This window comes from Ornithinimicrobium humiphilum (assembly GCF_006716885.1).
Taxonomy (GTDB): domain Bacteria; phylum Actinomycetota; class Actinomycetes; order Actinomycetales; family Dermatophilaceae; genus Ornithinicoccus; species Ornithinicoccus humiphilus.
This window is the reverse complement of sequence record NZ_VFPU01000001.1, coordinates 1,140,281-1,197,272: the sequence shown is the minus strand read 5'-3', so window position 1 is coordinate 1,197,272 and position 56,992 is coordinate 1,140,281. Positions and strand designations below refer to the sequence as shown.

The following is a 56,992-nucleotide window of genomic DNA, read 5'->3' as shown; positions in this document are numbered from 1 at the left end:
CGGAGACGAAGCGCTGCTGGAGCTGGGACAGCGCGCGCAGCTCGCGGATCCGCAGCTGGATGGAGTCGGCCATGGTGTTGAACGAGGTGGCCAGCTGGGCGAGCTCGTCGGTGCCGCGGACGGGCAGGCGTTCGTCGAGGTGCCCCATCGCCAGCTGGTGGGAGACCGTCGCGGCCTCCTCGACCGGGCGCGTCACGATCCGGGTCGCCACGCCGCCGACGCCGGCCATGAGCAGGGTGAGCGCCGCCCCGGCCGCGACGAAGAGCTGTCGGACCAGGTCGAGGGTCTCCTGCTCGCGCAGCAGGGGGTAGACGAGGAAGAGGTCGTAGGCACCGGCGCGCACCAGGCTGACGCGGGAGCCGACCACGACCGCCGTGACCGGCTGCTCCTGGCCGGCGAGCGTGACCGGGATGACGACGACCTGCTGGTTGGTGGGGTCGGCGCGCAGCGCCTCCCGCAGGGACTCGGGTATGTCGCTCGCGTTGGCTCCCAGGGCGCGCCCGCTGACGGGGGCGCCGCGCTCGTTGTCCAGCGCCGGCCAGAGGACCACGCGGCGGCCCTCCTGCCCGCCGGCCCCGGCCATCGACTGCATCTGGTTGTCGGCGGCGAGGGACAGTCCGGTGTCGTCGCGGCGGTCGGTGGAGTCGAAGGCCTCCTGGGCCAGCGCGACCTGCTGCGAGGCGTCCCGCTGGGCGTTGTCCACCGCCTGGTCGACCAGGCCCTCACCGATCTGCTGGAAGAGCACGGTGCCCAGCAGCGCGGAGAGCGCCACGCCGACCAGCGTGGTGGTGCTGATGACCCGCAGGCGCAGCGAGCCCCGCCACCAGCGGAGCAGGCGGGTGCCCGGGCCGGTCCGCGCGGGGCGGACCGCCTCGGTCACCGGGGGTGCGGCGACCGCCGCCTCAGGGGTGGCCGGCCTTGTAACCGACACCACGGACGGTCACCACGATCTGGGGGTTCTCGGGGTCCTTCTCGATCTTGGACCGCAGCCGCTGCACGTGGACGTTGACCAGGCGGGTGTCGCCCGCGTGCCGGTAGCCCCAGACCTGCTCCAGCAGCGACTCGCGGTCGAAGACCTGGGTCGGCTTGCTCGCGAGCGCCACGAGGAGGTCGAACTCCAGCGGCGTGAGTGGGATGCGCTCGCCGTGGCGGGTGACCTCGTGCCCGGCCACGTCGATGACGACGTCGCCGACCTGCAGCCGGCCGTCGTTGCCGGTGTCGACCCGGCGCAGGCGCGCGCGGATGCGGGCCAGGAGCTCCTGCGGCTTGAACGGCTTGACGACGTAGTCGTCGGCCCCCGCCTCCAGCCCGGCCACGACGTCCTTGGTGTCGGTCCGCGCCGTGAGCATGACGATCGGCACGCCCGACTCGACGCGCAGCTGGCGGGCCACCTCGATCCCGTCCATGGTCGGCAGCATGACGTCCAGCAGGACCAGGTCGGGCCGCAGCTCGCGGAACATCGCCAGCGCCCGCCCGCCGTCGGCGCAGGTGGCCACGTCGTAGCCCTCCTTGCGCAGCACGATGCCGAGCATCTCGGCGAGGGCCTGGTCGTCGTCGACGACGAGAACGCTGGCGGTCACGGCTCCTCCTGGGGCTGGACGGTCGGGTGGTCGGGCGCTGGCGCCCGGGTCGGTCAGTAGCGGTAGTGGTCCGGCTTGTAGGGGCCGGCGACGTCGACGCCGAGGTAGGCGGCCTGCTCCTTGGACAGCTCGGTGAGGTCGGCGCCCACGGCCTCGAGGTGCAGGCGCGCGACCTCCTCGTCGAGCTCCTTGGGCAGCGTGTGCACGCCGAGCGGGTAGTCGTCGGGGCGGGTGAACAGCTCGATCTGGGCCAGCACCTGGTTGGCGAAGCTGGTGGACATGACGAAGCTGGGGTGCCCGGTCGCGTTGCCGAGGTTGAGGAGGCGGCCCTCGGAGAGCACGATGATCGAGCGCTCGGGGCGGTCCACGCCGTCCACGCTGTCGGCCGGCAGCGTCCACTCGTGGACCTGCGGCTTGATCTCGGTGCGCTGCACGCCGGGGATCCGGGCGAGGCCGGCCATGTCGATCTCGTTGTCGAAGTGGCCGATGTTGCCGACGACCGCCTTGTCCTTGAGCCGGCGCATGTGGTCGGCGGTCACGACGTCCTTGCAGCCGGTGGCGGTCACCACGAAGTCGGCCTGGTCGACGACGTCCTCGAGGCGCGCCACCTGGTAGCCCTGCATGGTGGCCTGCAGCGCGCAGATCGGGTCGATCTCGGTGACGATCACCCGGGCGCCCTGGCCACGGAGCGCCTCGGCGCAGCCCTTGCCGACGTCTCCGAAGCCGCAGACCACGGCCACCTTGCCGCCGATGAGCACGTCGGTGGCGCGGTTGATGCCGTCGACGAGGCTGTGGCGGACGCCGTAGACGTTGTCGAACTTGGACTTGGTGACCGAGTCGTTGACGTTGATCGCCGGGAAGAGCAGCTGGCCGGCCTCGTGGAGCTGGTAGAGGCGGTGGACGCCCGTGGTGGTCTCCTCGGTCACGCCGCGCAGGCCGGCGGCGACGTCGGTCCACCGGGTGGGGTGGGCGGCGAGGTCGGCGCGGACCGTCTCGAGGATGACCTTCCACTCCTCGGGGTCGCCCTCCTGCGGGGAGGGCACGGCACCGAGCTGCTCCCACTCGCGCCCCTTGTGCACGAGCAGGGTGGCGTCGCCGCCGTCGTCGAGGATCATGTTGGGGCCCGCACCGGCGTGGTCCGGCCAGAGCATGATCTGGGTGGTGCACCACCAGTACTCCTCCAGCGTCTCGCCCTTCCAGGCGAAGACCGGGACGCCCTGCGGGTCCTCCGGGGTGCCGGTGGGGCCGACGACGACCGCGGCGGCGGCCTCGTCCTGGGTGGAGAAGATGTTGCAGGAGGCCCAGCGCACCTGGGCGCCGAGGGCCACGAGGGTCTCGATGAGCACGGCGGTCTGCACCGTCATGTGCAGCGACCCGGCGATGCGGGCGCCGGCCAGCGGCTGGGAGTCCGCGAAGCGCTCGCGCAGCGCCATGAGACCGGGCATCTCGTGCTCGGCGAGCCGGATCTGGTGGCGGCCCTGCTCGGCGAGGCCCAGGTCGCGGACCTTGTGGGGCAGCGCGGTGCCGGTCGACGGCTGGCCAGGAGTGCTGGTCGGAGCAGACATGCGCCTCATGCTACGTGGCGGACCTGCCCGTTCCCGCAGCAGCGGCGGTCAGGACGCCTCGCCCTCGGGGTCGTAGTCGGCGGTGGCGTCCCGGTAGGGCGCCACCTCCAGGCCGAGGAGGGCGTTCTCGACCACCTCGGACAGCGCCGGGTGGATCCAGTACTGCCCCCGGGCCAGCTGGGAGACGGTGAGCGGCCCGGTGGGACCGCCCAGGCTCAGCGCCTGGATGAGGGGCTGGATCAGGCTCGAGGAGTGGGGGCCCATCGCGTGCGCGCCCAGCAGCTGCCCGGTGCGCCGGTCGGCGACCACCTTGAAGAGGCCCGTCGTGTCCTCCATCGCCCAGCCGTAGGCGACGTCGCCGTAGCGCTGGGTCTTGGTCGTGACGTCGTGGCCCCGCTCGCGGGCCTCGTCCTCGGTGAGGCCGACGGTCGCGACCTGCGGGTCGGTGAAGACGGCCGCCGGGACGTAGCGGTGGTCGAAGGACTGCAGCGCGTCGGGGTGCACGAGGTTGTGCGCGACGACGCGGGCCTCGTGGTTGGCGACGTGCTTGAGCTGGTGCGGCGAGCTGACGTCGCCGAGCGCCCAGACGCCGGGGGCGCTGGTGCGTCCGTGCTCGTCGACCTCGACCCGGCCGTCCTCGCGGACCCGGACCCCGGCCGCGTCGAGCCCGAGGCCGTCGCTGTTGGGCACGCGCCCGGTGGCCACGAGGAGCAGCTCGCCGGTGACGACCGTGCCGTCGGCGAGATCGAGCTCGACGCCCTCCCCGCCGCGGCGGACGGCCTGCGGCTCCGCGTCGGTGTGGACGTCCCAACGGGTCCGGGCGAGGTCGGTGAAGGCCTGCGACAGCTCGGCGTCGAGCGCGCGCAGCAGGCGGCCGGTGCGGGTCACGACCGAGACCCGCACCCCGAGGGCCGAGAAGACGTGGGCGAACTCCGCGGCGATGACGCCGCCGCCGACGATGACCATGCTGGCCGGCAGCTCGTCGATGCGCATGACGTCGTCGGAGGTGGAGAACGGCACGCCCGAGTCGGCGATCACCTGCGGGACGCGCGGACGCGAGCCGGTCGCGACGACGACCTGGTCTCCGCTGATGCGCTGGACGCTGCCGACCTCGTGACGGCCGCCGGGCAGGGTGATCTCGACCTCGAGCTCGCGCTCCCCCACGAAGCGGGCCGACCCGAGGTAGGCCTCGGTGTGGTCGGCGTCGCGCCGGTAGGCCAGGCCGCCGTCGCTGATGGGGTCGATCCGGCCGAAGATCCGGTCGCGGACGTCGCGCCACCGCACCCCGTCGAGGGTGGCGTCGATGCCGAAGCGGCCGGCGTCGCGCACGGTCTGGGCGACCTCGGCGGTGTAGACGAACATCTTGGTCGGGATGCAACCCACGTTGAGGCAGGTGCCGCCGAAGGAGGCGCGGCTGCCGCTGCCCCGGTCCACCACGGCCGTCCGGCTGTTCTCGAGGTCCGGGGTGACCAGGGAGTTGCCGGAGCCGCTGCCGATGATCACCAGGTCGTAGTGGGTGCTGTCCGTCACCCTGCCAGGGTAGATGGCGCTACCAGGCGGCTCTCGTCGGCGTCGTCCCCTCCCGCGAGCCCGGCGGCATCGCCATCTCCGCGGAGACGCCGAGCAGCCGCACCGGCCGGCCCGGCTCGAGACGCTCGGCGAGCGCCAGCCACGCCCGGGTCGCCTCCTCGCGGTCGGAGGTGGGCGGGATCTTGCGCCCGTGGGTGCGGGTGAAGAAGGGTGCGTAGCGCACCTTGAGCCCCACCCGCACGACCGGGCGCCCCTCCGCCGCCACGTCGTCGAGCACGGCCGCGGCGAGCCGGCGCACCTCGTCCCGCAGGACCTCGGGCTCGGAGACGTCCTCCTGGAAGGTGTGCTCCCGGCTGTGGCCCCGCGCCACCCACGGGGTGTCGTCGACCTCGGAGGCACCCTCGCCCCGGCCCAGCTGGCGGTACCAAGGACCCATGCGCGGGCCGAACTCCCCCGCGAGCAGCTCGGGGTCGGCGTGCGCCAGCTCGCGGACCGTGCCGATGCCGAGCCCCTCGAGGCGGGCGGAGATGCGGCGCCCGACGCCCCACAGGTCGATGACGGGGCGGTCGCCCATCACGGCCAGCCAGTTCTCCCGGGTGAGCCGTAAGACGCCACGCGGCTTGCCGAACCCGGTCGCGATCTTGGCCCGCACGGTGGTGTCGCCGATGCCGACCGAGCAGTGCAGCCGCGTCCGCTCGAGGACGTCGGCCCGGATCCGCTGCGCGAGGGCCTCGGGGTCGTCGGTCGTCGCGCCGACGAAGGCCTCGTCCCAGCCGAGCACCTGGACGCGGGCGTCGGGCAGGGCCCGCAGGGTCGCCATCACCTCGGCGGAGGCCGCGTCGTAGGCCGCGTGGTCGACGGGCAGGAAGACCGCCTCCGGTGCCTTGCGCGCGGCGACGCGCAACGGCATACCGGAGCCGACGCCGAGCTCGCGCGCCTCGTAGGAGGCGGTGGCGACCACGCCCCGCTCGGTGGGGTCGCCGCGGCCGCCCACGACGACCTGCCGGCCGGCCAGCTCGGGCCGCCGCAGCACCTCGACCGCCGCGATGAACTGGTCGAGGTCCACGTGCAGCACCCAGCGGCGCGGCTCGCCCATGGTCGGCCCCCGCGGCGCCTCAGGAGAGGCGCTCGAGCTCCTCGCGGACGGCGACCAGGCCGTCCCAGACCTCGGTGAAGCGGGTGGACAGCGGCGCCAGGCCCAGCCGCAGGCCGTCGGGCGCGCGGAAGTCCGGGATGACGCCGCGCTCCCACAGCTGCTGGTTGACGGCCCGGAACTGCGGGTGGCGCAGCGTGACGTGCCCGCCGCGCCGCTCGTGCTCGCGCGGGCTGGCGACGCTCACGCCGAGCTCGGCGGGCCAGGCGTCGACGATCGCCAGGGCCAGGTCGGTGAGCTGCAGCGACTTGGCGCGCACCGCCTCGATCCCGGCCTCCTCGAGCATCTCCAGACCCATCCGCAGCGGGACCATGCCCACCACCGGCGGGGTGCCGCTGACCAATGACCGCACGCCGGCCTCGGGCAGGTAGCCCTGCGCCATCGCGAACGGGTCGCGCCGGCCCATCCAGCCCTGGATCGGCTGCCGCAGGGTCGGTATGTCGTGCAGCCGGGCGGAGAGGTAGGCGTGGGCGGGCGCGCCGGGTCCGCCGTTGAGGTACTTGTAGTCGCAGCCGACGGCCGCGTCCCAGCCCCAGGCGTCGGCGCGGACCGGTACGGAGCCGGCGGAGTGGCAGGTGTCCCAGAGGACGAGCGCGCCGGCCTCGTGGGCGACCGCGGTGATCGCCTCGGCGTCGGCGATCCAGCCGGAACGGTAGGCCACGTGCGACAGGAGCACCACGGCCGTGGCCGGGCCGACGACCTCGCGCACCTGCTCGGGCGTCACGCCGGCGGCGGTGTCGACGTCGATCCAGCGCAGCGTCATGCCACGCTCGGCGGCCACGCCCTCGGCGACGTAGCGGTCGGAGGGGAAGTTGTCGCGGTCGAGGACGATCTCGGTGCGCGCCGGGTCCAGCGCGAGCTGGTGGTCGGCGAGCGCCCGCAGCAGCTTGTAGAGGAGAACCGTGGTCGAGTCGGCGACGACGGTCTGGCCCGGGGCGGCGCCGAGGGCGGCCCGGCCGACGAGCTCGCCGACCTCCTCCGGCCACGACATCCAGGCCTCGTCCCAGCTGCGGATGAGCCGGGTGCCCCAGTCCTGGCGGACGAACTCGGCCATCCGCTCGGCGACGCCGACCACGGGCCGCCCGAGGGAGTTGCCGTCGAAGTAGGCGACCACACCCTCGGCCCGCTCGAAGCGGTCGGTGTAGGCGGCCAGCGGGTCGGCGGCGTCCAGGGCAAGGGCGTCGGCGCGGGTCGGGGCGCCCGCCGTGGCGAGCACGGTGGTGTCCTGCTGGGTCATCGGGGCTCGCCTCCGTGGTAGCCGTCGGGGGTGACGTCCTGGATGCGGGTGCGGACGTCGTAGAGCTCGGGGAAGAAGGTCAGGTCGAGGGCGCGGCGGAGGAAGGGCACGCCGGAGGAGCCGCCGGTGCCGCGCTTGGAGCCGATGATGCGCTCGACCGTCTTGAGGTGACGGAAGCGCCATACCTGGAAGTTGTCCTCGACGTCGACGAGGTCCTCGGCGACGTGGTACTCGACCCAGTGCCGCTCCGGGTCGGCGTAGACCGTCGCGAAGAGGTCGACGACGCCCTCGTGCGCGACGTAGGGCTGCGTGACGTCGCGGTCGAGGACCTCCTGCGGCACCGGGTGCCCCTGCCGCGCCAGCCAGCGCAGCACCTCGTCGTAGAGGCTCGGCTCGTGCAGCAGCCGCTCGAGCTCGCCGTGCACCTGCTCGTCGTGGGCGAAGACGCGGAGCATGTCGGGGTTCTTGTTGCCGAGGGAGAACTCGACGGCGCGGTACTGCCAGGACTGGAAGCCCGATCCGGTCGCCAGGAAGGACCGGAAGAGGGCGTACTCGCTGGGGGTCATCGTGGCCAGCACCGACCACTGCTCGGTCAGCGTGTGCTGGATGTGCTTGACCCGCGCGAGGCGCTTGAGGGCCGGCTGCAGGTCGTCGGAGCGGATGAGGTCCCGGGCCGAGGACAGCTCGTGCAGCATGAGCTTGAGCCACAGCTCGGACGTCTGGTGCTGGATGATGAACAGCAGCTCGTCGTGGCGGGGCGGGACGGCTCGCGGGTGCTGCGCGGAGAGCACCGACCCGAGGTCGAGGTACTCGCCGTAGGAGAGGTTGCGGGAGAAGTCGCGCTCGATCCCGCTCTCGAGGTCACGCACCGAGCGGGTATGACGTGCGACCGGGTCGTCGTCGCGGTCCTGGGCGGCGTTGCTCACGGGTCAGAGTGTGGCACACGGCCCCTCCCGCCCCGACGGGTCCGCCGGTGTCCCTGCGACCGTGGTCGCACCCCCGCCGGAGCAGGTTCAGCCGGCGGTCGGACGTGCCGTGCGGGTCGGTCCCGCGACGGTGGATGGCATGACGCACCCGACCCCGAGCTCCGCCCCGCACCCGACCCCCGCCGGACCGTCCCGCACGACGGCCGCTCCGGCCCTCTCGGCCCGCGCGCTGACCAAGACCTACGGCCCCACGCTCGCCCTCGGCGGCGTCGGCCTCGACCTCTTCCCGGGCGAGGCGGTCGCCGTCATGGGAGCCTCCGGCTCGGGCAAGAGCACCCTGCTGCACTGCCTGGCCGGCGTGATCTCCCCCGACTCCGGCTCGGTCGTCCTCGACGACCCGCGGCACGGACGCCAGGACCTCAGCGGCCTCGACGCCGAGGAGCGGGCCGCCGTCCGGCTGCGCAGCTTCGGCTTCATCTTCCAGCAGGGTCTGCTGCTGCCGGACCTGACCGCGGTGGAGAACGTCGCGCTGCCGCTGCTCCTCGGCGGCACGGACCGCTCCGCGGCGACGGCCAGGGCGGCCGCCTCGATGGCCGCCCTCGGCCTGGCGGGGCTGGAGGAGCGGCGCATCGGCCAGCTCTCCGGCGGCCAGCAGCAGCGGGTGGCGATCGCCCGGGCGCAGGTCGCCGACCCGGTGGTCGTCTTCGCCGACGAGCCCACGGGCGCGCTCGACTCCGCGACCTCCACCGAGGTGATGGCCGCGCTGCTGGCCAGCACCCGCGACCGGGGGCGCACGCTCGTCGTCGTCACGCACGACCCGGGCGTCGCGGGCACCTGCGACCGCGTCCTGCACCTGTCCGACGGCCTGGTCGTGCGCGAGGAGAGCCTGCGATGACCACGCTGCGCACCCTCGCCCCGCTCCTGCTCCGCGGCGACGACCGGGAGCGCCTCGGCCAGCTGCTGCCGGTCGCGGCCTTCGCCGTCGTGACCGCCCTGACCCTCACGGTCGCCGGTGGCGCCGAGTTCTTCCTCCACCTCGACGAGGTGCCCGGCGCCGACCCCACCTACCAGGGGGTCTACACCGCGCTCGCGCTCTTCGCGCTCGTCATCCTCGCGGTGCCGCTCGTCTCGCTGGCCGGCTCCGCGGTGCGGCTCTCCACCCGTCGCCGCGACACCCGTCTCTCCTCGCTGCGCCTGCTCGGCGCGCCGCGCTCGCTGCTGGTGCGGCTCAGCGTGCTGGAGGCGGGCGGGCTCGCCGCGGTGGGCGTCCTGCTGGGCGTCGTGGGTCACCTGGCGCTGTCGCCGGTCGTCGGGCTCGTGCCCTTCCTCGGCGGCCCGATCGGCGCGGCGGCCGTCGTGCCCTCCTTCCCCGTCGCGCTGGCGACGGTGCTGGTCCTGGTGGGCACCGCGGTGGTCGCCTCCGCCCTCGGGCTGCGCCGGGTCGCCATCACGCCCCTGGGGGTCCGCACCCGGCAGGTGCCGGCCGCGGCCTCCTGGGTGCGGGCGCTGGTCGCCGTGGCGGTCCTCGCCTCCGGCTACGTCCTCGCCAACCTCGCGGGCTCGCTGGGCTCGCTGATCGCCGCGATCGCGGTGATCCTCGTGGTCTTCGCCATGGGCATGGCGGTGCTCGGCGTGGTGGGCCCGTGGGTGCTGCGGGTCCTGGCCCGTTCCTGGCTGCGCCGTGGCGGCTCCGGGCCGCGCGCGGTGACCCGGCTGCTGGCGGCCCGCACGGTCCTGGACGACCCGAAGGCCGTGTGGCGGCAGGTCTCCGGTGTGGCGATGGTGTCCTTCACGAGCGTCGTCGTGGGCGTGGGCCTGGCGCTGACCGACGCGGCCTCCGCCTCCGCCCCCGCCGGGTCGGACGCGATGCTGCTCGACGACATGCGCACGGGCGTGCTGCTCACCATCGCACTGTCCTTCCTCACGCTGGCGGCCGCGATCACCGTCCACGCCGCCGCTGAGGTCTTCGACCGCAAGGACATCTACGTGGCCCTCGAACGGCTGGGCACGCCGCGTGCGGCCCTGGAGTCGACGCGCCGCGCCGTCGTCCTGCGGCCGCTGGTGGCGGTATGCCTCGTCTCGGCCGCGGCGGGCGGGCTGCTCGTGCTGCCGCTCGCGGGGATGGCGCTGCTGCTCTCGCCGCTCACGCTCGCCGCGATCGTGGGCGCGCTGGTCCTCGGCCTGCTGGTCGTGCGGGTCGCGGTCGGCACCACGGCGCCGCTGCTGCGGCAGGTGCTGGCCGCCCCCGAGCCCGTCGTCTGACGCGGGTCAGCTCGTGCGGTCGCGCAGGTCCGCCACGTGGGGGCTGACCGAGGGGTCGAGCCCGAGCCCGAGGGCGAGGTAGGTGGCCGTGAAGTCCACCATCTGCACGTGGTCGGCGAGCCGGACTACCGGGTCGCCGGCCCCGGCCCGGGCCTCCATGACCTTGACGCCGGCGTCGCGGGCGGTGGTCAGCACCGCGTCGGTGAGGGTCTCGGTCTGGACCGACTCGGGGGTGGGGACCTCCGGAGGCGCGTCGCGCAGCATGAGCAGGCCCAGCTGCGGCGGCGCAGGGCCGTCGAGGTAGGGGTCGGCGAAGAGGTCGCGACCGGCCGTGCCCTCCGGGCCCCGGGCGCGCTCCATGAGCTCGCCCTCGGGCTCGGCGAAGTGGTGCGGCTCCCAGCCGCTCGTGTCGATGTCGCCCAGGCGGATCCGGCCGTCGTCGTAGGTGCCCGGACGGCGCCCGCCGATCGCGGTGTAGGGGCCGTCGAAGCAGGCCACGATCCCGCTCGCGGCGTCGGGCAGCTCGCCCCAGAGGGCGGGGATGCGGGCCGTGCGGGCCAGCATCGAGGACGCCCGGGCGGCGGCGACGCCGCCCAGGGGCCCGTCGCCGAGCACCACCGGCACCGTCTCGGCCAGCTGCACGGCGAGCAGCTTGGCGGGGTTGACGAACGACTCCGAGGACGGTCGCAGCTCCTCGGCCCGCTCGTCGAGCCGGTCGGCGACCTGCTCCAGCGCCCGCTGCGGGGCGTCGAGCAGCCCGAGCCGGTCGGCACCGACGAGGACCGGGGTCAGGAGCGTCCACAGCGCGGTGCGCGAGCTGATGCGCTCGCGGCCCACCCCGACGTGGATGCCCCGTGCCCGGCGGGTCACCTCCGCCAGCGGGGAGTCGTCGAGGCCGACCGTGAGCAGCGAGGCACCGCGACGGGCGGCCTCGGCCGCGACCGCGAGCGGCCCCGGCGCGCGGCCGGAGAGCGAGACGGCGACCACGAGGTCGAGCGGGCCGACCCACCCGGGCAGGGGCAGGTTGCGGCGGGCCTGGACCGGCACCGGGGAGCCGGGCTCGGCCAGCAGCTCCAGGATCTCGGCCACGATCGAGCTGCCGCCGATGGCGGCGACGAGGACCGAGCGCGGGCGCTCCTGCTCGGCCAGCCGGTCGATGCCGGCCTCCGCTCCCAGGTAGAGCGCCTCACGGACCTGCGCGCCGGCGGAGGCGAGGGCGCGCAGGGTGGCGCGGGAGTCCTTGCGGCTCAGCTCGTCGGGGTCGTCGAGGAGGGCCTCGTCGATGTAGGGGGCCACCGGAGCACCGCCCTCTCAGACCGTGACGACCGTGGCGTCGTCGGCCAGCAGGACCGGGATGCCGTCCACGACCGGATAGCGCCGGCGCTGGCCCTTCCCGCCGCAGTCCTCGGCGCACTGCAGGGCGGGAGCGCCCTGCTCGTCCTCGACGTCGACCAGCGGGTGCAGCCCCACCGGGCAGCGGAGGATCTCGCGGACCCAGCTCTCGTACTCCGGACGTGCCATGTCAGCTCTCCTGTCGCACCAGTCGCAGGACGGTGTCCCGGACCTCTTCCATCGTGGCTCGGTCGTCGCTCTCCACGTTGAGCCGCAGCAGCGGCTCGGTGTTGCTCGGGCGCAGGGAGAACCACCACATCGGCTCCCCCTCGCGGGTCATCGTGATGCCGTCGAGGGTGTCCGCGACGGCGCCCTGCTCCTCGGCCCAGGCGCGGGCCCGCGCGGTGGCGGCCCCGGCGTCGGCGACCGTGGAGTTGATCTCGCCGGAGGCGACGTAGCGGCCGTAACCCGAGGCCAGCTCGGACAGCGGCCGGTCCTGCTCCCCCAGCGCGGCGAGGACGTGGAGCGCCGCGAGCAGACCGGTGTCGGCGTACCAGAAGTCGCGGAAGTAGTAGTGGGCCGAGTGCTCGCCGCCGAAGACCGCCTCGTGCTCGGCCATGACGGCCTTGACGAAGCTGTGCCCGACGCGCGTGCGCACGGCCCGGGCCCCGGCGCGGGCGATCGTCTCGGGCACGGCGCGCGAGACGATCGCGCCGTGCACGACGGCGACCTCGCCCGCGTCGCGTCCGTCGGCGACCTCCTTGGCGATCTCGCGGTCGGCCACGAGCGCCGTGACGGTGCTGGGGTCGACCACCTCGCCACGCTCGTCGACGAAGAAGCAGCGGTCGGCGTCGCCGTCGAAGGCCAGCCCGAGGTCGGCGCCGTGCTCGAGCACGGCCGCCTGCAGGTCGACGAGGTTCTCGGGGACGAGCGGGTTGGCCTCGTGGTGGGGGAAGGTGCCGTCGAGCTCGAAGTAGAGGGGCACGATCTCCAGCGGCAGGTCGCCGGTGCCGAGCACGGCGGGCACGGTGAGCCCCGCCATCCCGTTGCCGGCGTCGACGACGACGCGCAGCGGGCGGTGGCCCCGCAGGTCGACCAGCGAGCGCAGGTATGCGGCGTAGTCGGCGAGCAGGTCGGTCTCGGTGATCTGCCCGGGGCGCCCGGGCTGGCGCAGGTCGTGCAGGCCGCCCCGGTCGAGGAGCCACTGGGCCAGGTCCCGCACCTCGGCCAGGCCGGAGTCCTGCCCGACCGGCCGTGCGCCGCGCCGGCAGAGCTTGATGCCGTTGTAGCCGGCCGGGTTGTGGCTGGCGGTGAACATCGCGCCGGCCCGGTCGAGCGACCCGCTGGCGTGGTAGAGCCCGTCGGTCGAGCAGAGCCCGATCATCGTGACGTCGAGACCGGAGCCGACGACGCCGGCGGCGAAGGCCCGCGCCAGCTCCGGGGAGGACTCGCGCATGTCGTGGCCGACGACCACGCCCTCCTCGCCCTCGGGCAGGGCGACCACCTGGGCGAAGGCCGAGCCGAGCGCCCGGGCGACGCGCGCGTCGAGCTGCTCGGGGACCAGCCCGCGGATGTCGTAGGCCTTGACGACGTCGGACAGGTTCACGGGGCTCACAGCTGTCAAGAGTAGCGACGGGCCGGACCGGGTCCTCCGGGCCGGCGGCGGCTCAGCGGTCCCGCAGGACGCGCAGGTGCCCGCGCCGGGCGATCTCGGTGACGGTCGCCCCGCCGGTGGCCGCGCCGTCGCGGGCGCCGGCCTCGACGTGGACCACCGAGCCGCGGTGCTCGCGGACGGCGTCGGCGAGCGCGGCGAGGTCGTCGACCGGGGGCCGGGGCTGACCCTCGGGCAGCTCGATGCGCACGACGTCCCAGCCGCGGGGCGCGGTCAGACGTGTCGCGTGCTCCTCGCACAGGTCGTAGGAGTGCGGCTCGGCGTAGGTCGCCAGCGGGCCCAGGACGGCCGTCTGCTCGGCGTAGACGTACGTCAGCGTCGAGGACGCGGGACGCACGCACGTGGTCTTGGAGCACTGGCGAGGGGCTGTCACGGGGTCCACCATAGGACGCCCGCCCGACAAACCGACGGCACCACTCCGTTCCGCGTCGCCCGGGCGGCGGGATACCGTCGGGGCGTGAGCAGGACGAGGGACCGGCACGGGCGCGGGATGCGCGGTCCGCTGGCCTGGCCTCCCCTGCCGCTGATGGCGACCCGGGCCGAGCACTTCGACGACCTGGTGCTCGACGCCGCCGAGTCCCTGGAGCGCCGGCTGGGCCACCCGCTGGGCGTCGAGCTCGCGGTCGAGGACGTCCCGCCCTCCGACCCCGCGCCGTGGGAGCACGGCGTGCCGCTCGGACGCCTCTTCCCGGCCGAGCGCGGCGCCCCCGCGCGCCTGGTGGTCTACCGCCGGCCCGTGGAGCAGCGCGCGGCCGACGACGCCGAGCTGGCCTCGGTGGTCCACGAGGTCGTCGCCGAGCAGATCGCCCGCATGCTCGGCCGCGATCCCGAGGACCTGGCCTAGCCCCTCACCGCGTCGGTGGGGCCGGGCGGCGCGTCCTGCCCGTGCGGCGCCTCCCGACCGTGCGGCCGCTCACGGCACGACCGGGCGCACCTGGGTCAGCGACTGGGTCCAGGGCAGGGTGGGCACGGTCGTCGAGGCGACGTAGGCGCCGCGCCCGTCCCGGCCCTCGACGTGGACGGCGGCGACCACGCCCGCCGGCCCGGCACCGACGACCCAGACCGCCCGCGCGTCCTCGGGCACGGGGAGCAGGACGGTGGTGTCGTAGGTCAGCGGCACCGAGCGGGAGGTCTCCTCCCCCTCCTCGTCGACCCACGTGATCCACGCGGTGGTGCCGTCGACGGCGGTGAGGGCGAGCGTTGCCCGGGCACCGGGGACCTGCGACCGGTCCGGCAGCGCCATCCCGGAGGGCGAGGTGGAGGGCACGGTCGCACCGACCCAGGCCAGGTCGCCGGCGGGCCGGCGCAGCGGCTCGCCCTGCTCGGTCCGCCCATCGGGCTCGTCCTGCGGGTCGGGGTCGTCCGTCTCGTCCGGGGAGCTGGTCGCCGAGGCGTCGTCACCGGGCCCGGCGGTCGCGAGGGCGTCGTCGACATCCCCGTCGCCCTGGGTGCCCTCGCTGCCGTCACCCGGGGCCGCGGTGGCCGACGCGGGGTCGAGGATCTCGGGGTCGCGCTCGGCGGGCAGGATCTCGAGGCGCGCGCCTCCGGTCACCGGCTCGTCCGAGCGCAGGCGCAGGGCCGTCGCCCCCTCGGGCAGGTCGGGCAGGGGGACGTCGACGGTGCTCCCCGCCGGGACCCGGGTGACCTGGCCGGCCAGGCGCACGGCCCCGTCAGGGGTGAGGGCCGTGAGGTCGACCACCGCCTGGACGTCGCCCGGAGCGGCGAGGCGCAGCACGACCTCTCCCGTGTCCCCCTCGGGGACGCCCGGCAGGGCCGGCACCACGAGGTCGGTGGCCGGTGCGGCGGAGGGGCCGACGATCTCGGTGCCGCGGTCGGTCGTGCCCTCGCGGTAGGTCTCGGCAAGGTGCGCGACGACGGGCCCGCCGTTCGAGGAGACGGCGAGCACGGGCGCGTCGGCGCCGGGCGCCAGCCCGTCGAGCAGGGCGACCGTGCGACCACCGCCCGGGACCACGATGCCGCTCGCGCCGGTGGTCGGGACCGGGCCCTCGCTGCCCCAGACGGCAACGCTCACGGTGACGGGGTCGGGGCCGGGGTTGCTCAGCACGAGCTGCTCGGTCCGGCCCGGGGCGGCACCGCCGCCGACGAGCCACTGCGTCTCGCCCACCGGGGCGCAGGCGGCCAGGGTGAGTCCACGGCTGCCGGCCTCGGTGCCCAGCCCCAGCTGGCCACCGGCAGCGCCGGGAGCGAGCTCGTCCTGCGCCTCCATCAGCGCCGAGGCCTCGCGGTCGAGGGAGACCCCGACCGGTCGACCCGCGTCGAGCTCGGCGACGGGGCCGTCGGGATCGGACGTGCGGATCACGGAGGCGCCGGGCGGCGGGGCGGGTGTCGTCGGGCCCTCGTCGTCGGGCCCGGCGGTGCTCGCAGCGTCGTCGGGACCAGCGGTGGTGGCCGCGTCCTCCGGGCCGGCGGTGCTCGCCGCGTCGTCGGGGCCGGCGGTGCTCGCCACACCGTCCGGGCCGGCGGTGCTCGCCGCACCGTCGGGGCCGGCCGTCGCGGCCGGGTCGTCCGGGCCCGCGGTGCTCGCCTCGTCGTCAGGACCGGCGGTGGCGCTCGTGTCGTCGGCGGGGGGCGGCACCGCGTCCAGCACCGAGGCCGGGGCGCCCGCCGCCAGCACCTCGTAGCGAGGCCGCGCAGGGTCGTCGTCCCCCGGCCAGGGGGCGGTCCCGGGGCAGGCCAGGGCGGCCGACCGCACGAAGGCACCCTCCTGCGGGTCGGCCGAGCTCGCCGCGAGGTCGGACCGCACGTCGTCGCCGAGCCACAGGGCGGCGTCCGTCGCGCCGGCACCCCAGGCCAGGGCCCCGACCGCCAGGGAGGCGGCACCGAGGCGCCACCAGGGCGACCACGGCACCCGGCGACGCGCAGGAGCACCCCCGGCCTCCTGGGGCGCCGTGGCACGGGTCTCGGGCGCCCCGGGCGCTGCGCCTGCAGGTGCCGCGTCCTCGGGCGAGGTGCCCTCGGGCGGGTCGACGTCGGTCACCGGGTCGTCTCCTCGGGGTCGGCCTCGGCGCGCCCGAACGGCAGCGCGAGGAAGGCGACGGCGCAGGCGAGCAGGGCCGTCAGGACGTGCCAGGGCAGCCGCGGGGTCCGGACCCCGACCTCCACCTCGTGGGTGCCGGCCGGGAGGACTGCCACGCCCTCGGTGTGCACCACGGGGGCGCCGTCGACGTGCACGGTGGCCATCCGGTCCCACCCCGGTCCCTCGGCCACGCGCAGGGTGGCCCCGTCGGGAAGGTCCGCCACCACCCCGGAGGCCGCTCCGTGGGGGCCGGTCGCGTCGAGCCGGGCCAGGACGGTGCCGTCGGTCGCGACGACCCTCGCCCGGGCGGCCTCGTTGTCGGTCATCCGCCACAGCACCTGCCCCTCGGGGCTGCTGACGCGGCTCAGGCCGGGCAGGGCGTCGACCTGGTCGACCAGCGACGAGCCCTCGTCACCGCGCACGAGCACGTAGCCCACCGCGAGGTCCTCCAGGGCGGCGACCGCGGCCGCGGGGCTCTCACGGCCGGTCACCGCTGCGGCGGCCTCCTCGAGGCGTCCCGGCTCGGGGACGGCGACGGCGAGCTCGCCGGCGCGGTCGCGCTGGATCCGGGCGGGCTCGGGCTCGGCGCCGAGCAGGTCGACCCGCACCGACCCGCCCTCCGCGGCACCCTCGGCGACGGGGTCGGCCGCGACGGGCTCGAGCACGAGCGTGCGCAGGGCGCCGGGGCCGCGCGCCTGCTCGGAGGCCACCGCGGGCAGCGGGTCGGCGGCCGAGGACAGGGGCAGGTCGGGCTCGGCGAGGGTGAGCCCCACGGTGGCGAGGCCGGGCAGGAGCACGAGCACGGTGGCCGCGATCCCGGTCGCCGCCAGCGCCACCCGTCGCCCGGCCGGGTGCACCGGCGCGCCGTCGGCGTCCTCGACCGGCACCGAGCGCGACTCCTCGATCAGGGCGCGACGCTCGGCGAGCACCGCCGAGCAGCGGCGCAGGAGGCGGTCCAGCGTCAGGCCGGCGGCGAGCAGCAGGGCCGCCGCCGCGAGCGACAGGAGGGTGCCGGGCCAGGCCGTGACCACCTCACCCGCCTCGGCGTGGCCGGCGGGAAGCACGCCGAGCGCGGTGCGCTGGGCGAGCACGGCCAGCGCGACGAGCACCACGGCGCTCCCCACGAGCACCGCGGCGCGACGGCCGGTGCGGCCGCGCAGCGCGAGAGCCGCGATCGCGACGAGCCAGAGCGGGAGCGCGAGCCACGGCGTCCAGCTGGCGGGGTCCGTGGAGAGCACGGGCGCCGGTCCCCCCGCGGACAGGAGCACGAGCTGCCAGGCGGGGACCGCGCCGGGGAAGACCGCCCCGGCCTCGGTCGCGCCGGCGCCGCCGAGGAGGCGCACCGGACCGCCGACCACGGCCGGCAGCCACGGCAGCAGCAGCACCCAGGGCAGGAGCGCCAGCACCGCACCGCGCCAGCGGGAGGCAGGGCTGCCCAGCAGGAGCAGGAGCAGCCCGCCGAGGGTGGCGGGCAGCAGCACGAGGGGCACCCACTGGGCCGCCAGCGTGACGCCGAGCACCGTGGCGAAGACGGCGGCCGTCCGGCGCACGCCACCCTCGCGGCTGGCCGACACCGCATATCCGGCGACGAGCAGCGGGGCGAGCACGTGCACGACGGCGGGGCCCACGCGTCCGTCGGCCACGGCGGCCGTCAGGGGCGACAGCCCTGACCATCCGAGGGCGACGGCGGCCCGCAGCCAGCGGCGGCGGGTGACCCGCCGCAGGGCGAGGTAGGCGGTGAGCACGGAGGCGGGCGCGGCGGCCAGCAGCAGCCAGCCGAGGGCGACGCCGGCGGTCGCGGGCGCGAAGGCCGTGCCCGGCACCGCCTCGACGGCGCGCGCCAGCGCGGTGAGCTGCACCAACCACGGCTCGGCGACCTCCGCGTGACCGAGGCCGTCGCCGCGCCAGCCGTCGAGGGCCGAGCGCCACAGCCCCTCGGCGGTGGTGTGGGCCGGGCCGAGCTCTCCCCCGGCGACGCCGGGCCCACCGGGGCTCAGCGAGCCGAGCACGGAGCGCCACCGCCAACCGGTGGCGCCGGCGGCGGCCAGGAGCGCGAGCACGAGCGGCCAGCTCCAGAACCGGACGCGGGCACCCTCGCCGCCCAGCTCGGCGAACTCGTCGGAGACGGGGCCGGTCTCGGTGCTGGTGCGGCCACGGCCGGTCGCGGAACCGTCCCGCCCGGTCCGCTCGCGCGGGTCGAGGGCCTCGCCGACGGTGTCGAGGGTGGTGCGCCAGCCGATGGTGGCGGGGACGAAGAGGCCGCGGAGGTCACGGGGACGGACGGTCCGACGGCCGCGGAAGCGCATCCGGGCTCCGAGACCGCGGCCGGGGCGCAGGACCGCGCGCACGTCGGCCCACTCGTCGCCGGCCTCGCGGGGCCGCTTGACGAGGAGCAGCAGGAGCGCCGCCAGGGTGCTGGTCACGGCGATGCCGAGGGCGCGCCAGGGAGCGACCCACGCGGAGCCGCGGGCCAGGGCGAGCTGGCGCTGGCGGATGCGGGTGCGCCGCGGGTCGACGACCCCGAGCCCGGTCTCCCCCTGCTGCACCACGGCGTCGGGGGCCACGACGACCCGCCTGCCCAGGAGGTGGCTGCGCCAGCACAGGTCCAGGCCGGCGACACCGTCGTCGCCGAAGGCGGGGTCCACCCCGCCGGCGTCCTCGAGCAGGTCGCTGCGGACGAGGGACCCGACGAGCGGGACGCCGAGGACGTCCTGGCGCAGGTCGAGCTGTCCCTGGTCGACGAGGGCGGCCTGCCGGGTGTCGGCGGCCCGGCCGCCGACGGTCAGGTGGTGGCCGACGCCGACGAGGAGGCGCGGGTCGTCGAGGCGCACCAGCTTGGGGCCGACGACACCGACGCGGCTGTTGCGCCGGACGGCCCCGACCAGCGCCTCGAGCGCGCCCGGCTCGGGGAGGCTGTCGTCGTGGAGGATCCACAGCCAGTGGTCCTCGCGCACGGGCAGGCCGCGGCGGGCGTCCTCGAGGACGCGCCACAGCGCGGGCTCCCCGGAGGCGGCGTCCTCGGAGGTGAGGGCGAGCGGGTCGCGGGCGAGCAGCGGCACGCGGTCACGGACGACGATCGGGTGCTCCCGCACCTGCGCCAGCTCCTCGCCGTCGGGGTCGAGTCCGGTGACGAGGAGCCGCTGCGGCCGGCGGGTCTGCCGGGCGAGGGCGTCGAGGAGGGGGTCGAGGGCGGGTCCGTCGGGTGAGGTGACGAGGACGACGGTGACGTCGTCCACCCGGGCCCGGACGGGACGGGCTCCGGCCTCGGACCGCGGTTCCGTGGACACGGAGGTCATCGGGTCGCGGTCGCCGGCTGACGTGGCGTGAGCACGCCTCAGACGGCGCGCTTCTTCAGCTTGCGGCGCTCACGTTCGGACAGGCCGCCCCAGATGCCGAAGCGCTCGTCGTGGGCGAGGGCGTACTCGAGGCACTCGGCGCGGACCTCGCAGCCCACGCACACCTTCTTGGCCTCCCGGGTGGACCCACCCTTCTCCGGGAAGAACGCCTCGGGGTCCGTCTGGGCGCAGAGCGCACGCTCCTGCCACGACGCCTCCTCGACGTCGTCCGCCCCGTTCAGCAACGACAACAGCTCCAGCTCGTGCACGGTTCCTCCTCGACCTTCGCAACCATGGCCCGAACGACCATGACGTTCACAACCGTGACCCTCACGACCATGACCACACCTTGTGGACCCACACCCTCGGGCCCACGTCACCTGGCGACCCACCGCGGTCCTGACGCCCGGCTGCCAACGGGACGCAAGATCACGACACCATGAATTACACGCGTGTCATCCCTCCGAGTCAACCCCAGATCTGCTAGACGCAGGGGATTGCCCACAATAGGCGGATGCAGATCACCGTCCTGTCCGGAGGCGTCGGCGGCGCCCGCTTCGTCCGGGGGCTCGTCACCAGCCTCCACCAGCGCGGGGAGGAGGGTGCTGACGATGCCACCGACACCGTCACCGTCATCGGCAACACCGGCGACGACATCACGCTCTTCGGCCTCCGGGTCTGCCCCGACCTCGACTCGCTGCTCTACACCCTCGGCGGCGCCGTCGACGAGACCCAGGGCTGGGGCCGCGAGGGTGACACCCGACTGCTCATGGAGGAGCTCGGGGCCCTGGGCGTCCAGCCGCAGTGGTTCGGGCTGGGCGACAAGGACCTCGGCACGCACGTCGCCCGCAGCCTGTGGCTGGCGCAGGGTGCGACGCTGAGCCAGGTCACCGACCGGCTCGCGCGGCGCTGGGGCCTGCCGGAGCAGGGCGTGCGGCTGCTGCCCGCCACCGACACCCCGATCGAGACGCACGTCGTCGTGCCCGACGGGGACGGCGAGCGCGCCATCCACTTCCAGGAGTGGTGGGTCCGCCACGGGGCCTCCCTCCCTGCCCTGCGCTTCACGGTGGCCGGCCTCGCGCAGGCCGCGCCCGCCCCCGGGGTCCTCGAGGCGATCCGCGGGGCGGACGTCGTGCTCCTGCCCCCGAGCAACCCGGTCGTCTCGATCGGGATCATCCTCGGCGTGCCCGGCGTGCGCGACGCCCTGCGGGGCACCCGGGCCCCGGTGGTCGGGGTCAGCCCGCTCATCGGCGGGCGCCCGGTGCGCGGTCACGCGGACGCCTGCCTCGCGCCGCTCGGGGTCGAGGTGTCCGCGGCCGGCGTGGCCGGGCTCTACGCCGACCTCCTCGACGGCTGGCTCGTCGACGACGCGGACGCCGGGGCGACCTACCCCTCCCGGGTGGCCGTCCGCTCCCTCGACCTGCTCATGCGCGACACCGAGGGTGCGGCGCGGATCGCCGGCGCCGCCCTCGACCTGGCAGCGGAGCTCGCCGGCGGCACCCGGTGACGGCGGGGCTTCCCGGCAGCGTCACCCTCCTGCCGGTCCCCGGCGTGCCCGAGGTCCGGGCGGGCGACGACCTCGCCGGCCTCCTGACGACCGCGCTCTCCGCCCTCGGGGACCTGCAGGAGGGCGATGTGCTCGTCGTCTCCAGCAAGGTCGTCTCCAAGGCCCTGGGCCTGCGCGAGCCCGAGGGCCGTGCCCGTGAGGACCTCGTCCTGCGGCACAGCCGCCGGGTCGTGGCCGAGCGCGCCACCCCCGCAGGGGGCACCACCCGCATCGTCGAGGCGGTCGCCGGGCCGGTCATGGCGGCCGCCGGGCTGGACGCCTCCAACACCGGGCCCGACGGCGGGACGCTCGTCCTGCCCGAGGACCCCGACGCCGCGGCGCGGGAGCTGCACGAGGGGCTGGTGCGCCACGGCGCGCCCGCCCGGGTGGCGGTGGTCCTCAGCGACACCGCCGGCCGCCCCTGGCGCTCGGGGCAGACCGACCTCGCCCTCGGGTCCTGGGGCCTCCGGGTGCTGGACGACCTGCGCGGGGGCACCGACGCCGACGGCCGCCCGCTGGCGGTCACCGCGCGGGCGGTCGCCGACGAGGTGACGGCCGCGGCCGACCTCGTCAAGGGCAAGCTCGGCGGGATCGCGGCGGCGGTCGTGCGCGGCCTGACCGACCACCTCGCGGAGAGCGGCGGGGACGGCGCCCGATCCCTGGTGCGCACCGGCCCGACCGACTGGTTCGGCCTGGGCCGTGCCGAGGCCGTGCGGACGGCCCTGGGTGCCGCTCCCGGCACCGTCGAGGCGGCCACCGTCGGGATCCCGTCGGTCCGGCCCGAGGACGACGAGGACCGCGGCGAGCGCGCCGTGCGGCTCGCCCTGCTCGGGCAGGCCCCGGGCGTCACGGTCACCGGCTCCGCCGCCGAGGGGTATGCCGTGCGCTCCCCCGACCCGGTCCTGGCCGGTCGGGTGGCGGCCCGGCTGGAGGTGGCGCTCGCCGGCGAGCAGGTGGCAGCGCTGGTGGTCGTCGAGCTCGCCGGGGACGCCTCCGCCGACGACTGAGCTTGCCGGCCGGGCGGACCGTCGGCGTCGCGGCCCGGGACGCCCGGAGGACCGCCCTCAGCCGACGGGCAGGTGCCGCCGCGGGGCCATCCGCGGGCCCCGCCGCGGGCGGAAGGCGCCCGAGAGCTCGAGGAGCCGCTGCACCCGGTAGCGCTCCCTGCCGTAGGGGCGGAGGAGCTCGACGAGCCCGTGGTCGTCGACGGGGTGCCCCGTGAGCGCCCAGCCGATGTTGGCGGCGACGTGGTAGTCGCCGAAGCTCACGGCGTCGGGGTCGCCGAGCGCCCGCTGGGCGGTCTCGGCGGCGGTCCAGACGCCGACGCCGGGCACGCTCACCAGCCGGCGCCGCGCCGCGACGAGGTCGAGCTCGGGCAGGTCCTGCAGCCGGTCCGCCAGGCGGCACACCCGCACCACCGTGTCCGAGCGCTGGGGGCTCACGCCGGCGCGCAGCCACTCCCACGAGGGCACCATCGCGAGCGTGGCCGGGTCGGGCGGCACGCGCAGCCCCAGCGCGGCACCCGGGCCCGGGGCCGCCTCGCCGAAGCGCTGGACGATCCGGCGCCAGCCCGAGAACGCCTCCTGGCCGGTGACCTTCTGCTCGATGATCGCGGGGACGAGCGCCTCCATGACGAGCCCGGTGCGCGGCACCCGCCAGCCCGGGAAGCGACGCATCGCCAGCGCCACCGGCTCGTGGTGGGGGACGAAGGCGCGGGCGCCGCCGTCCTCGTCGCCGAGCATGACGGGGAGCCGGTCGACGACCCAGTCGGCGCCCGGGCCCCAGGCCTCGGCGAGGACCACGCCCTCCGACGGCCGGCTCTGCAGACGCAGCGTGGTCGGGCCCCCGGGCGTGCGGATCCCGCGCCACAGGCTGCCCCCGGCGACCCGCCAGGCGGGGTCGCCGGCGCCCCGGCGCAGCGTCCCCCAGGTCGCACCGACGTCGACCTGGTGGGCGGGCCGCCAGGCGCGTCGTGAGGAGCGCGCGGGCACCGTCGTCCGCTGGGGGGCCGGTGTCGCGCGGGAACCTCTCCGGGCACCCGAGGGGCGCGCCGGCTCGACGGCTGTCACAGCGAACCACTGTGCATCGGGCGGCGGTCCGCGCGCAAGCCGTGGGTCACCGGTTAGCCTCGTGCCGTGCATCTGCCAGCCCGCGTCCTCGACGACGCCGTCTCCGCCGACGCCACGCGCCCGGTCCTCACCTTCTACGACGACACCGACGAGGGTCGCGGTGAGCGGGTCGAGATCTCGCGCCGGGTGCTGCGCACCTGGGTCGCCAAGGCCGCCAACGCCCTCCAGGAGGGTCTCGACGTCCAGCCCGGCTCCGTCGTCCTGGTCGACCTCCCCAGCCCGCACTGGCGGCTCGCCTACTGGGCCCTCGCGGTCTGGTCCGTCGGCGCGACGCTCACCGTCGACACCCACGAGGGGGCCGACGTGCTCGTGACCACCGACCCGGACGGCGATCTCGCCGAGGACTGCGACGAGGTGGTCGCCGTCGCGCTGCCGGCCCTCTCGCGGCAGTTCGGCACCGAGCTGCGGTCCGGGGTCATGGACGAGGCCGCCGAGCTGGCGAGCTACGCCGACGACTTCACCGCCTGGGACGAGCCCGCCGAGGACGACGTGGCCCTGGTCCACGGCGGCGAGCGCACCACCTACGCCGAGCTGCTGGAGGGCCTCGAGGAGCTGCCCCGCGGCGCCCGCACGCTTGTCACGACGACCGACCCCGGCCTCTTCGTGCGCCAGGTCCTGCAGGTCCTCGCCGCCCACGGCTCGGCGGTCCTCGTGCGCTCCGACCACCCCGTGGCCGCCGGCTCCGACGAGGTGCCCGACGAGCGCCTCGTCTCCGAGGGCGTCACCCACCGCAGCCCGGCCGTCGCCACCGACTGAGCGCGCACGGCATACCTCGGCGAGCGGCCCAGGGGACCCCGGTGACCGGCTCCCGGGGCGGGCGGCGGCGGCCCGCGTCCCGGCAGGTACTCTCACGGCCATGGACAAAGTAGTCGCTTCTGCAGCGGAGGCCGTCGAGGGCCTCACCGACGGCATGACCGTGGCCGTCGGCGGCTTCGGACTGGCCGGCATCCCGACGGTCCTCATCAAGGAGGTGCTGCGGCAGGGCGTCCGCGACCTGGAGGTCGTCTCCAACAACTGCGGCGTCGACGGCGCCGGGCTGGGCCTGCTCCTGGCCGAGGGCCGCATCCGACGGGTGATCGCCTCCTACGTGGGCGAGAACAAGGAGTTCGCGCGGCAGTACCTCGCCGGCGAGCTCGAGGTCGAGCTGACCCCCCAGGGAACCCTCGCGGAGAAGCTGCGCGCCGCCGGCGCCGGCATCCCGGCGTTCTGGACCCCCACGGGCGTCGGCTCGCAGGTCTCCGAGGGCGGGATGCCGTGGCGCTACGACGCCGAGGGCAAGGTCGTCAAGGAGTCGCCGGCCAAGGAGAAGCGGCCGTTCACCGTCCGCGGCGTGACGCGCGACCACGTCCTCGAGGACGCGATCTTCGCCGACTTCGCCCTCGTCCGGGCCGCCAAGGGCGACCGCCACGGCAACCTGGTGTTCAACCGGTCGGCCCGCAACTTCAACCCGCTGTGCGCGATGGCGGCGAACATCGCCATCGCCGAGGTCGAGGAGCTCGTCGAGCCCGGCGAGATCGACCCCGACGAGGTGCACCTCCCCGGCATCTACGTCCAGCGCGTGCTGGCCCTCACCCCCGAGCAGGCCGCCGCCAAGGACATCGAGAAGCGCACCACCCGCCCGCGTCCGGGCACGACCCAGGAGGCCTGAGCCATGGCACTGACCCGTGAGGAGATGGCCGCCCGGGCGGCCGCGGAGCTCAAGGACGGCGACTACGTCAACCTCGGCATCGGCATGCCGACCCTGGTGCCCAACTACGTGCCGGACGACGTCGAGCTGGTCCTCCAGTCCGAGAACGGCATCCTGGGCGTGGGCCCCTACCCCTACGAGGGCGAGGAGCACCCCGACCTCATCAACGCCGGCAAGGAGACGGTCACCCTGCGCCCGGGCGCGTCGATCTTCGACTCGGCCACGAGCTTCGGGATGATCCGCGGCGGCAAGGTCGACGCCGCGATCCTCGGCGCCATGCAGGTGTCCGAGCACGGTGACATCGCCAACTGGATGATCCCCGGCAAGATGGTCAAGGGCATGGGCGGCGCCATGGACCTCGTCCTGGGCGCCAAGAAGGTCATCGTCCTCATGGACCACGTCGCCAAGGACGGCTCCTACAAGATCGTCAAGGAGTGCTCGCTGCCGATCACCGGCCTGCAGGTCGTCCAGCGCATCATCACCGACCTCGCCGTCATCGACGTGACCCCGGACGGCCTCGTGCTGCGCGAGGTCGCCCCCGGCGTCACCGTCGAGGAGGTCGTGGAAAAGACCGAGCCCGAGCTGCGGATCGCCGTCGACGAGCCGACCCCGGAGCCGGTCGCCCCGATCGAGGGCTGAGCCCCGCACCCGTCCGCGTCCCGCGGCCGTGACGAGTCCCGTCACGCCGCGGGACGCGCCCGTTCCCGGAGGGTATGCGGCAGGATGGGTGGGTCAGCGACCCCGACCGAGGAGGGATCCCGTGGGCTTCCTGGACGACGTGAAGAAGGCCGCCGAGCAGGCCAAGAAGCAGGCCGCCGAGCTCGCGACCAAGCACGGGTCGAGCATCGACTCGGCCATCGAGAAGGCCGGCGCCGCGGTCGACGAGCGCACGGGCGGCAAGTACGCCGACAAGATCACCAAGGCCCAGGAGGCCGCCCGCACCGCCCGCGAGAAGGTGGCCCAGCAGGGCACGCCCGAGGACACCCCTCCCGCGGCACCCACGGACGGCGCGACGCCTCCCCCGCCCCCGCCTCCGGGCGGCAGCACTCCGCCGCCTCCGCCTCCGGGCGGGAGCACCCCGCCTCCGCCTCCGGGCGGGAGCACCCCGCCTCCGCCGCCGGGCGGGAGCACTCCTCCCCCGCCGCCGCCCGGGCAGGGCTGACCCGCCACGAGGTAGGCCGTGCCGGCCCTCGGCACGGCACCCTCACGGCATACCCGTGGGGCGTCAGCGGCGGCGCGTGCCCCGGAGGAAGCCCGCGCCCCAGGTCAGGTGCATGGTGGCGAGCACGGCGGGCATCCGCACGACCACGCCCGGCCGCTCCCCCCGCGCGGTCCAGGCGCCGCCGACGGTGACGGCGGCGGCATATCCCAGCGGCAGTACCCACAGCGGACGCCACAGCAGCCCGCCGACGGCCCCGGCCACGACGGCCGCGGTGGCCACGGGCGGTGCCAGGTAGCGCAGGTTCAGCGTGCCCGGGTGCGTGCGCGCGACGTGGCGTCGCCACTGGCCGGTCGTGTAGAACTGCCGCGCCAGGTCGCGGAAGGTCGCGCGCGGCCGGTAGGTGACGGTCAGCTCCGGCGTGAACCACACGGTGCCGCCGGCCTCGCGGATGCGGTGGTTCATCTCCCAGTCCTGGGCCCGGGTGAACTCCGTGTCGTAGCCGCCCACCCGCTCCAGCCACTCGCGGCGGAAGACGCCGAGGTAGACCGTGTCCACCGGACCGGCCTCGCCGCCGACGTGGAAGCGCGCCGCCCCGATCCCCAGCGGCGAGCGCATCGCGACGGCCACCGCCTGCTGCAGGTCGCTGGTGCCCTCGGCCAGCATGACGCCGCCGACGTTGGCCGCGCCGGTCTCCTCGAGCACCTCGACCGCCCGGCGGATGTAGCCGTCGGAGAGCGCGCCGTGCCCGTCCATCCGCACGACGATGTCGTGGCTCGAGGCGGCGATGGCCGCGTTGAGGCCGTCGGGGGTGCGGCCGCTGGGGTTGTCCACGACCACGACGCGCGGGTCCTCGGCGGAGACCTGGTCGGCGACCGCGCGGGTGCGGTCCCGGCTGGGGCCGACGGCCAGCACGACCTGCAGCTCGCCCGGGTAGTCCTGGGCCAGCACCGAGCCGACGGCCTCGCGCAGGTGGTGCTCCTCGTTGAGGAGGGGCATGATCACCGAGACGGGCGGATGGGCCGGGACCGGGCGCTGCGGGCTGCTGCTCACCCCCGAGAGGGTACCGGCGCGACGGGGCTGCGGGCCGCGCCGTGTCGCTCTCACAGCGCGGGGCCAGACGGCTGCCCTACGCTGTGACGTCGTGCCGCACAACCCTGAGGACGACTGGACCCGGCCCGTGCCCCGCTCATCGCGTGGAGGACGGGGCGGCTCCGACCCCACCCGCGCGGTCCCCCGGGGCGGCCACGACGACCGGTCCTGGGAGGACGCTCCCGAGCACACCCGCGCCCTGCCCCGCGGCGACGCCCGTCCCAGCTACGCCGCGCAGGGCTACGAGGACGACGGCTACGGAGACGGCGGCACGACGGCCCGTTCCACACGGGGCTACTACGACGAGAACGGCGACTGGGTGCCGCGCCCGCGTCCTCGGGCCAGGACGCGCAGCGACTACGACGACTACGACGACTACGACGCGGGGTATGACGCCCCCGCCCGGGAAGACCGACGCCGCGCGGCCGCCGCGCCGCCGGCCGGCCGCCCGCCCCGTGACGGAGGGCACGGCGGAGGCAACGGCGGGCGACGTCCACCTCGTCGTCGGGCGCGCTACGGCGTGCGGCGCTTCCTGGCCCTCCTGATGCTGCTGGTCGTCGCCTACGTGGTGACGATGGCGGTCGTCATCGCCATGGTCTGGGGCAGCATCGGCCGGGTCGACGCCACGCCGCAGGCCTCGGACCGACCCTCCGGCGGCGCCGGGTCCTCCTACCTGCTGGTCGGCACGGACAGCCGCGACCAGCTCACCGACGAGGAGCGCAGGGAGTTCGGCACCGGCGACGCCGAGGGTTCCCGGGCCGACACCGTGATGCTGCTGCACGTGCCCGGCCTGGGCGGCGAGCCGACGCTGGTGAGCCTTCCGCGCGACTCCTACGTGCCGATCCGCGACCAGGGCTGGAACAAGCTCAACGCCGCCCATTCCATCGGCGGCCCCGCCCTGCTCGTCGACACCGTCGAGCAGACCACAGGGATGCACATCGACGGCTACATGGAGATCGGCTTCGGCGGCTTCGTCGGCGTCGTCGAGGAGGTGGGCGGCGTGACCATGTGCCTCGACGCCCCCGCCGCGGACGAGAAGGCCCACATCGACCTGCCCGCCGGCTGCCAGGACCTCACCGGGCCGGAGGCGCTGGGCTACGTCCGGATGCGCTATTCCGACGGGCGGGGCGACCTCGGCCGCGTCGAGCGCCAGCGCGAGTTCCTCGCCGCGCTGGTCAAGCGGATGGCGAGCCCGGCCACCGTGCTCAACCCGCTGCGCCTGCACTCCGTCGGCACCGCTACCGGTGAGGCCATCGCCCTCGGCGAGGACACCTCGCTGCTGGACACGGCACGGATGGCGCTGGCCATGCGCACCATCGCCGCCGGCGGCGGCACCTCGGTGACCGTCCCCGTGGAGAACCCCGACTACCCGACCAACGTCGGCAGCACCGTGCTCTGGAAGGAGCAGGCGTCCGCCGAGATGTTCGCCGCGCTGCGCGAGGGGCGGCCGGTCACCGTCCAGCCCTGACCGCGCCCGACCGGCGCCCCGTCCCACGGGCCCCGGCCCCCGCCTGCCGCTAGGGTCGAGAGGTCCACCACCACCTGGAGGTGATCCGCGTGCCGGACGCGCACGACCCCGACGACCTGGAGACCACCCGGCAGACCCCCGCGGGCGAGAGCCCCGAGGTGGTCGCCGGCCGCTACCGCATCCTGCGCACCCTCGGCCGGGGCGGCGGCGGCATCGTGTGGCTGGCCCGCGACGAGCACCTGGGGCGCGACGTCGCGCTCAAGCGGGTGGCCGGCGAGGCCGACGCCGAGGTCCTCACCACGCGCGGCCTGCGCGAGGCGCGCACCAGTGCCGCCCTCGCCTCCGAGCACGTGGTCCGCGTCTACGACGCCTTCGTGCACGACGGCTCGCCGTGGATCGTCATGGAGCACGTTCGCGGGCCCTCGCTGTCGGCGCTGATCGAGGGCGGGCGGACGCTCCCCGTCCGGCAGGTGGCCCGCATCGGCGCGCAGGTGGCGACCGCGCTCGCGGCCGCCCACGGCGCAGGGATCGTCCATCGCGACGTCAAGCCCGGCAACGTGCTGCTCACCGACGAGACCGGCCGGGCCGCCAAGCTCACCGACTTCGGGATCGCCCGCGCCGAGGACGACCACCAGCTGACCCGCACCGGCATGGTGTCGGGGACCGCCGCCTACTTCTCCCCCGAGCTCGCGCGTGGTGAGGAGCCCTCGACCGCCTCCGACGCCTGGGCCCTCGGCGCGACGCTCTACACCGCGGTGGAGGGGCGCCGGCCCTATCCGGACGCCGGCAACCCCGTCGCCCAGCTGCACATGATCGCTCGCGACGCCCCGGACGCACCCCGGCAGGCGGGCGAGCTCGAGCCCGTCCTGCGCGGCCTGCTCGACCCCGACCCGGCACGGCGCTGGACCGCCGACCGGGCGGCTCGGGCGCTGACCGCGATCGCGGAGGGCCGGCCCGTCGAGGATCCCGGCGCCGCAGCCGCGGGCCCGTGGGCCACCGCCGGCGAGCCGACCGAGCAGATGCGGCCCGACCTCACCCGTCGCGTGCCCGTCGCCGCCCCGGGTGCCCCCGGCGCCCCCGCCGGGCCCGGTCACGAGGCGGCGTCGCCGCGCGAGCGCACCGCCGACCACACCTACGCCGCCCCCGCACAGCAGCGTCCGGCCCGGCAGTCCGCGCCGGCGCCCCGGCGTCGGATGCGCGGCGGGGTGGTCGCCGCCTGGATCCTCGGGCTGCTCCTGGCGGCCCTCCTCGGCTGGCTGGTGTGGACGATCGTCGACGGCGACCGCGGCCCGGACGGCGACACCGGCCCCAGCGCGACCAGCACCGCGACGGCCGACCAGCCGGTCTCCGCCGAGGAGGCGCAGGAGACCGTCCGTGGGTTCTACGCCGCGCTGCAGGACGAGGGCCTGGCCGCCGCCCGGGCCTACCTCGTCGACGGCGTGCCCGTCGACGAGGCCATCGCCGAGGGCCTGGAGTCGGTCGAGGTCGGCGACCTGACGGCGACCGAGCTCGGCGACGGCGTGGTGCAGACGGTCGGCGACGCGACCTACCGCTACGGCCCGTGCACGCTCGTGCAGCGCGAGACGATGCAGGTGGCCCGCCGCGGCACCGCCGCGCTCGTCGTCTTCCGCCAGACCGAGACGCTCTCGGCCGACGGCTGCGTCGACGAGGGGGCGGGTGACGGCTCCGAGGACCCCGCCGACGAGGACGACAGGAGCAGCAGCACCGCCGACGACGACTGAGCAGTGACGCCTCAGCGCTGGGAGGTGCTCGCCGCGCCCTCCGGCACGGCAGCGTCGATCAGGGCGTTCGTGACGTCCTCGATGCCCTCGACGGTGTCCCAGTCGACGTTGGCCAGCATCACGACGGTGGTGTCGGTCTCCGGCCGGTAGCGCGAGACCGCGGCCACGCCCGGGTCGCCGCCGTCCTTGCCCCAGACACCGTCGTGGCGGATCTCGACGCCGTAGCCGACGGCCCAGCGCTCGCTGACCGTGGCGCGGACCGTGAGGACGTCCTCGGGGGTGACACCACGCCATACCCCGCCCTGCTGGACGGCACGGAGGAAGGTCTCGACGTCGGGCGCGGTCACCATCGCCCCGCCGTCACCGCCGCCGACCGGGTGGACCGAGTAGATGTTGGTCCGCCAGGGGCCGCCGGGCCGCAGCGGCGGGAGGTAGCCTTGCGCGACGTCCGGGTGGACCTCGTCGAACGCCAGGTAGCCGCTGTCGCGCATGCCCGCCGGCTCGAGCACGCGCGTCGTCACGGCCTCGGTGAACGGCAGGCCGGAGACCTCCTGCAGGACCAGCCCCAGGAGGAGGTAGCCGGCGTTGCTGTAGTGGTAGGCCGTGCCGGGCGGGCACACCGGCGGCAGGTCGGCGAAGACCGGTAGCAGGGCGGAGTAGTCGCGGACCGTGTAGTTGGGGATCTGCGCCCAGATGTCGTCGAAGGTCTCGCGGTGGCCCGGCAGGTCCGGGTCCTCCTCGAAGTAGTCGGCGATGCCGGACGTGTGGGAGAGCAGGTGGTGCACCGTCACGTCGTCGCGCAGGGTCGACGGCCGACGGTCAGAAGGCAGCACCGTCACCACGGGAGCGTCGAGCCGCAGCTCGCCGCGGCCGACGGCGTCGAGCACGCCGACGGCGGTGAACATCTTGCTCAGCGAGGCGGTGGCGAAGCGGGTCGCCCGGGTCACGGGTATGCCGTCGGCCCGGTTGGCCATCCCGTGGCACGACTCGTAGAGCACCTCGTCGCCGCGGGTCGCCCGCAGGATCCCCGAGAACTCCTGCTCCTCCTCCAGCCGCCGTGCCCGGTCGGCGACGTCCTGCCACGCTGCGTCGGTCATCGCACCAGCCTCCCGTGCGCCCCCGGCCGGGAGCAACGAGTTTTCGAGGCCGGCTCAGGAGCGGCGGGCGATCGCGTCGACGTCCGGCAGGTCGGTGAAGGCGCCGAAGGTCCCCGCCCCGGCGATCTCCTCGGCGGCCCGCAGCCAGCCGCCCCAGGCGGCCCGGGCGAGGGTCCCTCCGACGCTGATCCGGCGCACGCCCAGCTCGGCGGCCTCGGCGACCGTGATGAACGGCGCGTTGACGAGGAGGTTGACCGGGAGCGCCCCCGCCGCCTCGACGACCGCACTGATCTCCTCGACCGTGGTGATGCGCGGGGCGTAGAGGCAGTCGGCGCCCGCCGCGGCGTAGGCCCGCAACCGGCGCACGGTCTCCTCGAGGTCGGGTTGGCCGACGACGAAGCCCTCGGAGCGGGCGGTCAGCAGGACCCCCGTGCCGCTGCGGTCGATGGCCTCCCGGGCCGCGGCAACCCGGGCCACGGCCAGGTCGAGCTCGACGAGCGGCTCGTCACCCTCCCGCGTCGAGTCCTCGATCGACAGGCCGGCGATCCCGGTCCGCACCGCCTCGGCGACGTTGGCGGCCACGCCGTCCGGCTCGAGCGCGTAGCCGTTCTCGAAGTCGGCGTTGACCGGGACCCCGACGGCCCCGGCTACGGCCCGCAGGTGCGCCAGGACCTCCTCGAGCGGCGCCTCGGTGTCCGGGCGACCCGTGGTCCAGGCGAAGCCGGAGCTGGTCGTGGCCAGGGCGGGGAACCCCATACCCGCCAGGGCGCGGGCGCTGCCGACGTCCCACGGGTTGGGCATGACGAAGCACCCGGCCTCGTGCAGCCGTCGGAACTCGCCGACCCGGTCCTCGATCGTCCCCATGCCACCACCTCGTCGTCGCCGACGAGCCTAGCCCCGACGAGGCGGCGGCGGGAGGCCTCAGCCCTTGAGCAGCTGGCGGGCCATGACGACCCGCTGGATCTGGTTGGTGCCCTCGTAGATCTGGGTGATCTTGGCGTCGCGCATCATGCGCTCGACCGGGAAGTCCTTGGTGTAGCCGTAGCCGCCGAAGAGCTGCACCGCGTCGGTGGTGATCTCCATCGCGGCGTCGGAGGCGTAGCACTTGGCGGCCGCCCCGAAGAACGACAGGTCGGCGTCGCCGCGCTCGGACTTGGCCGCCGCGACGTAGACCATCTGGCGGGCCGTCTCGAGCTTCATCGCCATGTCGGCGAGCATGAACTGCACGCCCTGGAACTCGGCGATGGACTTGCCGAACTGCTTGCGCTCCTTGACGTAGGCGACCGCGGCGTCGAGCGCGCCCTGGGCGATGCCGACGGCCTGGGCGCCGATGGTGACCCGGGTGTGGTCGAGGGTGCGCAGGGCGATCTTCAGCCCCTCGCCCGGGGCGCCCACCATGCGGTCGCCGGGGATGACGCAGTTGTCGAAGTGCAGCTCGCGGGTCGGGCTGCCCTTGATGCCGAGCTTCTTCTCCTTGGCGCCGAAGGTGAAGCCCTCGTCGCCCTTCTCGACGACGAACGCCGTGACGTTGCGCCCGCGCGGGCCGTCGGGGTCGGTGACGGCCATGACGGTGTAGAACTCCGAGACCCCGGCGTTGGTGATCCACGACTTCTGGCCGTTGAGGACGAAGGTGCCGTCGGGCTGCTCGACCGCCTTGCAGGTCATGCCGGCGGTGTCGGAGCCCGCACCCGCCTCGGAGAGGCCGTAGGAGAACATCGCCTCGCCGCGCGCCACCGGCGGCAGGTACTTCGCCTTGACCTCGTCGCTGGCGGCGAGGATGAGCGGCATCGTGCCGAGCTTGTTGACCGCCGGGATGAGCGAGGAGCTCGCGCACGCCCGGGCGACCTCCTCGATGACGATGCAGGTCGCCAGCGCGTCGGCGCCGACACCTTCGTACTCCTCCGCGACGTGAGGCGCGTGGAAGTCGGTCGCGACCAGCGCCTTGAGCGCCTCCTCCGGGAACCGGCTCTCCTCGTCGACCGCGGCCGCGTAGGGCGCGATCTGCTCGTCGGCCACGGCACGCACCGCCTCGCGCAGTGCCTCGTGGTCCTCGCTGATCCGGAACAGGTCGAAGTCGCTCATGCGTCGCAGCCTACTGCTGCGGGACGACCGTCCAGCACCGGCTCCGGCCCACCGGTTCGGCCCTCTGGATCAGCCGGCCAGCGCGGGGATGACCTCGTCCTCGAAGAGCTCGATGCCCGAGGTGTCGTAGGCCGCCTCGGCGAAGTAGGTGATGGCGTAGGTCATGCCCGAGGCCTCGAGGCCCCGGAGGGTCTCGACGATCTGCTCCGGCGTGCCGACGGCGGGGCCGCGGCGCAGGCCCTCGACCGACCGCTCGGTCGCCTCGGGGCTCAGGCCGCCCTTGAGCATCCGGTCCTTGATGCCGGCCAGCCGGTCCTCGACCTCGGCCTCGTCGCGGCCGATGACGACGTTGTAGTTGGCGCTGCGCACGATCGAGCCGAAGTCGCGCCCGATCTCCTCGCAGTGGCCCCGCAGCACCTCGGACTTGTGGACGAAGCCCTCCGGGCTGCCGTCGAAGTTCGTGTAGTCGGCGTACTCCGCCGCGGTGCGCAGCGTCTTCTGCTCGCCGCCTCCGGCGACCCACATGGGTATGCCGTTGCGCTCGGACCCGGGGAAGGTCGTCCCCTGCAGGGGGCGGGGCCAGCCGAGGGCCCCGTCGACCTGGTAGTGCTTGCCGTCCAGGGTCGCCGAGCCGGTCGTCCACATCTGGCGGAAGATCTCCACGCCCTCGCGCAGGCGCGCCAGCCGCTCCCCCGCCCGGGGGAAGCCGTAGCCGTAGGCGCGCCACTCGTGCTCGTACCAGCCGGCGCCGATGCCCATCTCGACACGGCCGCCGGAGATGACGTCGGTGGTGGCGGCGACCTTGGCCAGGTAGGCCGGGTCGCGGTAGCTCATGCAGGTGCACATCTGGCCGAGCCGGACGCGGCCGGTGATGGCGGCGAAGGCGGCCATGAGCGTCCAGGCCTCGTGCGTCGCCTCCTCCGTCGGCTCGGGGGTGGTGTGGAAGTGGTCGTAGACCCACACCGACTCCCACGCCTCCTCGGCGTCGGCGCGCTGCACGAGGTCGCGCATCACGCCCCACTGGTGCTCGGGAGCGATCCCGACGAGGTCCAACCGCCAGCCCTGGGGCACGAAGATCCCGAATCTCATGCGCCCCAACCTAGACCCCGGTCTCGGCTCCCGCTCAGGGGCCCGCCTCCTCGGACCGGTGCTGGGTGACGATGCCGCGCTCGGAGGCGAACCGGGCGATGTCCCCGCGCTCGATCGCCGTGGCCATCAGGTCCGGGAACTGGTCCGGCGTGCAGGCGAAGGCCGGGACGCCGAGGTCGGCCAGGGCGGTCGCCACGTCGGCGTCGAAGGCGGGCCGGCCGTTGTCCGAGAGCGCGAGGAGCGCGACCATCGTGACGCCGGAGCCGACCAGGGCAGCGGTGCGGCCCACCAGTTCCTCGGCGACACCTCCCTCGAAGAGGTCGCTGATGAGCACGAGCACCGTGTCGGTCGGGTCCTCGACGAGGCCCTCGCAGTAGGCCACCGCCCGGTTGATGTCGGTGCCGCCGCCGAGCTGCACGCCGAAGATGACGTCGACCGGGTCCTGCAGGTCCTCGGTCAGGTCCACCACCGAGGTGTCGAAGACCACGAGCGAGGTGCGCACGGACCGCAGCGAGGCGAGGACGGCGCCGAAGACGCTGGCGTAGACGACCGACTCCGCCATCGACCCCGACTGGTCGATGCAGAGGATGACGTGCCGCTCGACCTGGTGCTGGCGGCGGGCGTGGCCGACGAGGCGCTCGGGCACCACGGTGCGGTGCTCGGGCTGGTAGTGCCGGAGGTTGGCGGCGATGGTGCGGTGCCAGTCGACGTCTGCGAGCCGGGGCCGGCGGGTGCGCGCGGCGCGGTTGAGCGCGCCGGCCACGGCCTGGACGGTGCGCTGGCGCAGCCGCTCGTCGAGCTGGTCGGTGACGATCCGCACGACGGCCCGGGCGGTCTCACGGCTGTGCTCGGGTATGACGCGTCCCAGGCCCATGAGCGTGGTCACCAGGCCGACGTCGGGCTGCACCGAGCGCATCATCTCCGGCTCCAGGAGCAGCTGGCGCAGGCCCAGCCGGTCCATGGCGTCGGACTGCATCACCTGCACGACCGAGCTCGGGAAGTAGGTGCGGATGTCACCCAGCCAGCGGGCCACGCGGGGCGCGGACCCGCCCAGGCCGGCCGAGCGCGGGCCCTGGGCGTCGTAGAGCGCCTGCAGGGCCTGGTCGCGCGCGGCGTCCTCGGTGGTCAGGCCCTCGACGCCGATGCCGGTGCCGTCGGCGTCGTCGCCGCCGAGCACCAGCCGCCAACGGGTCATCCGGTCCCGGCTCATCGTGCTCCCTCCAGACCGATGAGCGCCGCGACGCGGTGCACCGCGGGCAGCGCCCTGTCGACGTCGAGGTCGAGGCCGCCCGTGCGTCGGGCACCGCCGGACCCGAGCCGCTGCAGGTGCTCCCCCAGCTGGCGGCGCGCGGGCCGCTCGTAGCGGGAGAAGGTGCGGCGCAGCAGCGGCAGCAGGTCCTCGAAGGTCTCCTCGCGGATCTCGCCCACCCACGCGTCGACGATGCCGAGCAGCTCGTCGTCGTGCAGCAGCAGCGCGGCGTCACCGGCCAGGAAGCCGTCGAGCCAGGCCGCGCCGCCCGCCGCCGGCGAGGCGGGCGAGAGGCGTTGGGACATTCGGACCACGGCCTCGTCGGTGCCCAGACGCCCGGAGTCGAGCAGGATGCGGGTGAGGCGACCGGCCAGCGAGCCGTGCACCGCGTCGTCGCCGGCGAGGTCGGCGAGCGCGGCGTGCCAGGGCTGCAGGAGGGTCTCGTCGTCGAGCAGCCCGATGCCGTGCTGCGCCGACTCGACCGCCGTGCGTGCGACGTCCGCCGCGACGTCGTCGAGCCCGGTGAGGGCGGCCCGGAGGCCGACGCAGGCGCGGACGACGACGGCGTCCAGGATCTCGCGGACCCGGCTCCCGTCGACACCGCGCACGTCGCCGTAGCGCGCCGTGCGGGCCAGCGGCTCGACCGTGCCGAGCAGGGCGAGGGTGTCGTGCTGCAGGGCGGTCTGGCGGGCGAGCTGCTCGAGCACGGTGCCGAGGGCGCCGGGCAGGTCGGCCAGCAGGCAGGCCTGCACCAACGAGGCGAGCGCGCTCAGGTCGGGCGCCTCCTCGGCGAGCCGGGCCACGCGGGCGGCGGCCGCCGACTCGACCGTCGTGCCGTAGATGCTGGCCGCGATGACCGCCACGGCGAGCTCGGGCCGCCACTCCAGCTCCCAGGCCTCCTTGAAGGTGCCGGTCGTGCGTCCGGCGTCGGCCTCGCTCCCCCAGTCGATCCCGAGCAGCCGCAGCCGGTGCAGCAGGGTCGAGCGAGCCCGTCCGGCGTCGGTGCGCAGGTCGAGCACGACGGTCTGCGCGGTGGCGCTGACCCGCAGGCGCAGCGACCTCTGCTGCCGGGTCAGGTCGGCGGCGAGCGGCACGGACGGGGCGTCCTCGGGCACCGAGCCGAGCTCGTGCCCCACGACGAGGTCGTCGTGGATCAGCCGCAGCGGCAGGTCCGAGCCCTCGCACAGCACGGCCTGGGTGGCGTCGGTGAGCTCCTCGAGACCGACCGAGGGGCGACCTCGCAGCGCGCCGAGCGCGTCGGCGAGCCGGGCGGCCTCCACCACCGAGGCGGTGGGCGCGTCCAGCTGCTCGCCCCTGAGCTGGCGCGCGACCCGGACCAGCCAGGAGGGCACGACGTCGTCGGGGCGGGGCCCCGCCCAGGTGCTGTGCAGGTGGGCGTACCACCCGGGCGACGCGACCCCGGCACCGTAGCCGGAGGCGGTCGCGAGCCGCTCGGCGGTCCACGGGGCCCAGGTCGCCTCGACACGCACCCTGGGCAGGCCCTTGAGCAGCGCGGCGTCGGCGGACACCGTCGTGGTCGCCGGGGCGACGACGGGGGCGTGGTAGGCGCCGCAGACGACGGCGACCCGCTCGGCCCCGGAGCGCACGACGGAGCGGACGACCTGGCGCATCGACGCCTCGCGCAGCAGCGTCTCGCGGTCGATCTCGTCGTCGGCGCGGACCTCGGCGATCGCCTCGCGCAGCGCGTCGAAGGCCGCCAGCCCCGACCCCGGCCGGTGCTCGACGACGTCGTCCCACCAGCGCTCCGGGTCGCCGTAGCCGGCGGCCGCGGCCAGTCGCGCGATCGGGTCCCGCCGGGTCGGGACGGGCAGGTCCTCCGGGTGCGGGCGCACCGGCGCCTCCTCCCCCGATCCGTCGTCCTCCTCCAGCGCCAGCCAGTGCACCGCCGCCAGGTCGGCGAAGCGCACCGGCACGTCGCGGGCGAGCGCCCACCGCATCGCCACCCACTCGGGCGAGAAGACCGCCATCGGCGAGAACACCGCGCGGCTGGGCGTGTCCTTGACGTAGACCAGGCCGGCCACGGGCGGCACCAGGTCGGGGTGCCCGGCGAGCGGGAGCAGCCGCTCGAGCTCCGGCATACCCTCGATCACCACGGCCTCGGGCTGCAGCTCCTCCAGCGCCGACAGCACGGACCGGGCCGAGCCCGGGCCGTGGTGCCGGATGCCGAGGACCGAGACCTGCGCCGCCACGCTCAGCCCAGCTCCCGGCAGGCGCGGTAGAGGTCGGCCCAGTCGCGGCGGTCGCGCACGACGGTCTCGAGGTACTCCTGCCAGACGACGGCGTCCTGCACCGGATCCTTGACCACGGCCCCGACGAGGCTCGCGGCGACGTCGTCGGCGCGGACCGTGCCGTCGCCGAAGTGGGCGGCAAGGGAGGCGCCGTTGACCATGACCGAGATCGCCTCGGCGGTGGAGAGCGTCGCCGACGGGGACTTGAGCGTGGTGCGCTGGTCGAGCGTGCGCCCGCTGCGCAGCTCGCGGAAGACGGTGACGACCCGCTCGATCTCCGCCAGCGCCGTGAGGTCGGTCGGCAGCCGCAGCGCCCTGCCCAGGGCCTCGACCCGGCCGCGGACGATCTCGACCTCCTGGTCCATGCTGTCGGGCAGCGGCAGCACGACGGTGTTGAAGCGGCGGCGCAGCGCCGAGGACAGCTCGTTGACGCCGCGGTCGCGGTTGTTGGCGGTGGCGATGACGTTGAAGCCCCGGACCGCCTGCACCTCGTCGTCGAGCTCGGGGATCGGCAGCGACTTCTCCGACAGGATCGAGATGAGGGAGTCCTGCACCTCGGCCGGGATGCGGGTGAGCTCCTCGACGCGCACGAGCGAGCCGGTCTCCATCGCCCGCATCACCGGGCTGGGCACGAGCGCCTCGCGGCTGGGCCCCTCGGCGAGCAGCCGGGCGTAGTTCCAGCCGTAGCGCAACGCCTCCTCGGCCGTGCCGGCCGTCCCCTGGACGACCAGCGTCGAGGTGCCGCTGACCGCGGCGGCGAGGTGCTCGCCGACCCAGCTCTTCGCCGTGCCCGGCACGCCCAGGAGCAGCAGCGCCCGGTCGGTCGCCAGCGACGCGACGGCGATCTCGACGAGCCGACGGCTGCCGATGTACTTGGGGGTGATGACGGTCCCGTCGGGCAGCTCCCCACCCAGCAGGTATGCCGTGACCGCCCACGGCGAGAGACGCCAGGCGGGTGGCCGCTCGCGGTCGTCGTGGCGGGCCAGCGCGGCCAGCTCCTCGGCGTACTGCTGCTCGGCGTGGGCCCGGAGCAGGACGTCGCCCGTGCTCGGGTCGGTGGGGTCGGTCATGGCGCGAAGGCCTCCTCGATGGAGCGGTAGAGGGACAGCAGCTGGACGAGCTCGCGGAGCAGACGTCGCGCCGGCTCGGGGGGCGGGTCGGTGGCGAGCCAGTCCTGGAGGACCGGCAGGCCGTCGGGGTGCAGGTCGCCCGCGCGCGCGACCAGCTGGACGAGCGGGGGCGCGAGGTCGGCGGAGGTGCGCGTCCGCCGGCACCGGTCGAGGAGGCCGAGCGTCAGGGCGCGGCTCCACCGCGGGGGCGCACCCTGGACGACGGTCGCCAGGGCCGCACCGCCCACCTCGGCCCCGGCGAGCACGAGGCGCTCGGCCTCGGCCGGGTCCAGCAGCGCGACGATGGCCGGGTCGAGCGGGTTGCGCCTGGCGCCCCGGGTGCGGGCGATCGCCTGCGCCCACCCGCGGTCGCCGCGCCGGAGCACGGCCTCCCGGACCCCCGCCCGGGCCTCGTCGGAGGGGATCAGCCCGTAGGTGGCCTCGGGATCCGTGCCCGTCGCGTCGGTCCAGATGCTCAGCGGTGCGCCCGCGACGATCCGCTGCAGCCACCAGGCGCGCGCGGAGACGCCGCGCGGTGGCGGGACGAGGCCGTCGCGGACGCCGGCGGGGTCGGGGTCGTCCGGCAGCTCGACGTCGAGGCGGGTGCGCAGGAGGCGCCGATCGGTGTGCAGCAGCGCGCGCAGGCGGTCGCCCATGCGGGCGGCGCGGGCGGACCGCGGGAGGCCGTCCAGCAGGGTCGCCGCGAGCGCGCGGACGCCGGCGGCCCGGTCGTCGAGGGCGCGCTCGAGCAGGTCCTCGTCGGCGTCCCCGAGCCCGATCTCCAGCAGCTCGAGGTGCGCCTTGCGCGTCCGGGCCGGGTCGGTGGACCAGGTGCCCTCGACGTAGGCGCGGCCGAGCGAGGGATCGCGCTCACGTGCCGCCCGGAGCGCCGTGAGCCGCTGCGCGTCAGCCAGCAGGGCCCAGGCCGCGACGTCGGGCAGCGTGTCGGCGGTGGCGGCTGCCCGGTCCGGGCTCGCGGCGCCGAGGTCCGCGTCGGCACGGGCGCTGGTCCGCGCGACCCACTCGGCGCCGGGCACGCGCTCGGCGAGCCACCGGCCCCGCTCCCCGAGGGTCAGGACCAGCGGGACGCGCAGGCCCGGTCGCGAGCGGCCGAGCTCGAGCACCTGCGGCAGCAGGGCGTGCGGCAGCCGGTAGCCGTGCCGCACGGCCGTGGTGCACCAGTGGCGCACGAGCGGCTCGAGCGAGGACGGGCCGGCGGGGTTCTGGACGAGGACGAGCGACAGCAGCTGCGCGGCCCGTGGGGGCGCGGCGGGCCGCGACTCCGGAGGGGCAGGTCGCGACGCGGGCTGCGTGCCGTCCGCCGACGCCGGCCCTCCCGTCGGGGCTGTCCCCGCCGGGGCCGTGGGCATCACCGTCCCCGCGGCGCGCAGGGCACCGGCGAGCGCGGCGGCGTCGAGCAGGGCGGTCTCGGGACGCGCATCGGTCCTGGCGCGGACGCCCAGCCCCGCGGCGTCGAGGGGCGGGACCGGACGTCGGGCGGTGCCGACGAGCGAGGCGGCCAGCAGGTGGTCCCACCAGCCGGACGGGTCGGGGGTGCGCGGATCGCTCACAGGCCCACCACCTCGCCCTCGACGGCGGTGCTGAGCGGCCGAAGCCGGCCGCCCTCGAGCTCACCGAACAGGTCGGCGTCCGTGCCCCCGGTCAGGGCCAGCAGCGTCCACGGCGTGCCGTCGGCCCACGGCAGCAGGACGGATCCGCCGTCCGTGGTCGGCACGCACGCCCCGTCGACCGTCGCCCCGACGGACCGGAGCACGACGGGGGCGCGCAGCACCCACGGGTTGACGGCGAGCAGGTCCGCGAACGTCCGCAGCGCGTCCTCGAGCGTCCCCCCGCCCGGCAGGTCGGCCAGCTGCCCGGCCGCGACGGGCTCGCCGTCGAAGAGGGCGCGCCGTGCGCCCGACCCCGGGTAGAGGGCCAGGTCGCCCTGCAGGACCGATCCCGTGAGGCGTGCGACGGGCAACGGCTGCCCGCCGGCGGCGAAGTCGAGCACCTGCACCAGACGTCCGTCGTCCTCGGACGCCAGCCAGGTGCGTTGCGACAGCAGCCGTCCGTCGTCGGTGCGGTGGGCGCCGAGGACGGACCACCGGCCGCTGATCACCGAACCCCGGTCGGCCCGGACCTCCTCGGTCGGCACCGGCCAGCCGAGGACGACCCGCAGGTCGGCCAGCGTCGTGGGGTCGAGCTCCCTACGGCGTCCCCATGCCTGGGCGGCGGTCCACCAGCGACCGAGCCGCGCGAGCAGGTGCTCGGCCCAGTCCGGGCGCGCGTGGACCTCCGAGCCCATCAGCCGGACCTCGGTCGCCAGCCCGGGCAGCTGGGCGTCGACCAGGCGGGCCGCCGCCGTGTCCCAGTAGGTGTAGCCGCGGTGCCGGGCGGAGGCCGTGCCCCCGCGGACGAGGTCCTCCAGCCAGGTCCGGAAGTCCTCCATCCCCGCGTCCATGAGGGAGAGGCGGGCCTGGCGCCGACGCTCCTGCGCCTCCGGATCCGCGGGTGCGGACGCGCGGGCCTCCCGCGTAGCCCTGTCGGCGGCCGAGGTCGCCCGCTGCTCGGCCCACTCCCGGGCGAAGTCGGCCGCCGCGTCGGCCTCCACCGCGCCGTCGCCGTGGACCCAGAGCAGGAGCAGGGCGAGCGCGTGCTTGCAGGGAAACTTCCGGCTCGGGCAGGAGCAGCGGTAGGCGGGACCGGTGAGGTCCACGCTCACCTGGTAGGGGTTCTTGCCCGAGCCCTGGCAGCGGCCCCACACGAGGGTGTCGGTGCTGCCGGTCTCCGACCAGGGGCCGGGGCGGGCCAGGCGCCGGGCAGCCGCGACCGACGACTGGTCAGGTGCCGCCTCGAGCACCTGGCGCTCGGTCCACCGGGTCAACGCCGCCCCTCTCACTCGTCAGGGCAGCATAGGGCGCGGGGCCCCCAGTCCGACGCGCGCGACCGTCGCGCGACCGGCGACGGTGATCAGCCCTGTGGGTCGGGCAGCCCGAGGATCTCGCGCGTCTGGGCGGCCGTGGCGATGGGTCGCCCGACCTCCTCGCACAGCGCCTTCGTCTCCTCGAAGATCTCCATGTTGGTGGGCGTGCGGTCCGGGTCGTAATGGTCCTCGATGCCGACGTGCAGGTGCCCTCCCAGCTCGAGCGCCATACGAGCGACCGGCGTCTGCAGCAGGTCACCGCCCCAGACGGACACCGACCACGGGAGGTCCGTGCCCTCGATCATGTCCAGGTAGGCCCGCAGCGCGGACTCCTTCGGCGGTAGCCCGAAGGTCACGCCGTGACCCTTGGCGAACATTCCCCACTCCCCGCCGAAGTAGAACTTGACCATCGCGCCCCGCGGCAGCCTGCCCGCCCGACGGTAGGCCAGCACCGTCTGGAGGAAGCCGGGCTCGTAGATCGCCAGCGAGGGTGCGAAGCCGTTCTTCTCGCAGACCTCGAAGGCGTAGCGGATGTCGGCGTAGGTGTTGATGTAGGTGAAGCCCATGGGGATGCCGTCCTCGTCCGGATAGCCGAGGTTGACCGGGCCGGGGTCGACGATGCCGATCTGCATCGGCACCTCCCCGGCGATGATCGGGTAGTGCGCGAACCGGCCCTCGATCGACTCACCGGACGCGCCCTCGGACTGGTCGACCGAGAGGGTGGGGTACCAGACGGTGTCCGGACGCTGCTCCAGGATCGGTCGCCATGCCTCGAGGTAGGCGTCTGCGGCGGCCTGCCCCTGAAGGTTGATGTCGTACGTGTGCGAGTGGATCATCGAGGCACCGGCATCCAGGAGCGCGAAGACGTCGCGCTGGATCGCCTCGGCGGTCAGCGGAACGTGGGGGTTGCGGTCCGGGAAGGTGCCGCCGTTGATCGCGACCTCGACGATGACGGGCGTGGTGGACGTGCTCAAGGGTCTGTCTCCTGTCGGCGCGCGGACGGGCGCGGTGGGGCTAGATGGGCTCGGTCGGTCCGATGCGATGTCTCAGGTGCTGCGCGAGCGCTGGAAGTCGTCCCAGGACGGCAACAGCTCCGGCAACGGCGCCCGCTGGGGCCCCGCGTGCGGCCAGCGCAGCCGGTATTCGTCGAGCCCCTGGGCGAGCTGGCCCAGAGGCATTGCGTAGAAGGCCTGCACATGGCGTGCCCGGAAGCACCAGCGGCCCTGCTCACGGACGTAGCGGTCCGAGTAGCGGAAGCCGGTGACGAAGAGCTCGCGCTCGAGCTCCATCTCGGCGTGCGAGGTCACGAGGCCGGCGGCGGTGTCCTGCTCGTGCTCCTGCAGGACCAGCGTGTGCGGTATGTGGAAGGTCATGCCGTACAGCCCGAGCCGGCCCCGGTAGTAGTCCAGTGCGGCCTCCCGGCCCACGGCGTGGCCCGCGACCGAGTCGAACTCGAAGTCCGAGGCGAAGCAGGCGCCCAGGGCGGCCATGTCCCGGTCGTCGCAGGCGTTGGCGTAGCGCGCCAGCAGCTCCTCGATCTCCAGCCGGTCCTCGATGCGACGCAGCCGCGTCGCCAGGTCGTCGGTCATCTCTCCCTCTCGTCGGACGGTCGCAGGATCACAGGCAGCGAGGGCGGGCATCGGAGCATGAACCCGACATCGGGTGGCAGTTCGCCGTCGGGCTCGATGCGTTCGACGGCGTGCGCCAGCTCCCGAAGGGCATGGATCATCTCGGTCTGCGCCAGACGGGCGCCGACGCAGTAGTGCCGGCCGGCGCCGAACGGCATGATCTCGCCCGCGGCGGTGAACTGGGCGCTGCCCCGGCCGAGGTAGCGGTCCACCCGGAACTCCTCGGGTGCGTCGAAGACCTCGGCGTCCCGGTTGGCCGAGACGAGGAGCAGGCAGACGCGCTGCCCCTCGGGGACCCGCACGCCCGCGACGTCGGTCTCGGCAATCGTGCGGCGCATCAGTCCGTTCACCGGAGGGAAGTAGCGCAGCGCCTCCGCCGCGGCGGCGGTCAGCGCCTCGTCGTCCTCGCGGCGCTCCCGGAGCCAGGACCAGACCTCGGGGTGCAGGGCGGCGTGCCGGAGCAGGCTGGTGAGCACCCGCTCGGTCGTCTCGACGCCGGCAGCCAGCAGGAAGACGACCGTGGAGACGATCTCGTCCAGGCCGAGCGGCTGCCCGTCGTACTCGGCCGTCGCGAGCGCTGAGACCAGGTCCTCCCCCGGGTCCTGGCGGCGGTTGGCGACGAAGGGCTCGAGGAAGGCTTCCAGCTCTGCCCGCGCCTCGAGCGCCCGGACCCTGGCCTGTGGGTCGGTGACGCTCGCGACGCCCCCGGAGCCCACCGCCCGGTACCACTGCTCGAACTGCTCGCCGTGGCCGAGTCCCGTCAGCTCGGTGATGGCCAGGAGTGGGATCCACATCGCGAACGCCCGGCGGAGCTCGACCGGCTCGTCGTGGCGCAGGTCGGCCACGACCCGTCGGGCGATGTCGGCCACTCGGCCTTCGAGCCCATTGCGCAGGGCGTTCTGGCTCCGGATGCGGCTGGCGACGACGCCCACCTTCTTCGCGTGCTCGTGGCCCTCCATGTGGAGGAAGGTGCGGCCGTAGGGCGGAGCGCCCGGCCCGTCCGCCACGGCACGGAAGTTGTCCGGGTCACGAAGGACGTCTCGGACGTCCCGGTGCCGGGTGATCACCCAGGCGTCGAGGGCCTCGCTCCAGAAGACCGGCGCCTGGGCGCGTGCCCGCGCCAGGACGCTGGCCCGGTCGACATCGGGGGCGTCCGCGGTGACCCGATCGAAGTCGGCGAGGAGTTCGAGGGAAACGGCTGGCGACACGCTCACGTGGTGGCACCCCGTCCGCCGTCGACGATCAGGTAGCTGCCGTTGAGGTAACCCACCTCGTCGCTGAGGAAGAAGACGGCCGTGGCACCGATCTCCTCGGGGCGGCCCAGCCTCCCGACCCGGTTTCGCCCGATGATGTCGGAGGCTGCAGCCTCGGGGTCCCCCGTGGCAGCGAAGTGCTGGGCCAGCAGATCCGTCTCCACGCTACCTGGACAGATGGCGTTGCACCGGATGCCCTCCCGTCCGAAGTCGACAGCGGTCGCCCGCGTCAGGTTGAGCAGCGCGGCCTTGCTCACGGCGTAGGCCACGTGCCCGGGACGGGCGAAGTGCCCTTCGAGTGAGGAGATGTTGACGATCGAGCCGGACCCGACCTCGAGCATCACGGGCACGACGGCCTTCGTCATCCGCCACGCTCCCTTGAGGTTGACGTCCATGACGGTGTCCCACTGGGCTTCCGTGAGCGAGACCACGTCGGCCTCGATGAGCAGGCCGGCGTTGTTGACCAGCCCGTCGATCCGCCCGTGCCAGTCCTCGGTGGCCCGCACGGCGGCGTCCACGGAATCCTGGTCGGTGACGTCGAGCATCGTCGCCCGGGCGGACAGCCCCTCGGATCCCAGCTGCCTGACGACAGCCTCCGCTCCTGCGGCGTCGAGGTCGGTCACCATCACATGGGCCCCCTCGACCGCCGCGGCGGTGGCGATGGCGGCCCCGAGGCCGCGAGCGGCCCCGGTCACGAGAACGACCTTGCCGTTCAGGCGGCCCCCTGCACTCACTGCCATCGCAGCGCCCTCCTCTCGAACGCACCGAGCAGACGGTCCAGTCCGAAGCTGATGAGGGCCAGGATCACGAGGATGGCGAAGACTCCGCCGACCTGGAGGGTGTTGCTGAAGCGCACGATGTCGGTCCCGAGACCATTCCTGGCCCCGATCATCTCGCTGGCGATCACGCCGAGCAGCGCGTAGGTCAGCGACAGCCGGATCCCCGCCACGATGACCGGCACGGAGCCCGGGAGCACGATCTTGCGGAACCGCTCGAGGGTCGACATTCCGAGGGAGTCGGCCAGCAGCAGCAGGTCGCGGCTCGTCTCCTTCACACCCGCCCTGGTGTTGAAGAGCATGATGAAGACGACCAGGGTCACGCCGACAGCGGCCTTCGCGTTCACGGTCAGCCCGAACCAGACGATGAACAGCGGGGCCAGTGCGATGCGCGGCAGCGAGTTCAGGGGCACCAGGAAGGGTTCGGCAACCCGGTCCAGGAAGCGTGAGGACCCGAGGACGAGCCCGAGCGCCCCACCGACGGGGACCCCGATCAGCAGGGAGAGCGCCACGGCGTGCATCGTGGCCAGGATCTGTCCGAAGAGGTTGCCCGAGTCGTAGAGGTCCCGCAGACGCTCGAGCACCTCCAGTGGACCGGAGATCAGCGTCCGGTCCACGACCCCGAACCGGCCCAGCGCGTCCCAGGCCACCATGATGACCAGGAACAGCACGAGCTGGCTCAACAGGATGAAGGGGGCCCGCTCCCGAAGGGCGGGGCGGTGCTGCACCTCGTCGCCCTCGGCCTCGGTCCTTGAGGTCTTCGGCAGGGCGGGAGCGGTGCTCATCGCCGCCCCTCGATCCCGTCCCAGACGAGCTCGGTGCAGCGTAGGCGCGGCTCCGGCTGGACGAGCGCCGCCTCCTCGGCCTGCTCCGCGCTGAGGTCGATCGCGGCGCAGTCCAGCTCCGGGGAGTAGATGGACGTCACCCCGTCGGGTCCGGCGAACTGCTCCGCGACGGCCTCGTCCAGACCGAAGTCCTCGACGAGGAAGGAGGTGACGTCCTCGAGGTTGGCGGGATCGGCGAGGTACTCCGCCGATTCTCCGATGGCCGCGCAGAAGTCGCGGGCGACCTCGGGGTTCTCGTCCAGCCACTCGCCGGTGGCGAAGTAGCCGGTGTGGTAGGGCAGTTGGTGGCCGGAGGCGACCATGTCGATCGCCACCCGGGCCCGACCGGCCGCCACCTCCGACTGCTGCACGAACGGGTAGCCGAAGATGGCGTCCACGCGACCCGAGGCCAGCGTGGCGGCCGCCTCGCCCACGGCTCCGACGGCCACGAGGTCGATGGTGCTCATGTCCACCCCCGCCTCGGCCGCGAGCGAGCGGAAGTAGGCCTCCTGGCCACCCCCGAGGCTGTCCAGCCCGAAGGTGGTGCCCTCAAGGGCCTTGAAACCCTCGCGCCAGTCCGTGGGGTCGACGGTCGCGATGGGCGAGTCCTTCTCGACCATGACGACGTTCCAGGCCTTGGACACGCTGCCGCAGAAGAGCTGCACGTCATGACCTTGCTGCTGGGCGGCCATCACCTGGCTCACCGTGTACTGCAGGACGTCGATGGAGCCCGAGACCAGGCCCGCGAGCTGCGTGCCCGCAGAGGTCACGGGCACGAACTCGACGTCGATACCGCGGTCCGAGAAGAAGGACCGGTCGTGCGCGAGCTGGTCGGCCAGCGTGGTGCCGGCGCCGGTGAAGTTGGCGACGGTCACCTTCGTGCTCGCGGAGGCACCTCCGTCTCCCGCGTCGGAGCCGCAGGCGACGAGGGGGGTCACCAGTGCCGCGGCCGCCAGGACGAGAGCACCCCGTCGGGCCGTGGCGGGCAGGGCGCGCTTCATCGTTCGCCTTCCTTCAGTTCGTCGAAGAGCTGGTGGTGGAGGTCTCGGAAGTCGTCGTCGAAGAGGATCTCCTCGAGACGGGTATGACGTGGCCGGGCGACGTCGACGACGTGGTCGTAGGCGATGCGGCCCGGGTCGGGGTGCATGACGATGACGCGGTCCGCCAGCAGGAGAGCCTCCTGCAGGTCGTGGGTCACGAAGAGGACCGTCGAACGGTTCTCAGGGGTCTCGGACTCCCAGAACTGCAGGAGCTCGCGCTGCAGCCGCAGCTTGGTCTGGGCGTCCAGCGCCGCGAAGGGCTCGTCCATGAGCAGGATCTCGCGGCCGGGGGCCATCGTGCGCGCCAGTGCCACGCGTTGACGCTGGCCCTGGGAGAGCTGGCTCGGGTGGCTCGTCGCCAGGTGCTCGAGCTCCACCGAGCGCAGCGCTCCCCTGGCCCGTTCCTCGAGCTCCGAACCCGACAGCCCCGTGGACTCCATGCCGAGCATGACGTTGTGCAGGGCGTCGCGCCACGGCAGCAGGGCGTCCCGGGCGAACATGTACGAGGTGTCCGCGCTGCCCATCCTCGGCTCGTGGTCGTTCACCGCGACCTTGCCCGGAGCCGCTCGCAGGAGCCCCGCGAACAGGTGCAGCAGGGTGGTCTTCCCGCAGCCACTCGGACCGACGAGCGCCACGAACTCGCCCTTGGCGACCTCGAGCGTGATGTCGACCAGGGCAGGCTTGACGGGGGTGCTCACCTGGCGCGCGGTGCGGCGGCTCCACCACGAGGTGTGGCTCTTGCGCGGCGGGTAGCGGAAGGTCAGGTCGGTGACCCGCAGCGCCGAGGCGGTGCGGGGGACGCTTGCGGGGGCGACGGAGGGCATGGTGGCGACGGCCGGCTCAGCCATCCATGCCGTCCCACAGCATGTCCTCGCACCGCAGCTGCGGGTCCGTCTCCACGAGACCGGCCGCCTCCGCGTGCTCGGCGCTCAGGTTGATGGCGGTGCAGTCCAGCTCCGGGGAGAAGATCGAGGTCACGCCGTCGGGGCCGGCGAACTGCTCGGCGACAGCCTGGTCGAGACCGAAGTCCTCCACGAGGAAGGACACCACGTCGTCGACGTTCGCCTCGTCGTTGACGTAGTCGTCGGCCTCGGTGATGGCCTCGCAGAAGTTGCGGGCCAGTTCGGGGTTCTCCTCCAGCCACGTCGTGGTGGCGAAGTAGCCGGTGTGGTAAGGCAGCTGGTGGCCGGAGGCGACCATGTCCACGGCGACCCGGGCGTTGCCCGCGGCGACCTCGGACTGCTGGACGAAGGGGTAGCCAAAGATGGCGTCTACGCGGCCGGACGCCAGCGTCGCCGCCGCCTCGCCGACGGTGCCGACGGCGACCAGCTCGATGGTGCTCATGTCGACCCTGGCGTCGGCGGCCAGGGCCCGGAAGTAAGCCTCCTGGCCGGCACCGAGGCTGTCCAGCCCGAAGGTGGTCCCCTCGAGAGCCTTGAATCCCTCCTTCCAGTTCTCCGGATCGACGCTCTGGATGGGGGAGTCCGCCTTGACCATGACGACGTTCCAGGCCTTCGCGACCCCGCCGCAGAAGAACTTCACGTCGTGACCCTGCTGCTGGGCGGACATCACCTGGCTGACAGCGTTCTGGGCCACGTCGATGGAGCCCGACGTGAGAGCCGCCAGCTGCGTGCCCGCCGACGTCACCTGCACGAAGTCCGCGGTGATGCCCCGCTCCTCGAAGAAACCCTTCGCGTCGGCGATCTGGTCGGGCACGGTGATGCCGGCGCCGGCGAAGTTGGCGATCGCGATCGTCCCGCCCTCCGGCTCGCCGTCCGCGCTCGACGAGCACCCGCTCGCCACGAGCAGTGTTGCCGTCGCGAGGACCGGCAGTGCACGACGGAAGGACTGGGGCGTGTTCGGCGACATGGGGCCTCTCCTGGAGTCATCGGCTCTCGGTGCACTCCGTCCTTGGAGTGACCCTTCATATGATGACTATAGTTGTCATTCATCTCACGTCAAGATCTCTGTTCATAGTTTGGGTCCTCCACGGAGGCGCGCTACGTGGTGGCGTGCCGCCCGCCGTCGACGAGCAGATAGCTGCCGTTGACGTAGCCCACCTCGTCGCTGAGGAAGAAGACGGCCGTGGCGCCGATCTCCTCGGGCCGGCCCAGCCTCCCGACCCGGTTCCGCCCGATGTTGTCCTCGGTCATCGCCGCCAGGTCCCCGGTGGACTCGAGGTGCTGCCGCAGCATGTCGGTCATGGTGCTCCCGGGGCAGATGGCGTTGCAGCGGATGCCCTGCCGCCCGAAGTCGACGGCCGTGGCCCGCGTGAGGTTGAGCAGCCCCGCCTTGCTGACCGCGTAGGACACGTGTCCGGGACGGGCGAAGTGGCCCCCGAGCGAGGACATGTTGACGATCGAGCCCGAGCCGCGCTCGAGCATGATCGGGATGACGGCCTTCGTCATCCGCCAGGCGCCCTTGAGGTTGACGTCCATGACCAGGTCCCACTGCTCCTCGGTGAGCGACGCGACGTCGGCCTCCACGAGGATGCCGGCGTTGTTGACCAGCCCGTCGATCCGTCCGTGCCACTCCGCGGTGGCCCGGACCGCGGCGTCGACGGAGTCCTGATCGGTGACGTCGAGCACCGTCGCCCGGGCCGACAGCCCCTCGGCCGCGAGCTGGCGAGCCGTTCCCTCGGCGCCGGCGACGTCGACGTCCGTCACCATGACGTGCGCACCCTCCTGGGCCGCGGCGCGGCAGATGGCGGCCCCCAGGCCACGGGCGGCCCCGGTGACGAGCACGACCTTGCCCTCCAGCCGGCCGCGCCCGGTCCCCGTCATCGTTCGATCCCGGCGACAGGACGGAGGGTCAGGGACAGGGTCGGCGGCATGGGTTCTCCTGGGCTCGATGGCGGGGGCACACCCACCATCGGGCGCGCGCGATAAATGATGAATATAGTTCTCACCTATCGCGCGTCAACCCACCTGCCTCGGACGCACCGGGACGAACGGGCCGCGACCGACCCCCGGTCGCGGTCGCCGCGGCCGGGCTCAGCCCTGACGGCGCTGGCGGAGCTTCTCGCCCTTGGCGTGCGCCTGGTCGCGCAGGTCCTCGGCGAACCGCGCCAGCAGCACCCGCAGCCCGGCCGCCCGCTCCCCCTCGCCCGAGGCGAGCATCCGCACCGCGAGCAGCCCGGCGTTGCGGGCGCCGGCGACGGAGACGGTCGCGACCGGGATGCCCGCGGGCATCTGCACGATCGAGAGCAGCGAGTCCATGCCGTCGAGGTGCTTGAGCGGCACGGGCACGCCGACCACCGGCAGCACGGTCACCGAGGCCAGCATGCCGGGCAGGTGGGCGGCACCGCCCGCGCCGGCGATGATCACGCGCAGCCCGCGGCCCTCGGCCGCCTGCCCGTAGGCGATCATCTCCGCCGGCATGCGGTGCGCGGAGACGACGTCGGCCTCGTAGGGCACGCCGAACTCCTCCAGCGCCGCGGCGGCCGCCTCCATGACCGGCCAGTCGCTGTCGCTGCCCATGACCAGCCCGACGAGGGGCTGCTCGGCCTGGGTCTGCTCGTCGGTCGTCATTCGGTCACCACTCCTCGCAGGTAGTCGGCGGCGTGCCGCGCGCGCTCGCGCAGCGACTCCAGCGCCTCGGGATCGCCGGGCTCCTCGCCGCCGAAGACCGTCACGTGCCCCAGCTTGCGGCCCGGGCGCACGCCCTTGCCGTAGAGGTGGATCTTCAGGCCCGGGTCGCGGGCCATGAGGTGACGGTAGGTCGGGTAGAGGTCGGCGTAGTCACCGCCGAGCACGTTGGCCATCACGGTCCACGGCTGGCGGGCCGAGGGGTCGCCGAGCGGCAGGTCGAGCACGGCGCGCAGGTGCTGCTCGAACTGGCTCGTCACCGACCCGTCGATGGTCCAGTGGCCGCTGTTGTGCGGGCGCATCGCCAGCTCGTTCACCAGGTATGACGTCGCCCCGGTCTCCGGGTCCCTCACCTCGAACATCTCGACGGCGAGGACGCCGGTGACCCCGAGCTCGCCGGCGATCCGCAGCGCGCCCTCGGTCGCGGCGGCGGCCATGCCGGCGTCGAGCTCGGGCGCCGGTGCCAGGACCTCGGTGTTGATGCCGCCCTCCTGCACGGTGTGGGCGATCGGCCAGGCGGCGGCCTGCCCCGAGGGGCTGCGGGCCACGAGCGCGGCGAGCTCGCGGGTGAAGTCGACGGCCTCCTCGAGCAGCAGGCCGTCGGCCAGCGCTCCGGGCCGCCCCACGTCCGCGAGCCAGTCGTCGAGCTCCTCGGCCCCACGGCATACGCGCACGCCCTTGCCGTCGTAGCCGCCCCGCGGCGTCTTGGCCACGAGCGGCCAGCCGACCTCGGCGCCGAAGGCCTCGACGTCCTCGCGGGTGCGCGCCTGCGCCCACCGGGGGCACGGGATGCCCATCTCGGTGAGCCTGCGCCGCATCGCGAGCTTGTCCTGCGCGTAGACCAGGGCCGCCGGGGAAGGGTGCAGCGCGACGCCCTCGTCCTCCAGGGCGACGAGCACGTCCGCGGGGACGTGCTCGTGGTCGAAGGTGACCACGTCGCAGTGCCGTGCGAACTCGCGCACGTCCTCCAGGGAGGTGTGCTCCCCGACGGGGCTGTGCGGGACGACCAGCGCGGCGCTGGCGTCCTCGGACTCGGCCAGCACCGACAGGGTGATCGAGAGGGCCACGGCGGGCGGCTGGCACATGCGGGCGAGCTGGCCGCCACCCACGATGCCGACGACGGGGAAGCCGCCCTCGGCACGGGGCGGGGCGGGCACCTGGGGAGTCGAGGTCACGGCACGAACCCTACCCAGCGACGGACCGTAGACTTCCGCGGGTGACCCCGCCCGAGCCCCGGCAGCGCCTCCTGCTGCGCGTGCGGTTCGCGTTCGACACGCTCGCCCGCGAGGTCGCCAAGTTCGGCACCGTGGGTGCGCTCGCCTTCGTCCTCGACACCGCGCTCTACAACGTCCTCGTCTTCGGGGTCCCCGGCCTGCTGGACGGCCCCCTCGAGGGTGCGCCACTGACCGGCAAGGTGGTCTCGGCCACCGTCGCGACGCTCTTCTCCTGGCTGGGCAACCGGCTGTGGACCTTCCGCCACCGGCGCCGCAACGCCGTGGGCCACGAGCTGCTGCTCTTCCTCGTCTTCAACGCCGTCGGGCTGGGGATCGCCCTGGCCTGCCTCGGCTTCTCGCGCTACGTGCTCGACCTGCACAGCCAGCTCGCCGACAACATCTCCGGCAACGGCGTCGGGCTGGTCCTGGGCACGCTCTTCCGCTTCTGGGCCTACCGGACCTTCGTCTTCCGGGGCGAGCTCGAGGCCGAGGAGCGCGAGGGGCTCGAGGAGCCTCAGGGCGTCTGGGCCAACGGCAGGTAGAGCGCGAAGACCGGCGGGCGCACCTGGACCAGCTCCAGGCGACCGCCGATCGTCTCGGCCGTCTCGCGGGCGACCGCCAGGCCCAGGCCGGTGCCCTCCCCCGTGGTCACGGCGCGCTCGAAGATGGTGCGTGCCAGGTGCGGCGGGATGCCCCGCCCCTGGTCGGTGACCCGGAAGACGGCCGACGGGCCCGAGCGGGCGACGTGCACCTCGACGCGGCCGTCGCCGTGGACGAGGGCGTTCTCGACGAGGGTGTTGAGCACCTGGGACAGCGCCGAGGCGCTGGCGTCGACGATGATCCCCCGCTCGCAGGTCAGCTCTATGGAGCGGCCCTGCTCGGTGAAGGACGGGGTCCACTCCTCGTCGAGGCCGGCGAGCACCTGGTCGACGGCACTGAGCGCCCCACCGGTGGCGTGGCCGGCGCGGGTGCGTCGCAGCAGCTCGTCGACCACCCCGGTCAGCCGCTCCACCTGGCCGATGGCGATCTCGGCCTCGGCCCGGGCGTCCGCGGCGTCCTGCGACTGGGCGATCTCCTCCAGGCGCAGCAGCAGCGCGGCCAGCGGCGTGCGCAGCTGGTGCGAGGCGTCGGCGGCGAAGGAACGCTCCGACACGAGCGCCTTTGCGAAGGTGCTGTGGTGCCGGTCGATCTCGCGCGCGACGGCGTCGATCTCACGGATGCCGGCGCGCCACGGCTCCGGCAGCACCACCCGCCCGGGGCGGGTCTGCGGGTCGAGCGCGAAACCGCCGGAGGCCATCTCGTCGGTGCGGTGCGCGAGCCGCCGCAACGGGTCGGCGACCGTCTCGGCCGTGCGGTCCGCCAGCGAGCGCACGATCGGCGCCACGACCGCGACGACGACCAGCGCACCGCCCAGGACGATCAGGATGAGCAGCCACAGCGGCGTGCGGGCCTCCGCGTAGGGGCCGCCGCGCAGCTCGACGATGGTCCACGAGACCAGCGCGGCGACGACGACGGAGGTGGCGGCGATCGCCAGGACGATCCGGAGTGCGAGCTCCCGCAGGACCGCGCGCAACGCGGGTCAGTCCGTCCCGTCGGGGTCGTTCTGGAACCGGAAGCCCACACCTCGCACGGTGACGATGTAGCGCGGGTCGTGCGCGTCGTCCCCGATCTTCCGCCGCAGCACCGACACGTGCATGTCGAGGGTCTTGGTCGACCCGAACCAGCTGTCCCACACCTCGCGCATGAGCAGGTCGCGGGAGACCACGCGGCCCTCCTCGCGCATCAGCACCCGGAGCAGGTCGAACTCCTTGGTGGTGAGCCGGACCTCCTCGTCGTGGAGGAACACGCGCCGGGCCTGGACGTCCATCCGCAGCGCGCCGCCACCGCGCTTGGCCGGGGCCTCCGGCCCCCGCCGCAGCAGGGCGCGCACCCGGGCGAGCAGCTCGCCGAGGCGGAACGGCTTGGTGACGTAGTCGTCCGCGCCGGCGTCCAGGCCCACCACCGTGTCGATCTCGTCCGTGCGCGCCGTGAGCATGAGCACGGGCGTCCGCACGCCGGCGTCGCGCATCGAGCGGCACACGTCCAGCCCGTCGAGCTGGGGCAGGCCCAGGTCGAGCACGAGCAGGTCGTGGCCGGGCTCGCGGATCGCCTCCGCCAGCGCGGCACGACCGTCGTCGGCGATCGTGACCACGTACCCCTCGCGGCGCAGGGCCCGCGCGAGGGGTTCCGAGATCGTGGGGTCGTCCTCCGCCAGGAGCACCCTGGTCATGTCGTCCTCCTCGTCGGCACCGAAGTCAGTATGGAGGGCACTCAGCGACCCGGCCAGTCAGGCACGCGCTTCTCGTTGAAGGCGGCCACGCCCTCGGCCCGGTCGCCGCTGAACGCGGTGGCCCGCCAGCAGCCGTCCTCGATCTCCAGCCCGGAGGCCAGGTCCGTGCCCGAGCCGAGGCGCATCGCCTTCTTGGCGTTGCGCACCGCGACCGGGGAGTTGCGGGCGACGGTGGCCGCGAGCTCCAGCGCGCGGTCGCGGGCGGTCCCGGCCGGGACGACCTCGTCGACGACGGCGAGCTCGTGCGCCTCGGCCGCCTTCAGACGCCGGGCGGTGAAGATCATCGAGGCCGCGCGAGACCAACCCACGCGGCGCGTCAGCAGCTGCGTGCCGCCCCCACCGGGGATGACGCCGACGCCCACCTCGGGCAGACCGACGGTCGCGCCCTCGCCGGCGACGATCAGGTCGCAGGAGAGGGCGATCTCCATACCCCCGCCCAGGGCGTAGCCGTCGACGGCGGCGATCGCGGGCACCGGGAGGTCCAGGACGCCCCGGTAGGCGCGCCGCGAGACGAGCCGGTGCTCCATCATCTGGGCGTCGGTGAAGGTGTTGCGCTCCTTGAGGTCGGCGCCGACGCAGAAGGCCTTCTCGTGGGTGCTGGTGACGACCACGGCCCGCACCGAGGGGTCCGCGGCGAGCTCGCCCGTGACGGCGGCGATCTCCTCGGCGATCGCGTTGTTGATCGCGTTCATCGACTCGGGGCGGTCCAGAGCCAGCTCGACGACGTGCCCGCCGTCGCCGTGCCGGGTCACCTTCAGCATCCTGGGTGCGTCCATGGCCCCGAGGTTACTTGGGACGGAGGTGCTCGACGTCACCGGCGTGGTGGACGGTGCGCCCCCCGGGGCCGTCCACGAGCAGGGCGCCGGAGTCGTCCAGGCCCGCCGCGGTGCCGGTGGTCGTGCCCCCGTCGGGCCGGTGCACGACCACCTCCTGACCGATCGTCAGGCACTGCTCCAGGTATGCCGTGCGCACGGCTCGGGCGTCGCCCGCGGCGAGCGCCGCGTGCCAGGTCGCGAGGCCCTCCAGGTAGGCGTCGAGGAGGGCGCCCCTGGCCCCCTGGGGCAGCGGGTCACCGCCCCGGGCCAGGCGCCAGGAGGTGGCGGTGGGCACGGGCAGCTGCTCCGGCGCGTGGTCGACGTTGATCCCGGTCCCGATCACCACGTCGCCCGTGCCGGCGACCGCGGCCAGCACCCCGGCGACCTTCCCCCAGCGGCGACCGCGCGCCTCCAGCACCGCCAGCTGCCCGGGCGACGGGTCGACGAGCGGGGCGAGCACGTCGTTGGGCCACTTGAGGGCCGCGTCGACCGGCTGCTCCCCCGCGGCCAGCGCACGGGCGGCCGCGAGCCCGGCGGCGAGCGGCAGCCAGCCCATCAGCTCGGGTGCGACCGCGGGCACGACGGCACTGATCGCGAGCCCGGCGCCGGGCGGCGACTGCCAGCTCCGCCCGCGCCTGCCCTGCCCCGCGCTCTGGTGGTCGGCGACGACCACCCGGCCCGGTCGCGGGTCGGCGAGCGCCTCGACGTTGGTCGATCCGACGCTCGCGTGCCGTTCCGGCTGCTCCCAGGTCACGGTCCTCACCCGGGCAAGGCTAAGTTGTGACCCATGACCGATTCGGGAAGTGTCGAGCAGCAGGCTGCCAGCGGTGCCGGTGGCGGCGCTGATCTCCGGACGACCGCCGGGCGGCTGGCGGACTACCGCGCGCGGATGGACGAGGCGGTGCACGCCGGGTCGGCCAAGGCCGTGGAGAAGCAGCACGCCAAGGGCAAGAAGACCGCGCGCGAGCGGATCGAGGCGCTGCTGGACGAGGGCAGCTTCACCGAGCTCGACGCCCTCGCGCGCCACCGCTCCACCGCCTTCGGCCAGGACCACAACCGTCCCTACGGCGACGGCGTCGTGACCGGCTACGGCACGATCGACGGCCGCCCGGTCGCCGTCTTCTCCCAGGACTTCACCGTCTTCGGCGGCTCGCTGGGTGAGGTCTTCGGCGAGAAGATCGTCAAGGTCATGGACCTGGCGATGAAGATCGGCTGCCCGGTCATCGGCATCAACGACTCCGGCGGCGCCCGTATCCAGGAGGGCGTGGTCGCCCTC

53 protein-coding genes (2 of these 53 cut by a window edge) are annotated in these 56,992 nt (G+C 74.5%); 13 read left to right on the top strand and 40 right to left on the bottom strand.

What is annotated here, in order from left to right; all coding sequences use genetic code 11:
* The 7 genes in view from mtrB to kynA are tightly spaced (at most 53 nt apart) and all read right to left on the bottom strand, a layout consistent with a single transcriptional unit that may run on beyond the window.
* Positions 1-880, bottom strand: partial view of an MtrAB system histidine kinase MtrB gene (gene mtrB, locus FB476_RS05565; RefSeq protein ID WP_141817899.1) — the 5' portion only. The gene continues 776 nt to the left of window position 1, outside the view; 880 of the gene's 1,656 nt are visible here — the first part of the coding sequence; the start codon lies at positions 878-880; its stop codon lies off the left edge, out of view.
* 22 nt (positions 881-902) lie between these two features.
* Positions 903-1,580 (bottom strand): MtrAB system response regulator MtrA, encoded by a 678-nt coding sequence (gene mtrA / locus FB476_RS05560; protein ID WP_141817898.1) that lies wholly within the window; start codon positions 1,578-1,580, stop codon positions 903-905.
* A gap of 53 nt (positions 1,581-1,633) precedes the next feature.
* Positions 1,634-3,145: an adenosylhomocysteinase gene (gene ahcY / locus FB476_RS05555; protein ID WP_141817897.1), complete on the bottom strand. Its 1,512-nt coding sequence runs from the start codon at positions 3,143-3,145 to the stop codon at positions 1,634-1,636.
* Positions 3,146-3,193: 48 nt separating this feature from the next.
* Positions 3,194-4,675, bottom strand: a complete 1,482-nt coding sequence (locus FB476_RS05550) for a mycothione reductase (protein ID WP_141817896.1) — start codon at positions 4,673-4,675, stop codon at positions 3,194-3,196.
* 19 nt (positions 4,676-4,694) lie between these two features.
* A complete protein-coding gene (locus FB476_RS05545; RefSeq protein WP_202876911.1) occupies positions 4,695-5,771 on the bottom strand; it encodes a DNA polymerase IV in 1,077 nt (358 codons plus the stop codon).
* A gap of 19 nt (positions 5,772-5,790) precedes the next feature.
* On the bottom strand, positions 5,791-7,065 hold the full coding sequence (locus tag FB476_RS05540) for a kynureninase (RefSeq protein ID WP_141817895.1): 1,275 nt from the start codon (positions 7,063-7,065) through the stop codon (positions 5,791-5,793).
* Positions 7,062-7,991 carry a tryptophan 2,3-dioxygenase gene (kynA, locus tag FB476_RS05535; protein ID WP_141817894.1) on the bottom strand — a complete coding sequence of 310 codons (930 nt, stop codon included), beginning with the start codon at positions 7,989-7,991 and terminating at the stop codon, positions 7,062-7,064. Before kynA ends, FB476_RS05540 begins: the two co-directional genes overlap by 4 nt.
* A gap of 139 nt (positions 7,992-8,130) precedes the next feature.
* Here kynA and FB476_RS05530 point away from each other — a divergent pair, with 139 nt between their 5' ends.
* Together FB476_RS05530 and FB476_RS05525 are read left to right on the top strand one after the other, a co-directional pair.
* Positions 8,131-8,886, top strand: a complete 756-nt coding sequence (locus FB476_RS05530; protein WP_141817893.1) for an ABC transporter ATP-binding protein — start codon at positions 8,131-8,133, stop codon at positions 8,884-8,886.
* A complete protein-coding gene (locus FB476_RS05525; RefSeq protein ID WP_141817892.1) occupies positions 8,883-10,253 on the top strand; it encodes an ABC transporter permease family protein in 1,371 nt (456 codons plus the stop codon). The genes FB476_RS05530 and FB476_RS05525 overlap by 4 nt, the downstream gene beginning before the upstream one ends.
* Positions 10,254-10,259: 6 nt before the next feature.
* On the opposite strand, the gene FB476_RS05520 is transcribed toward FB476_RS05525, so the two are convergent.
* The 4 genes from FB476_RS05520 to FB476_RS05505 are packed head-to-tail and all read right to left on the bottom strand — an operon-like array spanning position 10,260 to position 13,630.
* Positions 10,260-11,549: an SIS domain-containing protein gene (locus tag FB476_RS05520; RefSeq protein WP_141817891.1), complete on the bottom strand. Its 1,290-nt coding sequence runs from the start codon at positions 11,547-11,549 to the stop codon at positions 10,260-10,262.
* 15 nt (positions 11,550-11,564) lie between these two features.
* Positions 11,565-11,774, bottom strand: coding sequence for a Trm112 family protein (locus tag FB476_RS05515; protein ID WP_141817890.1), 210 nt, complete (start codon positions 11,772-11,774; stop codon positions 11,565-11,567).
* A gap of 1 nt (position 11,775) precedes the next feature.
* Positions 11,776-13,200, bottom strand: coding sequence for a phosphomannomutase/phosphoglucomutase (locus tag FB476_RS05510; RefSeq protein ID WP_141817889.1), 1,425 nt, complete (start codon positions 13,198-13,200; stop codon positions 11,776-11,778).
* Positions 13,201-13,252: 52 nt separating this feature from the next.
* Complete coding sequence (locus FB476_RS05505) at positions 13,253-13,630, bottom strand: DUF3499 domain-containing protein (protein WP_141817888.1); 378 nt, start codon at positions 13,628-13,630, stop codon at positions 13,253-13,255.
* A gap of 84 nt (positions 13,631-13,714) precedes the next feature.
* Here FB476_RS05505 and FB476_RS05500 point away from each other — a divergent pair, with 84 nt between their 5' ends.
* Positions 13,715-14,101 (top strand): metallopeptidase family protein, encoded by a 387-nt coding sequence (locus FB476_RS05500; RefSeq protein ID WP_238329563.1) that lies wholly within the window; start codon positions 13,715-13,717, stop codon positions 14,099-14,101.
* A gap of 69 nt (positions 14,102-14,170) precedes the next feature.
* Here FB476_RS05500 and FB476_RS05495 read toward each other — a convergent pair whose 3' ends face one another.
* The 3 genes from FB476_RS05495 to FB476_RS05485 are packed head-to-tail and all read right to left on the bottom strand — an operon-like array spanning position 14,171 to position 19,898.
* Entirely contained in the window at positions 14,171-16,255 is a 2,085-nt protein-coding gene (locus tag FB476_RS05495; RefSeq protein WP_141817887.1) for a DUF5719 family protein, read from the bottom strand.
* The gene (locus FB476_RS05490) at positions 16,252-19,581 is read right to left on the bottom strand and encodes a glycosyltransferase (RefSeq protein WP_141817886.1); all 3,330 of its coding nucleotides are present in this window, start codon (positions 19,579-19,581) and stop codon (positions 16,252-16,254) included. Before FB476_RS05490 ends, FB476_RS05495 begins: the two co-directional genes overlap by 4 nt.
* Before the next feature lie 47 nt (positions 19,582-19,628).
* Complete coding sequence (locus FB476_RS05485) at positions 19,629-19,898, bottom strand: WhiB family transcriptional regulator (protein WP_141817885.1); 270 nt, start codon at positions 19,896-19,898, stop codon at positions 19,629-19,631.
* A gap of 245 nt (positions 19,899-20,143) precedes the next feature.
* Between FB476_RS05485 and cofD the strand changes: the two genes are divergently transcribed.
* On the top strand, positions 20,144-21,136 hold the full coding sequence (gene cofD, locus FB476_RS05480; protein WP_141817884.1) for a 2-phospho-L-lactate transferase: 993 nt from the start codon (positions 20,144-20,146) through the stop codon (positions 21,134-21,136).
* On the top strand, positions 21,133-22,182 hold the full coding sequence (gene cofE / locus FB476_RS05475; protein WP_202876909.1) for a coenzyme F420-0:L-glutamate ligase: 1,050 nt from the start codon (positions 21,133-21,135) through the stop codon (positions 22,180-22,182). Before cofD ends, cofE begins: the two co-directional genes overlap by 4 nt.
* 57 nt (positions 22,183-22,239) lie before the next feature.
* On the opposite strand, the gene FB476_RS05470 is transcribed toward cofE, so the two are convergent.
* Positions 22,240-23,166, bottom strand: coding sequence for a DNA-3-methyladenine glycosylase family protein (locus FB476_RS05470; RefSeq protein WP_141817883.1), 927 nt, complete (start codon positions 23,164-23,166; stop codon positions 22,240-22,242).
* A gap of 144 nt (positions 23,167-23,310) precedes the next feature.
* On the opposite strand from FB476_RS05470, the gene FB476_RS05465 reads away from it, so the two are divergent.
* The 4 genes from FB476_RS05465 to FB476_RS05450 all read left to right on the top strand — a co-directional run bounded on the left by FB476_RS05465 (position 23,311) and on the right by FB476_RS05450 (position 26,153).
* Complete coding sequence (locus tag FB476_RS05465) at positions 23,311-24,060, top strand: TIGR03089 family protein (RefSeq protein WP_141817882.1); 750 nt, start codon at positions 23,311-23,313, stop codon at positions 24,058-24,060.
* Between the two features lie 100 nt (positions 24,061-24,160).
* Positions 24,161-24,952 carry a CoA transferase subunit A gene (locus tag FB476_RS05460; RefSeq protein WP_141817881.1) on the top strand — a complete coding sequence of 264 codons (792 nt, stop codon included), beginning with the start codon at positions 24,161-24,163 and terminating at the stop codon, positions 24,950-24,952.
* A gap of 3 nt (positions 24,953-24,955) precedes the next feature.
* Positions 24,956-25,630: a 3-oxoacid CoA-transferase subunit B gene (locus tag FB476_RS05455; RefSeq protein WP_141817880.1), complete on the top strand. Its 675-nt coding sequence runs from the start codon at positions 24,956-24,958 to the stop codon at positions 25,628-25,630.
* Between the two features lie 121 nt (positions 25,631-25,751).
* Positions 25,752-26,153, top strand: a complete 402-nt coding sequence (locus FB476_RS05450; RefSeq protein WP_170233535.1) for an antitoxin — start codon at positions 25,752-25,754, stop codon at positions 26,151-26,153.
* Between the two features lie 63 nt (positions 26,154-26,216).
* Here the strand turns inward: FB476_RS05450 and FB476_RS05445 are convergent, their stop codons facing one another.
* A complete protein-coding gene (locus FB476_RS05445; protein WP_272949390.1) occupies positions 26,217-27,203 on the bottom strand; it encodes a glycosyltransferase family 2 protein in 987 nt (328 codons plus the stop codon).
* Between the two features lie 91 nt (positions 27,204-27,294).
* Here FB476_RS05445 and FB476_RS05440 point away from each other — a divergent pair, with 91 nt between their 5' ends.
* Positions 27,295-28,710 (top strand): LCP family protein, encoded by a 1,416-nt coding sequence (locus FB476_RS05440; RefSeq protein ID WP_141817878.1) that lies wholly within the window; start codon positions 27,295-27,297, stop codon positions 28,708-28,710.
* 89 nt (positions 28,711-28,799) lie between these two features.
* The gene (locus tag FB476_RS05435; protein WP_170233534.1) at positions 28,800-30,452 is read left to right on the top strand and encodes a serine/threonine-protein kinase; all 1,653 of its coding nucleotides are present in this window, start codon (positions 28,800-28,802) and stop codon (positions 30,450-30,452) included.
* Positions 30,453-30,463: 11 nt separating this feature from the next.
* On the opposite strand, the gene FB476_RS05430 is transcribed toward FB476_RS05435, so the two are convergent.
* The 20 genes from FB476_RS05430 to FB476_RS05335 form a co-directional block, all read right to left on the bottom strand.
* On the bottom strand, positions 30,464-31,549 hold the full coding sequence (locus tag FB476_RS05430) for a serine hydrolase domain-containing protein (RefSeq protein ID WP_141817876.1): 1,086 nt from the start codon (positions 31,547-31,549) through the stop codon (positions 30,464-30,466).
* Positions 31,550-31,603: 54 nt separating this feature from the next.
* On the bottom strand, positions 31,604-32,413 hold the full coding sequence (locus FB476_RS05425; RefSeq protein WP_141817875.1) for an isocitrate lyase/PEP mutase family protein: 810 nt from the start codon (positions 32,411-32,413) through the stop codon (positions 31,604-31,606).
* 57 nt (positions 32,414-32,470) lie between these two features.
* The gene (locus FB476_RS05420) at positions 32,471-33,631 is read right to left on the bottom strand and encodes an acyl-CoA dehydrogenase family protein (protein ID WP_141817874.1); all 1,161 of its coding nucleotides are present in this window, start codon (positions 33,629-33,631) and stop codon (positions 32,471-32,473) included.
* 69 nt (positions 33,632-33,700) lie between these two features.
* Positions 33,701-34,720, bottom strand: a complete 1,020-nt coding sequence (locus FB476_RS05415; RefSeq protein WP_141817873.1) for an LLM class F420-dependent oxidoreductase — start codon at positions 34,718-34,720, stop codon at positions 33,701-33,703.
* Between the two features lie 34 nt (positions 34,721-34,754).
* Positions 34,755-35,930: a VWA domain-containing protein gene (locus FB476_RS05410; protein ID WP_202876908.1), complete on the bottom strand. Its 1,176-nt coding sequence runs from the start codon at positions 35,928-35,930 to the stop codon at positions 34,755-34,757.
* Positions 35,927-38,179, bottom strand: coding sequence for a DUF5682 family protein (locus FB476_RS05405; protein ID WP_141817872.1), 2,253 nt, complete (start codon positions 38,177-38,179; stop codon positions 35,927-35,929). The genes FB476_RS05410 and FB476_RS05405 overlap by 4 nt, the downstream gene beginning before the upstream one ends.
* 2 nt (positions 38,180-38,181) lie before the next feature.
* Positions 38,182-39,288, bottom strand: coding sequence for an ATP-binding protein (locus tag FB476_RS05400; RefSeq protein ID WP_141817871.1), 1,107 nt, complete (start codon positions 39,286-39,288; stop codon positions 38,182-38,184).
* Positions 39,285-40,898 carry a DUF5691 domain-containing protein gene (locus tag FB476_RS05395; protein WP_141817870.1) on the bottom strand — a complete coding sequence of 538 codons (1,614 nt, stop codon included), beginning with the start codon at positions 40,896-40,898 and terminating at the stop codon, positions 39,285-39,287. The genes FB476_RS05400 and FB476_RS05395 overlap by 4 nt, the downstream gene beginning before the upstream one ends.
* On the bottom strand, positions 40,895-42,211 hold the full coding sequence (locus tag FB476_RS05390; protein ID WP_141817869.1) for an SWIM zinc finger family protein: 1,317 nt from the start codon (positions 42,209-42,211) through the stop codon (positions 40,895-40,897). Before FB476_RS05390 ends, FB476_RS05395 begins: the two co-directional genes overlap by 4 nt.
* 86 nt (positions 42,212-42,297) lie before the next feature.
* Entirely contained in the window at positions 42,298-43,224 is a 927-nt protein-coding gene (locus FB476_RS05385; RefSeq protein WP_170233533.1) for a beta-keto acid cleavage family enzyme, read from the bottom strand.
* A gap of 72 nt (positions 43,225-43,296) precedes the next feature.
* Positions 43,297-43,839 carry a nuclear transport factor 2 family protein gene (locus FB476_RS05380; protein ID WP_170233532.1) on the bottom strand — a complete coding sequence of 181 codons (543 nt, stop codon included), beginning with the start codon at positions 43,837-43,839 and terminating at the stop codon, positions 43,297-43,299.
* Entirely contained in the window at positions 43,836-45,092 is a 1,257-nt protein-coding gene (locus FB476_RS05375) for a cytochrome P450 (RefSeq protein WP_141817866.1), read from the bottom strand. Before FB476_RS05375 ends, FB476_RS05380 begins: the two co-directional genes overlap by 4 nt.
* Positions 45,089-45,871: an SDR family NAD(P)-dependent oxidoreductase gene (locus FB476_RS05370; protein WP_141817865.1), complete on the bottom strand. Its 783-nt coding sequence runs from the start codon at positions 45,869-45,871 to the stop codon at positions 45,089-45,091. The genes FB476_RS05375 and FB476_RS05370 overlap by 4 nt, the downstream gene beginning before the upstream one ends.
* Entirely contained in the window at positions 45,862-46,692 is an 831-nt protein-coding gene (locus FB476_RS05365; RefSeq protein WP_141817864.1) for an ABC transporter permease, read from the bottom strand. Before FB476_RS05365 ends, FB476_RS05370 begins: the two co-directional genes overlap by 10 nt.
* A complete protein-coding gene (locus tag FB476_RS05360; protein WP_141817863.1) occupies positions 46,689-47,732 on the bottom strand; it encodes an ABC transporter substrate-binding protein in 1,044 nt (347 codons plus the stop codon). Before FB476_RS05360 ends, FB476_RS05365 begins: the two co-directional genes overlap by 4 nt.
* The gene (locus tag FB476_RS05355) at positions 47,729-48,619 is read right to left on the bottom strand and encodes an ABC transporter ATP-binding protein (protein WP_141817862.1); all 891 of its coding nucleotides are present in this window, start codon (positions 48,617-48,619) and stop codon (positions 47,729-47,731) included. The genes FB476_RS05360 and FB476_RS05355 overlap by 4 nt, the downstream gene beginning before the upstream one ends.
* Positions 48,612-49,640, bottom strand: a complete 1,029-nt coding sequence (locus FB476_RS05350; protein WP_141817861.1) for an ABC transporter substrate-binding protein — start codon at positions 49,638-49,640, stop codon at positions 48,612-48,614. Before FB476_RS05350 ends, FB476_RS05355 begins: the two co-directional genes overlap by 8 nt.
* 131 nt (positions 49,641-49,771) lie before the next feature.
* Positions 49,772-50,554 carry an SDR family NAD(P)-dependent oxidoreductase gene (locus tag FB476_RS05345; RefSeq protein ID WP_141817860.1) on the bottom strand — a complete coding sequence of 261 codons (783 nt, stop codon included), beginning with the start codon at positions 50,552-50,554 and terminating at the stop codon, positions 49,772-49,774.
* 210 nt (positions 50,555-50,764) lie between these two features.
* Entirely contained in the window at positions 50,765-51,301 is a 537-nt protein-coding gene (purE, locus tag FB476_RS05340; protein ID WP_141817859.1) for a 5-(carboxyamino)imidazole ribonucleotide mutase, read from the bottom strand.
* Complete coding sequence (locus FB476_RS05335; protein ID WP_141819903.1) at positions 51,298-52,515, bottom strand: 5-(carboxyamino)imidazole ribonucleotide synthase; 1,218 nt, start codon at positions 52,513-52,515, stop codon at positions 51,298-51,300. The genes purE and FB476_RS05335 overlap by 4 nt, the downstream gene beginning before the upstream one ends.
* Positions 52,516-52,574: 59 nt before the next feature.
* On the opposite strand from FB476_RS05335, the gene FB476_RS05330 reads away from it, so the two are divergent.
* A complete protein-coding gene (locus FB476_RS05330; RefSeq protein ID WP_141817858.1) occupies positions 52,575-53,114 on the top strand; it encodes a GtrA family protein in 540 nt (179 codons plus the stop codon).
* On the opposite strand, the gene FB476_RS05325 is transcribed toward FB476_RS05330, so the two are convergent.
* From FB476_RS05325 to FB476_RS05310, 4 genes are read right to left on the bottom strand one after another with little or no spacing between them, the layout of a single operon-like run.
* Entirely contained in the window at positions 53,087-54,145 is a 1,059-nt protein-coding gene (locus FB476_RS05325; protein ID WP_141817857.1) for a sensor histidine kinase, read from the bottom strand. The genes FB476_RS05330 and FB476_RS05325 overlap by 28 nt on opposite strands.
* Positions 54,146-54,151: 6 nt before the next feature.
* On the bottom strand, positions 54,152-54,841 hold the full coding sequence (locus FB476_RS05320; RefSeq protein ID WP_141817856.1) for a response regulator transcription factor: 690 nt from the start codon (positions 54,839-54,841) through the stop codon (positions 54,152-54,154).
* A gap of 41 nt (positions 54,842-54,882) precedes the next feature.
* Entirely contained in the window at positions 54,883-55,677 is a 795-nt protein-coding gene (locus FB476_RS05315) for an enoyl-CoA hydratase/isomerase family protein (RefSeq protein WP_141817855.1), read from the bottom strand.
* Positions 55,678-55,687: 10 nt separating this feature from the next.
* On the bottom strand, positions 55,688-56,479 hold the full coding sequence (locus FB476_RS05310) for a biotin--[acetyl-CoA-carboxylase] ligase (RefSeq protein WP_170233531.1): 792 nt from the start codon (positions 56,477-56,479) through the stop codon (positions 55,688-55,690).
* A 24-nt stretch (positions 56,480-56,503) separates the two neighbouring features.
* On the opposite strand from FB476_RS05310, the gene FB476_RS05305 reads away from it, so the two are divergent.
* Positions 56,504-56,992, top strand: the start of a protein-coding gene (locus FB476_RS05305) for an acyl-CoA carboxylase subunit beta (RefSeq protein WP_141817853.1). 1,143 nt of this gene lie beyond the right edge of the window; the window shows 489 of its 1,632 coding nt (coding positions 1-489); its start codon is at positions 56,504-56,506; its stop codon lies off the right edge, out of view.

What these genes read in the sequence shown, in the direction of transcription:
- FB476_RS05545 (WP_202876911.1), bottom strand. Translation starts at nt 5,771, where the DNA reads ATGGGCGAGCCGCGCCGCTGGGTGCTGCACGTGGACCTCGACCAGTTC.
- FB476_RS05415 (WP_141817873.1), bottom strand. Translation starts at nt 34,720, where the DNA reads ATGAGATTCGGGATCTTCGTGCCCCAGGGCTGGCGGTTGGACCTCGTC.
- FB476_RS05460 (WP_141817881.1), top strand. Translation starts at nt 24,161, where the DNA reads ATGGACAAAGTAGTCGCTTCTGCAGCGGAGGCCGTCGAGGGCCTCACC.
- purE (WP_141817859.1), bottom strand. Translation starts at nt 51,301, where the DNA reads ATGACGACCGACGAGCAGACCCAGGCCGAGCAGCCCCTCGTCGGGCTG.
- FB476_RS05345 (WP_141817860.1), bottom strand. Translation starts at nt 50,554, where the DNA reads ATGACGGGGACCGGGCGCGGCCGGCTGGAGGGCAAGGTCGTGCTCGTC.
- ahcY (WP_141817897.1), bottom strand. Translation starts at nt 3,145, where the DNA reads ATGTCTGCTCCGACCAGCACTCCTGGCCAGCCGTCGACCGGCACCGCG.
- FB476_RS05540 (WP_141817895.1), bottom strand. Translation starts at nt 7,065, where the DNA reads ATGACCCAGCAGGACACCACCGTGCTCGCCACGGCGGGCGCCCCGACC.
- FB476_RS05355 (WP_141817862.1), bottom strand. Translation starts at nt 48,619, where the DNA reads ATGGCTGAGCCGGCCGTCGCCACCATGCCCTCCGTCGCCCCCGCAAGC.
- FB476_RS05320 (WP_141817856.1), bottom strand. Translation starts at nt 54,841, where the DNA reads ATGACCAGGGTGCTCCTGGCGGAGGACGACCCCACGATCTCGGAACCC.
- FB476_RS05430 (WP_141817876.1), bottom strand. Translation starts at nt 31,549, where the DNA reads ATGACCGACGCAGCGTGGCAGGACGTCGCCGACCGGGCACGGCGGCTG.
- FB476_RS05380 (WP_170233532.1), bottom strand. Translation starts at nt 43,839, where the DNA reads ATGACCGACGACCTGGCGACGCGGCTGCGTCGCATCGAGGACCGGCTG.
- FB476_RS05420 (WP_141817874.1), bottom strand. Translation starts at nt 33,631, where the DNA reads ATGAGCGACTTCGACCTGTTCCGGATCAGCGAGGACCACGAGGCACTG.
- FB476_RS05370 (WP_141817865.1), bottom strand. Translation starts at nt 45,871, where the DNA reads ATGGCAGTGAGTGCAGGGGGCCGCCTGAACGGCAAGGTCGTTCTCGTG.
- FB476_RS05315 (WP_141817855.1), bottom strand. Translation starts at nt 55,677, where the DNA reads ATGGACGCACCCAGGATGCTGAAGGTGACCCGGCACGGCGACGGCGGG.
- FB476_RS05425 (WP_141817875.1), bottom strand. Translation starts at nt 32,413, where the DNA reads ATGGGGACGATCGAGGACCGGGTCGGCGAGTTCCGACGGCTGCACGAG.
- FB476_RS05530 (WP_141817893.1), top strand. Translation starts at nt 8,131, where the DNA reads ATGACGCACCCGACCCCGAGCTCCGCCCCGCACCCGACCCCCGCCGGA.
- FB476_RS05525 (WP_141817892.1), top strand. Translation starts at nt 8,883, where the DNA reads ATGACCACGCTGCGCACCCTCGCCCCGCTCCTGCTCCGCGGCGACGAC.
- FB476_RS05515 (WP_141817890.1), bottom strand. Translation starts at nt 11,774, where the DNA reads ATGGCACGTCCGGAGTACGAGAGCTGGGTCCGCGAGATCCTCCGCTGC.
- FB476_RS05400 (WP_141817871.1), bottom strand. Translation starts at nt 39,288, where the DNA reads ATGACCGACCCCACCGACCCGAGCACGGGCGACGTCCTGCTCCGGGCC.
- cofD (WP_141817884.1), top strand. Translation starts at nt 20,144, where the DNA reads ATGCAGATCACCGTCCTGTCCGGAGGCGTCGGCGGCGCCCGCTTCGTC.
- FB476_RS05410 (WP_202876908.1), bottom strand. Translation starts at nt 35,930, where the DNA reads ATGAGCCGGGACCGGATGACCCGTTGGCGGCTGGTGCTCGGCGGCGAC.
- FB476_RS05365 (WP_141817864.1), bottom strand. Translation starts at nt 46,692, where the DNA reads ATGAGCACCGCTCCCGCCCTGCCGAAGACCTCAAGGACCGAGGCCGAG.
- FB476_RS05350 (WP_141817861.1), bottom strand. Translation starts at nt 49,640, where the DNA reads ATGTCGCCGAACACGCCCCAGTCCTTCCGTCGTGCACTGCCGGTCCTC.
- FB476_RS05360 (WP_141817863.1), bottom strand. Translation starts at nt 47,732, where the DNA reads ATGAAGCGCGCCCTGCCCGCCACGGCCCGACGGGGTGCTCTCGTCCTG.
- FB476_RS05455 (WP_141817880.1), top strand. Translation starts at nt 24,956, where the DNA reads ATGGCACTGACCCGTGAGGAGATGGCCGCCCGGGCGGCCGCGGAGCTC.